This window comes from Pediococcus sp. (assembly GCF_003533255.1).
GTDB classification, from domain to species: Bacteria; Bacillota; Bacilli; order Lactobacillales; family Lactobacillaceae; genus Pediococcus; species Pediococcus parvulus.
In genome coordinates, this window is sequence record NZ_DOEM01000001.1 from 1 (window position 1) to 57,671 (window position 57,671).

Genomic DNA, 57,671 nt, shown 5'->3' on the forward strand with positions numbered 1-57,671 from the left:
GCCACAAGAATCGACATTGACTGGAGCAAGAAAGATTTTCGGAACGAAAATCATCATTACTAGGCGGAATAGTGGGCACGACTTGGAGCCGCAAGCCACGTCTCCAAGCTCGGCCTTTATCTAAGCGAAACCCGCTAAGATAAAAGACACTACTGAGCCCATTTGCTTCCAGACTAAGTCTAATCTTTGCAATCAACACACTGATATAATAATTTTGATACTTTCAACCTTTAGTTAATTAAATAATCTTCATTCTGATTACGTTTTGTAGTTTAAATGAAGATTATTTTTGATAATAAATTAAGGCTTGCACTGTATGCTGTCCTATAATATTGATTAGAAAACTGGCTAAGTTTTATTAAATCGTTTTAATTGCTTTTTTTATTGCAGGGCGGTATTATTTTATATGTATCGATATCGTGGCTTAGTGTGCGCTCGAGAGGAGGAAATCGTTTTTGGCAAAGGCAATTCCAGAAGATCTTATTGATCAAATTCGAACCTCTGTGAACATTGTTGATGTGATTGGTCAATATGTTCAATTAAAAAAACAAGGAAAGAACTTTTTTGGACTTTGTCCATTTCATGAAGAAAAGACAGCGTCATTTTCGGTTTCGGAATCGAAACAAATTTTTCACTGCTTTAGTTGTGGTCGAGGAGGAAATGTGTTTAAGTTCTTAATGGAACTTAATCACATTGAGTTTCCAGCGGCCGTTAAACAAATTGCAGATTTTGCGAGCATCAAAATTCCAACTGAGTACACGGCGACAACTAATAATGCCGCTCAAAATAGTGAGCAAAACCAGCTGATTAGTTTATATGATCAAACTGCAAAGCTGTATACACATGTCTTATTGAATACTGAAATGGGACAACCAGCATTAGATTATTTGCATGGGCGAGGTTTAACTGATGAAGTCATCACTAAATTTCAACTGGGTTTTGCGCCTGGTGAGCAACTATTAAAAGAATTCTTTGATGAAAAAAAGATTGATTATCAGTTATTGCGTCAATCTGGTTTATTTATTGAAGATCAACAAGGAAATTTACGTGATCGTTTCAGGGGAAGAGTGATGTATGCCATCAAAAATCCTCAAGGTCACGTCATTGCTTTTTCTGGGAGAATTTTAAACAAAGCGGATTCTCAGGCTAAGTACATTAACAGCCCAGAAACTAAAATTTTTAGTAAAGGTAATGTCCTTTATAATTTTGATATTGCTAGATCGGCTATTCGTCAAGAAAAGCGAGCAATTTTATTTGAAGGTTTTATGGATGTTATTGCGGCTTATCAATCAGGAGTAACGAATGGCATTGCTTCCATGGGAACAAGCTTTACCAATGACCAAATTTATTTGCTTCAGCGAACAACGCCACAACTTGACATTTGTTATGATGGCGATGATCCTGGACAAGCGGCGATTAATCGTGCTCTTGATGCTTTTGGCCAAAATAGCAGACTAAAACTGAGTGTCATTGAAATTCCCGATAAACTGGACCCAGATGAGTACGTTCGTCAACATGGATTTGAGCAGTTTAAAGAAATTGTCCATTCGGCTCGTTTAACACCAACCGCTTTCAAGCTGGTCTATTTAAAACGAGATTTTAATTTAAATAATGAAGCTGATCAATTAACTTACATTGAGCGAGCGCTAAAGGAAATCAGTCAATTAGGTTCTACAGTAGAACAAGATTTATATCTCAACCAATTAGCTAAAGATTTCGGGGTTCAGGCGCAAGATCTGACGCATCAATTGCGACAAATGCGATCACAGCAAAGTGTCAATAATCATCAGCAGCAAGTTACTCAAACTCCGGCACCACCCATCAGTCGAGAATATCATCGACAACAAGTAAAGCTAGGAAAAGTTGAGATTGCGGAAGAACGATTACTGAACTATTTACTTTATGATCATAATGTTTGGCTGAAGCTTTCTGGATTGCCAGATTTTCATTTTGTGCATGAAAAATATCAAACTATCTATATGTTGGCAACCGGCTACTTCGAGAATCATGATTCTTACGATTCGGCTGCTTTCATGGACTTTGTGCACGACAATGAGCTTCAAAATGTGATTGCAGAATTAGATTTACAAGATTTGGATGTTGAAAACATTGATCAAGCTGTTAACGACTATGTTAAAGTAATCATGGCAGAGGCACCACTTAGTCAACAAATCACCTCCAAGAAAAAATCACTCGATGAAGCAAAGAAAATGGGTAACACGGAACTACAACAAAAACTAGCAATTGAGCTAATTGATTTATATCGCCAGCGCCAAGATGCTTAACACGTTCATGGGAGGACTTAACTATGGCAAAAAAAGTTACAAGCAAAACAACAACTGAAAAAAAGGCAACCACCACTAAAAAGACTGCACCAAAGAAAGCAGTTACAAAGAAAACGACAAGAAAAACAGCAGCTAAGAAATCAGTATCTGCCAAAAGTCCGGATAATGTATTTAATACTAAGGCCTACAAAAAAGAAGTTAATGCGCTGATTAAGGCAAATAAAGCTGGTAAGCAGCTTAAGTATGACGAACTCTCTGATAAAATTGCAATTCCTTTTAAATTAGATGCACGTCAAATTGATGATCTCATTCAAAAGGTTGAAGATGCTGGTATTAGCGTTGTAGACGAGAATGGTGATCCCAGTACACGTGCCTTAAAAGCTCAAAAAATTACAAAAAAAGAATTAGATGATACTAAAGCTCCAGCTGGCGTTAAGATCAATGATCCAGTTCGGATGTACCTCAAAGAAATCGGTCGCGTACCTTTGTTGACGGCTAAGCAAGAAGTTGAACTTGCTTTAAGAATCGAAAAAGGTGAAGAGAGTGCTAAACAGGAACTAGCAGAAGCAAACTTACGACTTGTTGTGTCAATCGCAAAACGCTATGTCGGTCGTGGTATGCAGTTTTTGGACTTAATCCAAGAAGGTAACATGGGCCTGATGAAGGCGGTCGAAAAGTTTGATTATCGTAAGGGATTCAAGTTTTCCACTTACGCGACTTGGTGGATTCGTCAGGCAATTACGCGTGCCATTGCTGACCAGGCACGAACAATTCGAATTCCAGTTCACATGGTTGAAACCATTAATAAGTTAATTCGAATTCAACGACAGTTACTTCAAGATCTTGGTCGGGAACCCACACCTGAAGAAATTGGTGCTGAAATGGATATGCCTACTGAAAAGGTTCGCGAAATTCTAAAGATTGCTCAAGAACCAGTTTCATTGGAAACACCAATTGGTGAAGAAGATGATTCTCATTTAGGCGACTTCATCGAAGATCAGGATGCAACTAGTCCTGCCGATCATGCAGCTTATGAATTGTTAAAAGAACAACTAGAAGGCGTTTTGGATACTTTGACTGATCGAGAAGAAAATGTCTTGCGACTGCGCTTTGGGTTAGACGATGGTCGGACGCGAACACTTGAAGAAGTTGGTAAAGTGTTTGGTGTTACGCGTGAACGTATTCGTCAGATTGAAGCAAAGGCTTTAAGAAAATTACGTCATCCTTCAAGATCAAAACAGTTGAAAGATTTCTTGGAATAATATTTATTTGGCTTATTAATTTTAGAATCCAAAGTAAAAGTACGCTTTTTACTTTGGATTCTTTTTTTAGGACAATTATTTAGGCGTGATATAATAATTTAAAAAAGAAAAAGGGTACTTTTTATGAATGCAGATAAACTTTCAAATCGTCTTCAAACCGTTGCCAATTTTATCGAGTCCGGCTCTCGAATTGCAGATATTGGTTCCGATCATGCCTATTTGCCAGTATTTTTAGCTAAAAATAAGCAAATTGAGTTTGCAATTGCGGGTGAAGTTGTCAAAGGGCCGCATGAAAATGCGACCAATGAAATTAACGAACAAGGTGTGCAAGGGGTAGTTAATTCTAGGCTTGGTGATGGATTAGAAGTCGTTTCTCCTGAAGACCACATTGACACCATTGTTATCGCTGGAATGGGTGGCACTTTAATTGCTCAAATTCTAGAAGCTGGCAAAGAAAAGCTTCAAGGGGTGACGACTTTAGTTTTGCAACCAAATGTAGGGGAGAATCGAGTTCGTAATTGGCTAATGATTCATCAGTACGAAATTACAAAAGAGCAAATTTTAAAAGAAGATCATCATATTTATGAAGTTATTGTCGCAAAAAAAACAACGGAACGTATTACTTATTCGGCAGAACAGCTTTTGTTTGGACCAAAACTGTTGCAAATTTTACCCAATCAAATTTTCCGAGAAAAATGGGAAGCGGAACTTGCTAGAGAACGGACAGCCGTACAACAAATGGAACATGCAAAAAAAGTTCCGCAAGATCGCATCGACAAGCTAAATCACAAAACGGAAATGATTGAGAAGGTACTGAAACTTGAAAATTAGAGATTTTATTGCACAACTCGAAAAATTTGCACCCAAAGAACTTGCTGAATCTGGTGATCCAATTGGCTTGCAAATTGGTAATCTAGATAATGAATTCACAAAAGTTCTTGTCACGTTAGATGTCCGTCCGGAAGTGGTTGAAGAGGCTATTGCCAAACATTGTGACTTGATTATTGCCCACCATCCGGTCATGTTTCGACCGGCACATAATTTGGACCTGGCTAATCCACAAAATAAGATGTATGCCAATATCATCAAACATAATATTACAGTTTATGCGGCGCATTCAAATTTAGACGCTGCAGAAAATGGGATGAATGACTGGTTAGCTGAGAAATTGAACTTAAACAACGTCAACCGTTTGCTTAATGGTTATACAGATAATCAAGGCAACCGATTTGGTATGGGCAGAGTCGGCGATTTATCTAAAAAAATGTCGGTATTAGAATTTGCAACGAAGATTAAACAAGTTTTTGACTTACAAGGTTTACGAATTGTATCCCAAAATCCGGGCCAGATGATTTCACGAGTTGCCGTTCTTGGCGGTGATGGTGGCAAATTTTATCCACAAGCTTTGAGCAAAAAAGCTGAAGTCTTTGTAACTGGTGACATATACTACCATACGGGTCATGATATGTTGGCCACAGGGTTAAATGCTATTGATCCAGGCCATAACATTGAAAAAATTTGCATTCCCCAGTTAGCAAGCTTATTTCGTTCGTGGAACAGTGTAAAAACTAATGGTATTGAAATTGTTGAATCCAGAGTAAATACAAACCCGTTTATTTTTATTTAAACAATTAGAATGGAGGAATTAAATTTGAATCCAGATAATCTGACCAATGCAGTTCAAGAAGCACTTGCAGAGGCACAAAAAGTCGCCGTTAATCGAAAACACCAAACAATTGGGATTCCGGAACTTTTTAAGTTTTTGGCTCAGCCAGATCAAATGGCAGGGACCTTATTTGGTGAACTTGGGTTAGCCAATCAAGATTTGCAAGCTGAAATTGACCGAGAATTAGATGCCACGTCTGTAGTCGAAGGAGAAAATGTTCAGTATGGACAAACATTGAGTAGTAGCCTATTTAAACTCTTTCAAGAAGCTGAACGTTTAAGCAAAAAATTGGGTGATGAATACATTTCCTCTGAAATCGTTGTGCAGGCATTACTACAAATAGATGATCCACTGTCCATTTTTCTTAAGAAAAACGGCGTTAAACCTAAAGAGTTAGCAAAAGAAATTAAAAAAATGAGAGGAGGAGATCACGTGACATCCAAAGATCAAGAAACACAGTACAAGGCGTTAGAAAAATATGGGGTCGATATGGTAAAACTTGTTCATGCCGGACATCAAGACCCCATCATTGGTCGGGATGAAGAAATTATGGATGTTATCCGTATCTTATCACGTAAAACTAAGAATAATCCGGTTCTAATTGGTGAGCCGGGAGTTGGAAAAACGGCCATTGTTGAAGGATTAGCGCAACGAATTGCACGGAAAGATGTGCCAGACAATTTAAAGGATAAAACTATTTTTTCGTTAGATATGGGGTCTTTGATTGCGGGGGCTAAATATCGTGGTGAGTTTGAAGAACGTTTGAAGGCTGTTTTAAAGGTCGTTAAGAAATCGGATGGTAAAATCATCCTATTTATTGATGAAATTCATAATATTGTTGGCGCTGGTAAAACAGAAGGTAGTATGGATGCCGGAAATTTATTAAAACCCATGTTAGCTCGTGGTGAATTGCATCTCATCGGGGCAACTACACTTGATGAATACCGCGAATATATGGAAAAAGATAAAGCGCTAGAACGACGCTTCCAACGTGTTTTAGTGAAAGAGCCTTCTATCGAAGACACAATCAGTATCCTCCGTGGATTGAAAGAAAGCTTTGAAATTCATCATGGCGTTAAAATTCATGATAATGCAATTGTGGCTGCTGCAAATCTGTCAAATCGTTACATTACTGACCGTTATTTGCCAGATAAAGCTATTGATCTAATTGATGAGGCATCGGCAACCATTCGGGTAGAGATGAATTCAAGCCCAACCGAACTTGATCAAACTAATCGTCAATTAATGCGGATGGAAGTTGAAGAAACGGCGCTTAAAAATGAAACTGATGAGGCTTCTAAAAAACGTTTAGGGGAATTAAATTCAGAATTAGCTAACACACGAGAAAAGAAAAACAGTCTTCAAAAACAGTGGGAATCAGAAAAAAAAGCTATTCAGACCGTTAGTAATAAACGAACCGAATTGGACGAAGCCAAACATAAACTTGAAGAAGCCGAAAATAGTTATGATTTGGAACAGGCTGCCAAACTTCAACACGGGGTTATCCCAAAATTACAAGCTGAACTTACTAGTTTACAAAACAAAGAACAAAAAGATTCTGACCATTGGTTGGTTGAACAATCTGTCACAGAAAATGAAATTGCCACTGTTGTTAGCAAAATGACCGGAATTCCAGTCAACAAATTGGTAAAAGGGGAACGTGAAAAACTACTGCATTTGGCAGATAGTTTACATGAACGCGTCATTGGTCAAAATGAAGCAGTTGATGCTGTTGCGGATGCCGTTTTACGTTCACGGGCTGGACTTCAAGATCCTAACCGACCGTTGGGATCCTTTATGTTTTTAGGGCCCACAGGAGTAGGAAAAACGGAACTCGCAAAAGCACTTGCAGAAAACCTTTTTGATTCCGAACAGCATATGGTTCGAATTGATATGTCAGAATATATGGAAAAAGAATCAGTCTCTCGTTTAGTGGGTGCTGCTCCTGGATATGTTGGTTATGAAGAGGGCGGCCAACTAACGGAAGCGGTTCGCCGTAATCCGTATACCATTGTTTTGTTTGATGAAATTGAGAAAGCTCATCCAGACGTGTTTAATATTTTGCTTCAAGTTTTGGATGATGGTCGTTTAACTGATGGGCAAGGGAGAACCGTTGATTTTAAGAATACAATTTTAATTTTGACATCAAACTTAGGTTCCGACATTCTCTTGCATGGAGTTGATGAAAACGGAGATATTTCTGAATCTGCTAAACAAGCCGTTCAGCAACTCACCCAAACTAAATTTAAGCCAGAGTTTTTAAACCGAATTGATGATATTATTATGTTTGCCCCACTAAATATAAAGGATATTGAAAAAATTGTTGGTAAGCTGATTAACCAACTATCAACAAGATTAGCAGATCAGGCTATTCAGTTGGAAATTTCTACGGCTGCTGAGGAATGGATTGCTAAACAGGGTTACGATCCGGCTTACGGGGCGCGGCCGTTACGGCGCTACATTTCAACAGAGGTAGAAACACCACTGGCCAAAGAGATTATTTCACAACGAATTAAACCTCACACCAAGGTTGAAATTGATTTGAATTCTGATCATTTAGTTTTCAAAAATAATACATTAGAAGAAAAATAAGGACAAAAAAACGAAGATGATAGGTCATCTTCGTTTTTCTTTAAAAAGATTTATTTAACTGAATCACTTTTAGATAATAAGCTAATACCATTGGAAGTAATCAAAGCTGCAACGGCAGCAATAATACCAATAGTCAAAGGTTTATACGTCATGACTTCAAGGGCACCCCCGACAGCTCCAATAACTTCACCAAAAATAAATGACCAGAAAATAACGACAATTTGTTTCATTACAGACACCTCGCAATCAGAAATAGTTTAGCACAATTTCAACAAAAATCAACCGATTTAAAGCGTTGCTAGTTCATTATTGATGATATTTTTGTATAATGAAAGTAATGAAACTTATTGGGAAGAGAGGTGACATTATGGCTTTTGTGCCGTTACAAGTCACAAGCAGTTATAGTTTATTACAAAGTACAACACGAATTAGTGAATTAGCAAAAGCGGCTAAGCAAAGGGGATTTTCTTCACTTGCTCTTACGGATACGAATATTATGTATGGGCTGGTTGATTTCTATAATGCATGCCGAAAAGAAGGCATTAAGCCTATTCTTGGATTAAAACTGGAGTTATTTGGCGCACTCGACGCAACCAATCGTTTTCCGGTGATTCTTTTAGCTAAGGACCAAATTGGTTATCAGCACCTCATGAAAATTAGTACTCTTAAGAATACACAAACTAGTGAATCAGATCTTTTTTACAAACAAATTACGGACCTACTATCACATCTTTACATCATTTTTCCTGCCAACAGCTCTGAACTAGTGACATTAGTTGAACGTGGTGATACGCAGGCTGCACAAAATTTGCTGGAACAAATTCAAACTTTTGCTGATGAGCAAAGTGTTTTAATCGGGGTAAATGTGCAGCAGTCTGCAGTACTTCAAAATACGCTTCAACAAATGGCAAAGTTGACGCAAACTGCCACTGTCGCACTTCCAGAAGTTAACTATCTTAATTCCACGGATCACTTTGCTACCCAAGTCTTGCGTGACATTGATAAGGGCGAAGTTATTCGAAATCCGGAACAATTTGAAAACTATCAAGGAAATAACTGGTTACACCCAGAAAAAGATTATGAGGCAATTTATCAAGAAAATCAATTAACGGCAGCCATGGAATTAACGGCTACAATTGCCGAAAATTGTAATGTGACCTTGAAATTTAAGAAACCAGAACTTCCTGAATTTACAGTTCCTGAGGGGCTAGATTCAAAAACTTATTTGCAACAATTAACACAAAGAGGATTAACAGAGCGCCTTCAAGGAAAAAAACTAGATTCAGATGCTTATCAACAGCGGTTAAGCCACGAGCTGAACGTGATCGATCAAATGGGGTTTGATGATTATTTCTTAATCGTGTGGGATGTCATGAATTTTGCGCATCATAATGATATTACAACAGGACCAGGACGAGGATCTGCAGCTGGTTCTTTAGTGGCCTACTGCTTGCAAATCACCGATGTTGACCCCTTAGAGTATGATCTTTTGTTTGAAAGGTTTTTGAATCCTGAACGCGCACAGATGCCGGATATTGATCTGGATATTCCAGATAATAAACGGGACGAGGTACTAGCATATGTACATGATAAATACGGCCACACTCATGTTTCGCAGATCATCACTTTCGGGACTTTGGCTGCTAAACAGGCCTTAAGGGATGTGGGGCGTGTATTTGGAATGGCTCCTTATGAAATTAACTCACTAAGCAAACTGGTTCCCAGCGTTTTGAAAATTACTTTAGACGATGCGGTTAAACAGTCGCAAAAGCTACAAAATTGGATAGCCGACAGTTCTAAAAATAAGTTATTATTTGAAATTGCCCATCAAATTGAGGGATTACCACGGCACTATTCAACGCATGCAGCCGGCGTGGTTTTAAGTGCCCAAAACCTGAGTGATGTGGTGCCTTTGCAATCAGGGAGTGATGAACTTTTACTAACCCAATATCCTAAAGATACTGTTGAAGCCCTTGGTTTGTTAAAAATGGATTTTCTAGGTCTTCGGAATCTCAGCATTATGGCAAACGCAATTCGCATCATTACCAAGACAAAAAATCCACAGTTTAAAATTTCAGATGTCCCCCTGGATGACAAAAAAACATTACAACTTTTTCAAACTGCTGATACGACTGGTGTTTTTCAATTTGAATCAGCGGGGATCCGAAATGTTTTACGTCAGTTGCATCCAGAAACATTTGATCTAGTGGCGGCAGTGGATGCCTTGTATCGGCCTGGACCAATGGAAAATATTGAAACCTTTATTAAGCGTAAAAAAGGGCAAGAACCAGTACGATATCCAGATCCAACACTTGAACCAATTTTAAAAAGTACATTTGGTATTCTGGTTTATCAAGAACAAGTTATGCGAGTTGCCTCAGTTATGGGTGGTTTTTCCCTTGGAGAAGCCGATTTATTAAGACGAGCGATGAGTAAGAAAAAACGTTCAGTTATTGATGAAATGAAGGCAAAATTTGTTTCTGGAGCATTAAAAAAAGGTTATTCCAAGCAAACAGCTAAACAAGTTTATGATTATATCGAACGGTTTGCAAATTATGGATTCAATAAATCACATGCTGTGGCATATTCGAAAATGGCTTTTGAATTAGCTTACTTAAAAGCACATTATCCTGCGGCATTCTTTGCAGCCTTGATGAATTCAGTTATTAACAATCCCGGCAAAATTAAGCTTTATCTATCAGAAGCCAAACAACATGACATTCAGGTTTTGGCGCCCAATATTAATATTAGTCAATCGACATTTATTTTAAAAAATGATCACATTGTTTTCGGACTTTCTTGTATTAAAGGTGTCCGTCGTGATTTCGTTTCTGATATCTTGACGGAACGAAAGAAAAATGGCAATTTTCTCGATTTGCAAGCATTTTTACAACGCATACCCGTTAAATGGCTGAAACAAGATCTAATGGAAGCTCTTATTTATGCCGGAACTTTTGATTCATTTGGTTACAATCGGGCAGAACTCTTGAATGTTTTACCGGATCTTTTAAATGGTGTTTCCTTGAGTGGCAGTAGCATGAGCTTATTTGAAAAACTGACTCCAAAGATTTCCAAAATGCCAGATTTAGCTTTAGATATTAAGTTAGAAAAGGAAAACGAATTTTTGGGGGCCTATTTGTCGGGGCATCCTGTTGAACAATTTGATCAATTACGCAAACGATTCAAAATAACAGATGTTTTAAGCTTAAATGTAAATCAATCAGCAATTTGTTTGCTTTATATCAATAAAACACGGGTTATTCGCACCAAACGTGGCGAGCAAATGGCCTTTGTAACCGGTAGTGATCTTACTGGTGAAATTGATATAACCGTTTTTCCTGACCAATATAAGATTACTGCGGATCTTTTAGAAAAAGGACATGTAATTTTGGTGCAAGGCAAAGTAGACGAACGCAATGGGCTTCAAATTATTGCCAATCGCATTCAATTGGCCAATCGCATTGAGAAAAACGAAGATTCGCTTAAACAACGGTGGGTATTAAGAATTCAAGAAGAAACACCGCTGATTCGGAAACGCTTGGAACAAATTTTAAGGGATAATCCCGGTTCAATTCCTGTCCTATTGTTCTATCCGAAAACGGATAGAAAAATTTTGTTAGAAAAACAACTTTGGGTAAGCAATTCTGATGAAACAAATTCAGCGCTTACAAACCTGTTAGGTAAAGGAAATGCTGTTTTGCAATCTATGAAAAGTACTGGTATCTAGGGATTTGTAAGTGATGTTTTTCGATAAGAATACAGACATTCAAATGTAAAAGTGTTAAAATTATACTTGAAGTTTGTGAAACTCAATAATTTTTTACTTGAGGTGAAGAAATGAAACGCATTGGTATTTTAACCAGTGGTGGCGATGCACCAGCTATGAACGCTGCAATTCGTGCAGTTGCACGGAAAGCAGTCAGCGCTGGCCTCGAAGCTTACGGAATCAACTATGGTTTTGCCGGCTTGGTTGCTGGAGATATTCATAAGTTTGCTGCTGCTGATTTGGACGACTCAATTGATGAAGGTGGAACATTATTATATTCTGCTCGTTATCCTGAGTTTGCCCAAGTAGAAGGACAGTTAAAAGGTATTGAACAGCTTAAGAAGTTCGGTATCGATGCTTTAGTCGTTATTGGCGGTGATGGTTCTTATCACGGTGCCTTACGACTTACTGAACATGGATATAACACAATTGGTCTTCCGGGAACAATTGATAATGATATTCCATACACTGATTTTACAATTGGTTTTGATACTGCTTTAAACACAGCAGTTGACGCAATTGATAAGATTCGTGATACTGCAAAGAGTCATCAACGAGTTTTTGCAGTTCAGGTAATGGGCCGTGAAGCAGCCGATATCGCACTTTGGGCTGGTGTTGCTACCGGCGCAGATGCAATTGTGGCTCCTGGTCATGATTACGATGTCAAAGAAATTGCTGAAAAGCTTAAGCGTAACCGAGTTGATGGTAAGGATTACGGAATTATTGTTATCGCTGAAGGCGATGCTAATTCTGATGCTGCACCAGAATTCTTAGAAAAGCTTAAACAATATGGTGATTTCGATGCACGTGCCGTTGTTTTGGGTCACGTTCAACGTGGTGGCCGACCAACAGCTCGTGATCGTGTATTGGCTAGCAAAATGGGTGCTTATGCTGTTGAATTGTTGTTACAAGGCAAGGGTGGTTTGGCAGTTGGAATCTTAGATAATAAGGTTCAGGCTCATGACATCACTGATTTATTCAACGCAAAGCATCAACCTGATTCATCGTTATATGATTTGAATCAAGATTTATCATTTAAGTAAAGATAAGATTTTAAATTCTGGTAAAAACGACATTAAAGTCTTTTTATAAACTAATCAAGGGAGAGATATAGTTATGAAGAAAACCAAGATTGTTTCAACACTTGGTCCTGCAAGTACATCAGTAGATACAATTGTTAAATTAATTGAAGCTGGTGCAAATATTTTCCGTTTCAACTTTTCACATGGTGATCATGCAGAACATTTAGACCGCTATAACAAAGTTATGGAAGCAGAAAAGATTACTGGAAAAACTGTTGGTATCTTATTAGATACAAAGGGTGCAGAAATCCGTACTACAGTTCAAAAAGATGGTAATCAAGAATATCACACTGGTGATAAAGCACGTATCTCAATGGATGACTCATTAGACACAACTAAGGATAAGATTGCTGTTACTTATGCTGGTTTGTATGATGATGTACATGTTGGTGGCCATGTGTTGTTTGATGATGGTTTACTTGACTTTAAGATCGACGAAAAAGATGAAGAAAACAAAGAATTAGTTGTTCATGCTATGAATAATGGTGTTCTTGGCTCTCGTAAGGGAACAAATGCACCTGGTGTTTCAATTAATCTTCCTGGTATTACTGAAAAAGACTCAAGCGATATTCGTTTTGGTTGTGACAACATGAACATTAACTTTATTGCTGCAAGTTTTGTTCGTAAACCTCAAGACGTTTTAGATATTCGTCAACTTTTGGAAGAAAAGAACATGACTGATGTTCAAATCTTCCCTAAGATTGAATCACAAGAAGGTATCGACAACGCTGACGAGATCTTAAAGGTTGCTGATGGAATTATGGTTGCTCGTGGCGACATGGGTGTTGAAATTCCTGCAGAAAATGTACCTTTGGTTCAAAAATCATTAATCAAGAAATGTAATGCACTTGGTATGCCTGTTATTACAGCTACCCAAATGTTGGATTCAATGATTGAAAACCCACGTCCTACACGTGCCGAAGCATCTGATGTTGCTAACGCTGTTTGGGATGGAACTGATGCAACAATGCTTTCAGGTGAAAGTGCTAACGGTGCTTACCCTGTTGAAGCTGTTGCAACTATGGCTAAAATTGATGAAAAAGCTGAAAATGCTATGGCCGAAGATGGTAACTTACAAATCAACAAGTTTAACCAAAGTGATGTTACTGAAACAATTGGTGCCGCTGTTGCACGTGCTGCAAAGAACTTAGGCGTTAAAACAATTGTTGCTGCAACTGTATCTGGTTACACTGCAAAAATGATTTCTAAATACCGTCCAAATGCTGATATTTTAGCTATCACATTTGACGAACGTACTCGTCGTGGTTTAACAGTTGAATGGGGCGTTCACCCAATCGTTACTGAAAAACCATCAACAACAGATGATATGTTTGACTTAGCTGCTAACAAAGCTGTTGATTTAGGCTTTGCTAAAGAAGGCGACTTAATCCTTATCACTGCTGGTGTTCCAGTTGGTGAACGTGGAACAACTAACATGATGAAACTCCAATTAATTGGTTCTAAGTTAGCATCTGGTCAAGGTGTTGGCGATGAAACAGTTATTGGCAAAGCAGTTATTGCATCTTCTGCAAAAGAAGCAAACGATAAAGCAGTTGAAGGCGGAATTCTTGTTACAAAGACAACCGATAAAGACTACTTGCCTGCTATTGAGAAATCTAGCGCTTTAGTTGTTGAAAATGGCGGTTTGACTTCACATGCCGCAGTTGTTGGAATTTCAATGGGAATCCCAGTTATTGTTGGCGTTCAGAATGCAACTTCAATCCTTTCAGATGATGAATTGATTACAGTTGATTCACGTCGTGGTGTTATCTATCACGGTGCTTCAAACGCTATCTAAAGTTAGTTATAAAGTAGTTTATACTACTGGAAAGACCGCTGTTTTTGGACAGCGGTCTTTTTAATACATAGTTGAAGTGAAAGGGTGAAGAATTACATGGGAAGCTGGCTATTTTTAATTGGTATTTTAGCTATTGCCATTTGGGGAAAGAATCAGTCGCTAATTGTCGCGGCAGCCGTAGTTTTGATAATAATGGCAATTCCTAATTCGCAAAGAATATTACAATTGGTTGAAAAACAAGGAATTAACTGGGGTGTTACTATTATTTCTATTGCTATTTTGATTCCCATTGCAACCGGTCGAATTGGTTTTCAAGATCTGATAAATGCTTTTAAATCTCCGGTCGGGTGGATTGCAGTATTTTGTGGTATATTAGTATCAATTCTTTCGGCACGAGGTGTTAGTTTTCTTGCGGTCTCACCAGAGGTGACAGTTGCTTTGGTTTTTGGGACTATTCTTGGTGTTGTCTTTTTAAAGGGCATCGCGGCGGGACCCATTATTGCTTCAGGAATTGCATTCTGCATCCTTCAAATACTTAACGTAAAAATTTAATTTTAAGGAGTTATCATGAACAATTTATTAGGACGAGTCATTGATGTAAAGATGACTGATGAAAACGAAAAATATTACTTTCTTCAAAATGAAGGCGTTGTTTTTCAACTAGATAAAACGGAATCAATCAAACCATTGCATATTGGCGGGCATTTTCAAGGCTTTGCTTATGAAAATGAAGATCATAAACTACAAATCACTTCAAATGTACCCAAAATCCAAGTCGGCAGAATGGGATTTGGAACGGTCGTTCAAAGTCGCCGTGATTTGGGTGTATTTGTGGACATTGGGTTGCCCAACAAGGATATGGTGGTTTCACTTGATGAATTGCCGACCATTAAAAGTCTATGGCCACAACAAGGTGATCATCTGATGATTAGTCTTCGGATTGATCGAAAAAATCGAATGTGGGGAACCTTGGCAGATGAAACAACTTTCCAAGAAATTTCGCAAAAGGCCCCCAAAACATTGAAAAATAAAAATTTGAAAGCAACTGTTTATCGTCTGAAATTAGTGGGCACACTGGTTATCACCAGTGACTACTACTTAGGTTTTATTCATCCTAATGAGCGGGATCAAGAACCACGGTTAGGAGAAGAAGTCTCTGCACGCGTAATTGGTATTCACCCCGACGGGACTTTAAACCTTTCTTTAAAACCGCGTAGCTATGAAGCAATTGGTGATGATGCTGCAATGCTTTTAGCAATGCTCCAACATGATGAAACCCATGCCTTACCTTTTACTGATAAAAGTAGTCCAGCTGAAATCAAAACTGAATTTGGAATCAGTAAGGGACAATTCAAACGAGCCGTTGGCCATTTACTAAAGGCAGGGGCTGTGACACAAGAAGATGGTCAATTAAAATTAAAAGAAGAAGTGCAGTGAGATATTAATGGACAATGAACTTCAAGATTATTTACATGCCCTCCTGGTGGAACAGGGATTAACTAAAAATACCATTATTTCCTACCGTCAGGAATTGACAGAATTTTTTGATTTTTTGAAAATTCAAAAAATTTCAGAATTTAATCAAATTGATCGGTACACTATTTTGAACTACTTAAAATTTTGTGATGATCAAAATAAATCAAGAAATTCAGTGATTCATACTGTGACAAGTTTACGCCAGTTCTTTAATTATTTAATGGCTCAAAATAAAATCACAATGGATCCAATGTTAAAAATTGACACACCAAAATCAGCTCATCATTTACCTCAAGTATTGAGTGCTGCCGAAGTTGAATCACTTTTAAAAGTCCCAGACACTCATAAGAAGTTGGGTGTACGTGATCGAACACTGTTAGAAGTTATGTATGCCACCGGTTTACGGGTGAGTGAGGCTGCGAACCTCAAACTAGATGATTTACGTTTAGAAATGGGTCTAATTTCAACAATTGGGAAAGGAAATAAGCAACGAATTATTCCCATTGGCGATGTCGCTATTCAATGGCTAGAAAGTTATTTAACAGATGCACGAATTCAGTTATTACATGGCCGAGAAAGCCCCTATGTTTTTTTGAACAATCACGGTAGACAATTGACCAGACAGGGAATATGGAAAAATCTAAAAGTCATAGTCAAAAAAGCAGGTATCGAAAAAGATGTTACCCCTCATACACTACGCCACTCTTTTGCGACTACTTTACTAGAAAATGGTGCAGATTTAAGAACTGTTCAAGAATTGCTTGGTCACGCTGATATTTCGACTACCCAAATTTATACTCATGTAACAAAAAAACATTTGACCGATGTATACAACAAATACCATCCACGAGCATGAGCAAAATTGTGGGTATCTTTAAAATATGGTAAAGTTATTAGTAACACTTATGTTTTTAATTGAACAGACCCCTAGGAGGCTGAGTTCAACTTGTTAGTAAAATATAGAGATTCTTTCCAAAAAATAGTTATGGGATTGTTGTCGTTCATTCCAGGGCTTAAAGATATTGATCGCATTAACCACGAACTAGAGTGGTATGCCACTAATGATGATCGTAATTTATATCTGCAAAAGAATGAAAGTGGCGATTTTATCGGATTAGTAGGCGTTGAAAAACAAGATCACTATCTGATGATTCATCATTTGGCATTCATTCCTCAACAGCAAACGGAGGCCAACGAAAGTGATATTTTTGATTCGTTAGCTAACTATTATCCAGACCTGCAAATGATGGGAACGATTGAAACAACGCCTGCATTAGCAAGGTGGGAAAAAGCAAAAAATGAAAAACAAGAACACTGATCATTTAGAGACTTTACCAAACGTAAAGATTAATGATTTTGAAGGCCCACTTGATTTGTTATTGCATTTGATTAAACAGGCAAAAATGGATATTTATGATATCCAAATTTCTGAAATCACTTCACAATATTTGGCCTATCTGCATCGTAATCAACAGTTGCAGTTGGACATTGCAGGTGAATACTTAATCATGGCGGCAACTTTGATGAAAATCAAAAGTAAACTACTTTTACCGACTGAGTTCAATTCAGAAGATGATTCTGAGGAAAATTCTGATCCTCGTTTGGATTTAGTAACTCAGTTAGTGGAGTATCAAAAATATCAGCAAGCAGCAAAAGAACTTCAGGATCAAGAAAGAAAACGTGATCAATATTATACAAGGGAAGAATCAGCAGTTCCCCAAGGTATGAAATTAGCTCATTTGGCACCTGGCCTCACGTTAAAAGTGCTACAACAAGCATTTCAAAAGGTTTTAATCAGACAAGAAAATGCGCAACCTATTCATCGAACTGTTGCAGAGGATTCAATTTCCATTGTTGAAAGGACATATTATATTAAAAGGTCGTTACAAGGCCATCCAGATGGAATTATATTTGACTCTCTTTTTGAAACCAGTGTGAGTGTGTCAGGTGTTGTAGTGACGTTCATGGCGATGCTAGAAATGGTCAAAAAACGGCAATTAACTTTCCAACAAGATGATCAATTGGGAACCATTAAATTATTTAATTTGGGTGAAGTAGAAGATGGTAAGTAATTTACAAAAAGTAGAAGCCCTTTTATTTGTCAGTGGTGAAGATGGGCTAAGCGTTGCTGATCTTTCAGAAATGACTGGTTTTATGAAGCCAGCTGTAACAGCAATGTTAGATAAATTAGCCAAAAAGTACCAAAAAGATCCAGACTCTGCTTTAACTGTTTTGAATTTTGGCCAAGTTTATCGACTAGCAACTAAGGCTGAAATGTCCTCAGTAATTAAAAATTATTTTGATGCACCGCAGCTAACAAAATTATCACCAGCCTCTCTTGAGGTGCTTGCGATAATTGCTTATAAACAGCCCATTACGAGACTTGAAATTGATGATATTCGTGGCGTTCAAAGTGGATCGATGCTCCAGAAGTTGACGATTCATAATTTAATTAATGAGGCTGGTAGACTAGATGAACCTGGCAGACCCATTCTTTATCAAACAACAGATTATTTTCTGGATTATTTTGGATTAGATAATCTGCAGAATTTACCAAAGTTACCAGACATTCAGCCAGATAATCTGGATGATAACGGTGATCTGTATTTAAAACAGTTTAACGAAAAATTACATGAAAATGAGGCAAAATAGATGGCAAGTGAAAGATTACAAAAAGTAATGGCAGAAGCGGGGGTCGCCTCTCGACGGAAGTCAGAGACCTTGATTACGACAGGTCATGTGAAGGTTAACGGTCAGACAACTAAAGTATTAGGAACTAAAGTTGACGATGACGATCACATTGAAGTTGATGGGGTTCCTTTGCAACGTGAAAAACTTGTTTATCTTCTTTTTTACAAGCCACGTGGTGTGATTTCCAGCGTTAAAGATGAGAAAAATCGTAAAACGGTTATGAGTTATTTTCCAGATGTCCGACAAAGAATTTATCCAGTAGGTCGTTTGGATTATGATACTTCAGGTATTTTATTGATGACCAATGATGGCAATTTAGCAAACAAACTAACTCATCCAAAATATAAGTTTGAAAAAACATATGTTGCCAAAGTCGAAGGTATTCCAACTAATGATCAATTAGAGAAGCTTAGACACGGTGTGCGCATCGATAAAAAGGTGACAGCTCCTGCAAAAACCAAAATCATGAGTTCAGATTTGGACAAAAAAACGGCCATTGTTGAAATCACGATTCATGAAGGGCGTAATCATCAGGTGAAAAAAATGTTCGAAAAAATTGGTCATCCTGTTACCAAGTTAAAACGTGAGAAGTATGGTTTCTTAACATTAGATGGATTGCAATCGGGCGAATGGCGTTCTTTAAAACCTGACGAAGTTAATCGATTAACACGACGGTAGGTAATCATGAAAAAGGATTTAACATTTTCAGATTTTTTATTACAGTTTTTGAGTACTGAAGAATGGCGGCGGCCCAAGGTACTCTTGAATAATCTAATTGGGAGAAGAACCGTGTCCAACCTTTTTTGGGGAGCACAATATGGTCTTCTGCCTTTTTTTAATTTGTTTTCCAAGTTATCTGCTGACGATTTTGAGTTGGCACTTAAAAGGCTACACAAAAGAGGTCTAATTGAAAGTCAGCAGGATGGTAAAGTTTTACTCACAAAGACTGGAAAACAAGAACAAAAATCGGTTATAGATTATATTTCTCAATTTCACTTCCGTGGAATTGGCTTACATACAAATCTCAATAATATTCAGCAATGTTTAAATTTAGTTATTCAAATCACATCTGAATTTTCTTATCAAAATAACCGTTATTATCCGTTACAATATTCTGGACAGACCATGGCTCGAGCTAAACAGTGGTTTGTTAAAAACAAATCAATAGAACTGCCTAGAAAGTTGCACGCCGAATTGACAGATTTTTTGTTGACAATTCCTGCTGATGAAGCGAATGCTTTTACCAATAGCATGATTGGTCATGACGATTTCGGCTTAACGGATCAGCAAATTGAAACAGCGTTAAACGTAACGCCATTTAACTGGAAATTACGAAGTCTTTCGCTCGTTGCTGCATTTGTGAAGTGGGCTTCTGCAGACTCAGATACCCATTTTTTATGCCAACAAATAGTGTCCCCATGGCTCACAACATCTGCACTTTCAACTAGTAGTGCATTGTCTTATCAACTTTATTTAAAAAACACTAATCTTCAAGCAGTTGCAAATTGTCGGCGGGTGAAGCTAAATACAATCAAGGAGCATTTACTAGAAGCTGCCATTCTAACACCGAGTTTTCCCTTTCAGTTGATTCTTCCAAATAAGTTTTCTTCAGATTTAGAAACTTATTTGGGTGCGCGTACTATCAATCAGTGGCAATTTGACGAAGTTTCAAAATTAGACTCGCAGTTTTCTTTTTTTGAATTTCGTTTACTTCAGATTGAAAGAGGGCACATTCAATATGCAAATTGATGATAAACAGTTATACAAAATATTACAGAGCAAATTTGGTTTTTCCGAGTTTAAACCGGGCCAACTTGATATAATACATCGGCTTTGCTTGAAAGAAAATGTTTTAGCTGTCCTTCCAACAGGAACCGGAAAATCTTTAGTTTATCAACTTTTGGGGTATCTATTGAGACAACCCATTCTTGTCATTTCTCCACTAATTTCATTAATTGACGATCAGGTTGCCCGGCTCAACCGTCTTGGTGAAAAACATGTTATTGGCTTAACCTCCAAGTTGGATCATAATCAACGCCAGTTTGCACTCAATCATCTTCAAGATTATCGATTTATTTATCTTTCTCCCGAAATGGCAAACCAACCGGAAGTTTTGAACGCTTTACGACGATTGACTTTTGGGTTGTTTGTTATTGATGAGGCCCACTGTCTTTCCCAATGGGGGCCGGATTTTCGCCCGGATTATTTAAAACTAAAGGATCTTCGTAAACAACTAGGGACGCCTACGACTTTAATGTTAACCGCAACAGCTACTGAAGCAGTACGCCAAGATATTATCCAAAAAATGGCGCTTGCAAGTGATCAAGTTGAACAGGTTGTTTATTCAGTTGATCGTCCGAACATCTATTTGGAAGTTGAACATTGTCAAACATCAGCTGAGAAAAAAGAAAAATTAATAAAATTATTACAAACACTTGGTGGATCTGGTATCGTTTACTTTTCAAGTAAGAAAATTGCCAATCAAATGACGGAACTAATCGGCCAGCAAAGTGGTCGATCAGTTGCTGCTTATCACGCAGATATTGACTTACAAGATCGTTATCGTATCCAGCAACAATTTATGCAAGGTAAATTAGACGTGATTTGTGCCACTAGTGCATTTGGAATGGGGATTGATAAAAATAATATTCGCTTCGTGATTCATTATCACATGCCCGGAAATTTAGAAGATTATCTTCAAGAAATTGGTCGGGCAGGTCGAGATCAGCAGGAAAGTATTGCAATTTTACTGTACACTGCTGGCGATGAATATATTCCCAGTACGCTCAACATGGCCAGTTTCCCGAGTGCAACAAATGTCCAAACGTTCTTTATGAAACCAGAAAGTCGCGCATCATTTGAACCTGACCAAAAACAATTATTGGATTATTATCGTAATCAGAATAAATCAGCACAAGAGGTCAGCAAAATTTTTGAGAATCGTCAGTTAGCTAAACAAACTAATTTGATGAAAATGTTGGCTTTTGTAAACGAAAATGGTTGTTTACGTCAAAATTTATTGGCACATTTTGATGAGGAAGAGCCTAAGCATGATGAACAATGTTGTGGGATCGATTGTGCATTAGATGCAATTTCAACACTTCATTTAGATACTAAGGATATCCCTGGGGGAAAAATAGCCTATGGATCATCTTTAATTCCGTGGCAAACACGTTTGAACCAATTATTTTCACAGAAAAATTAAACACGAAAATTAGTCGATATGTTACAATTGTTCTGGTAGTTTTTTCTAGGAGGAATGAAAATGAGTCAAAATAAAAATACCAATTCTGATGATAAGCAAACGGAAAAACAACGATCTAGCACTGATAATCCTATGGGTTCGCCTTCAAGAAGGGCAAATCGTAAATCATACCGCTACACTAAATTAATTGTCACGGTAGTCGGAATTGTGGTGGTTTTATTATTCATTTCACCAATTGTGTTTTATAAGTATAATCAAAACAATTTTAATCGACCACAAACAAATGCTCAAATTGCTTCGTCAAAAAGAAAGGCTAGCGCTTCCAGTAAAGCAATTGCTGATAAGGCTGCTGCAAAATCTTCTAAGAAGTTAGCTAGTTCTGAAAGCAAAAGCAAATCTAAAGCAGAAAAGGCATCAAGTGAGAAAGCTAAAAGCAGCTCTTTAGCTGTGTCAAGTTCCAAAGCTGCGGCTATCTCTGCTTCAAAAGCATCTAGCAGTTCCAGTTCGTCTAGTTCAAGTTCTAGTAGTAGTTCTAGCTCTAGCTCTAGTTCATCAAGTAGCACAACCAAAAAATATGTGACTGTTCCTGCTGGAGAAGGACTATATAGAATTGCTGTAAATAATGGTATTTCACAACAAAAATTAATGGAGCTTAATGGTTTAACAAGTAGCTCTGAGTTAAAGCCTGGACAACGTTTACGGGTTAAATAATTAAATTAGGGGTTGTTTATTCATGGAAAATCAGAAGATACAGGTTGCAATTGACGGACCAGCATCTGCTGGAAAAAGCACAGTTGCCAAATTAGTAGCAAAAAAATTTGGCTATATTTATTGTGACACGGGTGCGATGTATCGGGCTGTCACATTAAAAGCCATTCAAAGCCAAATCGAATTGACAGATGAGTCTGCAGTTGTGGCCATGTTAAAGCAGACACAGATCTCTTTTCAACCAGGTGATCCAGTTCAGCATGTGTTCATTGACGGTAATGAAATAACAGAGGCTATTCGCCAGCCAAAAATTACGAATTCTGTTTCAACAATTGCTAGTTTAGGTGGTGTTCGGGCAGAGCTAGTTAATCGTCAAAGAGATATCGCTAAACAAAGCAGCATTGTAATGGACGGCCGTGACATTGGTACAGCTGTTTTACCAAACGCACCAGTCAAAATATTTCTGATTGCCAGTGTCTCTGAGCGTGCTGAACGGCGTTACAAAGAAAATATGGGTAAGGGAATTGAGACGCCTTTAGAGCAATTAAAAAAGGAAATTGAAATTCGGGATCATAAAGATTCAACCCGAAAAGTGTCGCCGCTAACCAAGGCAAGTGATGCAATCGAAGTTGATACAACCTCAATGAGCGTTGAACAAGTTGTTGATGAGATTACAAAAATCATTAATGAAAAAATAAAATAAGATTTCTGATTTATTTAACTAGCTTTTATCAGCAAATTCAGCTATGATAGAATAGTATAGTGTTGTTAAGGAGGAAATTCGTAATGAGCGAAAACGAATCAGGTCAAAATAATGATTTATTAAACGCACTTAATAGTGTGGAAGAAGTAAAAATCGGTGATGTCGTAAAAGGTGAAGTTTTGGACATTGACGATGACAAACAAGTTATTGTGGGTATTGAAGGTACCGGTGTTGAAGGCGTAGTTCCATTACGTGAGCTCTCAACTGCTCACATTGATGATATCAACGACGCCGTTAAAGTTGGTGACAAGTTGGATCTTGTTGTTGTTTCAAAAATTGGGAATGACAAAGAGGGCGGCAGTTACTTACTTTCTCATCGTCGTATTGAAGCCCGCAAAGTTTGGGACGAAATTCAGAAAAAGGCTGACGGTGGTGTTGAAATTGAAGCACCTGTTACCCAAGTTGTTAAGGGCGGTTTAGTTGTTGATGCTGGTGTTCGTGGATTTATTCCAGCTTCGATGATTGAAGATCGTTATGTTGAAGATCTTAATGTATACAAAGATCAAACATTGAAGTTAAAGATTATTGAAGTTAATCCAGCTGACAACCGTTTGATCTTGTCTCATAAGGCAATTGTTCAAGAAGAGAATGCTGCTAAACGTGAAGAATTAATGTCACATCTTCAAGCTGGCGACATTGTTGAAGGAACTGTAGCTCGTTTAACAAACTTTGGTGCTTTCGTAGACCTTGGTGGTGTTGATGGATTAGTCCATGTTTCTGAAATTGCTTATGAGCATGTTAATAAACCTTCAGATAAATTAAAAGTTGGTCAAAAAATCAATGTGAAGGTTCTTGCAATTGATGAAGACCGTGGCCGTATTTCATTGTCATTGAAACAGACATTGCCTGGACCTTGGGATGATATCGAAGAAAAGGCAGCTGCTGGTTCTGTTTTGGATGGTACTGTTAAACGTTTGACTGATTTCGGTGCTTTTGTTGAAGTATTCCCTGGTGTTGAAGGATTAGTTCACATTTCACAAATCTCTCACAAACACATTGATAGTCCTAGTGATGTCTTAAAGACTGGTGACAAGATCAAGGTTAAGGTTTTGGAAGTTCATCCAGATGCTCATCGATTGGCACTCTCAATCAAAGCTTTGGAAGAAGCACCTAAGTCAGAACCTAAACAACGTAATTCTCGCAGCAGCCGTCCTGCAGCTAATAACTACAAGAACGATGCACCTGAGGAAAGTACTGGATTTACATTAGGCGATTTAATTGGTAATGAACTTAAAGGTAGCCAGGATAATGACGAAAAGTAATTTAAAATAACAATTACTGGGGCTGTGATTATTTCACAGCCTTTTTTATAAACTAGAAAGTGAGGTTCTACTATGGCAAATCCTATTGTTGCCATTGTTGGCCGTCCCAATGTGGGAAAATCAACAATTTTTAACCGGGTAGTGGGAGATCGTATTTCGATCGTTGAAGACACTCCTGGTGTAACTCGTGACCGTATTTACGCACATAGTGAATGGGTCGGACATGAATTCAGTGTGATTGATACTGGTGGTATCGATATTAGCGATGAACCATTTGTGAATCAAATTCAAGACCAAGCAGAGATTGCAATCGATGAGGCTGATGTCATCGTTTTTCTTGTAAGCGTTAAAGAGGGCATTACTGATGCTGACGAAAAAGTAGCTCGTATTTTATATAAAGCCGATAAACCTGTTATTCTAGCTGTTAATAAAGTGGATAATGCGGAGTTACGTCAAGAAATTTATGACTTCTATAGTCTAGGATTTGGTGATCCCTATCCAATTTCTGGGAGTCATGGTCTTGGTTTAGGTGACTTATTGGATGCTATCGTTAAAGAATTTCCTGATTCAGATACTGATGAAAAAGATGACTCCATCCGTTTTAGTTTAATTGGCCGTCCTAATGTGGGGAAATCGTCTATTGTCAATGCATTGTTAGGGGAAGACCGGGTCATCGTATCTGATATTGCAGGCACGACTCGTGACGCAATTGATACGAAGTTTACAACGCCTGAAGGAAACGACTTTACCATGGTTGACACCGCTGGTATGCGAAAAAAGGGTAAAGTTTACGAAAATACTGAAAGATATAGTGTCATGCGTGCAATGAAAGCTATTGATAACAGTAATGTGGTGTTAGTAGTTCTAAATGCTGAAGAAGGAATTCGCGAACAAGACAAACGAATTGCCGGTTATGCGCATGAGGCCGGTCGGGGAATCATCATCGTTGTTAACAAATGGGATACTTTAAAAAAGGATAATCATACGCTTCATGAATTTGAAGCTGGAATTCGTGATCAATTTGCTTACTTAAGCTACGCACCAATTATCTTCGTTTCTGCCGTTACTAAACAACGACTAGGTCAGTTACCAGAATTAATTAAACGAGTTGATGAGAACCATCGGCGCCGTGTGCAATCATCAACACTTAATGATGTGCTTATGGATGCGATTGCTATTAATCCAACACCAAGTGATAATGGCAAACGGCTTCGTGTCTATTACGGCACACAGGTAAGTACAGAGCCGCCGACCTTTGTCATCTTTGTGAATGACCCAGATATGATGCACTTTTCATACGAAAGATTTTTGGAAAATCGGATTCGGGAAGTGTTTGATTTTTCTGGAACACCAATTCACTTAATTGAGCGTCATCGTAAGTAATTGTCAATGATTTGCTTGTTTTTTAAAGAAAACGCTTATTTTTTTGATAATTAAGATGAAAAGCCTTGTCATAACAGTCTTCCTGTGATATCTTTGAAATTGAAATAATACCGTTCAGGGTTATTGTTTCGTCAATCTTGGACCACTCAAGATTGATAAAGTTGATGATTAAGTCATCAACTCAATTTTTCCTAGGAGGTGAATCACATGGCAAACAAAGCTCAATTAGTAGATGATGTTGCATCAAAAACTGGTTTAACTAAAAAGGATGCTGCCGCAGCTGTAGATGCTGTATTTGGCTCAGTTCAATCCACTTTAGCAAAAGGTGAGAAGGTTCAATTGATCGGTTTCGGTAACTTTGAAGTACGTCAACGTGCTGCACGTAAGGGACGTAACCCTCAAACTGGTAAGGAAATTCAAATTCCGGCTAGCAAGGTACCTGCATTTAAACCAGGAAAAGCATTGAAGGATGCAGTTAAATAGTCTTTCAAATTTTCCATTTGAGATCCGGCATAACAACTGTTATGCTGGATTTTTAAATTCAAAACACTTAGTATAGAGATACTATTTTTTGATGAAAGGTGGACAACATGAGTTATTCAGAACAAGCGTTACAAAAAATTGAAGACGGTGACATTAAGGAAGCCAACCGGTTATATGCTTGGGCCCTTCGAAAAGATGATGATGACACTCTGAACAGTTTTGCTGAAGAACTTTATGGGCTTGGCTTTGATAACAAGGCCAAACGAATATATGAAAAACTCTTAGAAAAATATCCTGATGAAGACTCTTTGCAAGTTAATCTGGCGGACATTGAAATTGGCCAAGGTCACACAGATGAAGCTTTACAACATTTGGCCACCGTCAAGCCTGACTCTGATGCTTATCTTCAATCCTTGCTCGTAGCAGCCGATCTCTATCAAACTGAGGAATTATACGAAGTAAGTGAACAAAAGCTGTTAGAGGCCGAAAGAATTGCACCTGATGAACAAGTAGTGTTATTTGCACTAGGTGAATTTTATAATATGATGCAAAATTATAAAAAAGCGGCCGATTATTATTTAACTTTAATTAAGCGGGGCATTTTAACCCTTTCTTCTGTCGATTTGGTGGCACGCTTAGCGACTGCCTATGCCGGGATGGGAAAATTCGAAACTAGTATGGCTTACTTTGAACAAATTAAAACTGTAAATAAAACACCCGATATTTTATTCCAGCAAGGATTTGTTTACTTGCAACTAAAGGATTACACAAATGCAATCGATTTATTAACCCAACTGCGGGAAACGAATCCAGACTACGTGTCCTTATATTCAATTTTAGCAACGGCTCAAGAAAAAAATGGTGATATTGAAGCGGCTTATAAAACAGCGCAAGAGGGAATTGGTTTTGATGAATTTAACGAAGATTTATTCTCACAAGCGGCGGAACTGGCTAATCAACTCCAAAAATACGATGATGTTGAAAGTTATTTAAAAAAGGCCTTGAAAATTAATCCCGAACAAATGCGGACAGTTGTGCAATTAAGTAACCTGTATATTTCTCAGCAGCGCTATCAGGATAACTATGATTTATTGCAACCATACATTGAAGAAAATGATTTGGATCCACAAATATACTGGAATATTGCTGTTTCTGATGAAAAACTCGAACACTTTCCTGAAGCTAAAGAAGCCTATCAAAATGCATTTCCGTTTTTCACAAATAATGCAGATTTCTTACATGCGGCCGTTTATTTCTTTAGACAAATTGGGAACACTGATTGGGCGATAAAAAGTTTGAAAGCCTATTTGAACCTAGTTCCTGACGATTCAGAATTTAGTCTGATGTTAGAAGATTACGAAACTAACGGATTTTGAGATTCTTAATCATTTTGTGATAAGATAGAATTCGTGTTTAAATTTTATAAAAGTCAAGATCGAGGAAAAGTAATGAGTGCTGAACAATACAAAATTAAAAGTTATTCGCCAAAATTTGCAAAAAAAACAGTTACGGTTATGCGAAAAGTCAATCAAAGAATTTTCGGGAGTCTTGATAACGCCAGTTTTGATGACCAGGTTGAGCATTTTAAAAATGTGCTAGCCAAAAAATACGATATGCGAATTGTGACAAGTTTTAACGAGCGCACTATCTATGGTGTTGTCATATTTGATCAAAATCAGATTCTAGATCTTCTAATTGATCCTACCCAAAAGGGACTTGGTATTTCTGACACATTAATAACTATTGTGAAAAAGCTAAGCAAAGGTTCTTTGCAATGTGATACGAAAAGTCGCCAATTATCAACAATTTTAATGCAAAATGGTTTTAAGAACGTGTCAACTAATCATTTTGTTTGGAATCAAAACAATTGAGAACAGGAGAATTTTAAATGAGTAATCAAATTTATCTTGCCGCACCATTTTTTAGTCCTAAGCAAAAGGAACATGTTCGGACCGTGCAAAATTTATTGGCTAAGAATCCTACCTTAGATACCAAGAATATTTTCATTCCAATGGAACACCAAATGGAAAGTGAAGAATTTGGTTCTTTTCGTTGGCAAACGGGAGTTTTTAATAGTGATATGCGCCAGGTTCATCGCGCAACTGCTGTGGTTGCCATTTTAGATTACAAACTGGATACAGATGGCATTAACCAACCGGATAGCGGGACAATTTTTGAAATTGGCGCTGCGTTTGATGCTAATATTCCTGTTATTATGGTTCAGTTTGCGCATGATCAAGAATTAAATCTTATGCTTTCTAGAAGTTACACAGCTTTCTTTAATGGCGAAAATGAGATTAAGCAACTTGAAACCTATAATTTTAATGATTTACCCACAATTTTTAGTGATGTTAAAGTATTTTAGAACAATCAAAAATGTCACATGTTTATCATTCAAACGATGATAAACATGTGACATTTTATTTTTTAACAAAATTAGTTAACTTTTTGGCCAGTTGGCGAATCATAAGTAAAGCCCTCACCAATAACTTCATGAACATCAATAACTGAAATAAAAGCGTGTGGATCAATTTTATCAACAATTCGTTTGGCTTCACTCAATTCATTTGGTGAGAGGACACAAAAAACCATCTTTTTCTCATCTTTTGAATAAGCACCCTGAACATGAACAAAACTTGCACCCCGCTGCAGTTCAATCATTAATTGATCAGCGATCAGTTGGTAACTTTCGCTAATGACCAAAATTCCCCGCGCTGCATATGAACCAACTTGCGTGAAGGTCACAATTCGAGAGAATACAAATGCTGCCAACAGAGTATACATCATTTGACGGATATCAATGTAGCAAAGTGAAATCGTTAAAACCACCGCATCTAATGCAAATAAGGTTTGTCCCATTGGAATTCCACGTTTTTGCTCGATAATACGAGCAATTACGTCTGTTCCTCCAGTTGTACCACCAAACCGATAGACAAGTCCACTCCCAAAGCCACCAGCAAGCCCGGCAAGAATTCCAGCAATAAACATGTCATGGCTAATATCAATGTTTATGGGGACCCTTTGCCAAATCCACAACCACATAGATAACATTAAAGTCCCGAAAATTGTGTAGTACAGAGCACGTTTGCCTAAAAAACGATAACCAATAACGAGAAGCGGAATATTAATTAAAATCGTTGTATACGCCGGATCAATATGAAAAAGGGCACGAAAAATCAAAGTGATTCCAGTAGCGCCACCTTCAGCTAAATGGTTGGGAATGTTAACCGCTGCTAAACCTAAACCATATAGACAGCATCCTAACATAATCATGAATAAATCCTTAAATCGAATGGGTTCTTTTTTTATCATGTTTTTCACCTACTTCACTTCAATATCATAACATATTCGTCAGACGAACCGGCCGTATCCATTTTAAAAAAACCTGGTTTCTGTTAAGATTAAATCTGATAACATTATCTCGAAATATTTAAACTTAGGTTGGCGAACTTTGTATGCAAATAAAAAAATTACCGATTGAATTTCTTACTGCACGTCCCATTTTGCAAACAATTGAAAATGCTGGATATGAAGCCTACTTTGTGGGTGGCAGTGTGCGCGACACAATTTTGAACGATGAAATTCATGATGTGGATATCGCGACTAGTGCTTATCCATCAGAAGTTAAAGCATTGTTTCCCCGGACAGTTGATACAGGAATTAAGCATGGAACGGTCATGATTTTAAGTGGATCCAATCAGTATGAGGTAACCACTTTTCGAACCGAAAGTGGTTATCAGGATTTTCGAAGACCTGATAAAGTTACTTTTGTGCGCTCTTTAACAGAGGATCTGAAACGACGGGATTTCACTGTCAATGCTTTAGCACTTAAGGAAGACGGAACGGTCGTGGACCTTTTTAATGGTTTGCAAGATCTTCAAGACCACATTCTTCGAGCAGTAGGCAAACCGGAAGAACGATTTCATGAAGATGCTTTACGCATGATGCGCGCGATTCGTTTTGCTAGCAAACTGGATTTTGCCATTGAAGCTACAACAGAAACTGCGATTAAACATCATGCAGAATTGTTAGAAAAAATTGCGGTGGAACGGATTCTGGTTGAGTTTGAAAAAATGATGATGGGCCAAAATCCGGTGAAGGGCATTCACTATTTCATTGACACCGGCTTATATGCGTATTGTCCACAATTGCAGGGTCAATCAAAGGCACTATCTGAATTATTGAACTTACACCCCGATGTGCGACTAATCAACGAAACTCAAGTTTGGTTACTTCTGTGTCGGTCCTTAAAACTATCGGCGGTCAAAAGTCACAGTTTTTTAAAGGCTTGGAAAACCTCTAACGAATTAATTGCGGCAGTCAATAATGGCTTAAAATTATTTGAAGCTATTGATCAAGGAACAGTTTCAGAAAAAATTCTTTTTCAAACTGGTAAAACGGTTTTAACGGATGCTATGGCAGTATTAAATGCCATTTCAGTTCCCGTCAATACGAGCGAACTTTTGGCTCGGTATGAGGCCTTACCTATTAAGGATAGCCATGAATTACGGCTCAATGGAGGGGATCTCCTTCAGAGAAGAATTACCACGCCTGGCCCCAAATTAGGAAAGATTCTGGCCAAATTATTAAATGACGTGTTAACAGGCAAGGTTAAAAACAGCAAATCAGAATTACTTTTAGAAGCAAAGCGAATTGCTTCTAAAAACTAGAAAGATGACAAATTATGCAAACTTTAAAAGCAGAAGATTTAACTGAAACGTATGGCACAAAAACTCTTTTTAATAAAATAAATTTTTTGATTAACGAACAAGACCGGATCGGTTTAATCGGAACGAATGGAACAGGAAAAACTAGTCTTTTAAACGTCCTTGCCAATATTGATCCACAAGACTCTGGTCAAATTGAAACACCCAAAAATTATACAATCGGTTATTTACGCCAAACACCCGCGTTAGATGAAAGCCTGACAATTATCGATGCTGTTTTTGCGGGTTCACAGACCGTTTTTAAAACGATTCGTTTTTATGAACAAGCTTTGGCTAAATATTCCCAAGATCCCGAAGATGCTGAAAACCAACGGCAATTTGAATCTGCCGAACAGCGCATGAACCAAGAGGATGCGTGGACTGCTGAAAGTGACGTTAAAACTATTCTAACCCAGCTTCACATCATGGATCTTAATCAAAAAATTGGTACATTATCTGGAGGTCAACAAAAAAGAGTTGATTTGGCTCAAACCTTAATTCAAGCACCTGACCTCCTCATGCTGGACGAACCAACGAATCATTTGGATTTCGATTCTATCGCCTGGCTAGAACAATACCTGACATCTTATAAGGGTGCACTATTAATTGTGACGCATGATCGTTATTTTCTGGATCGAGTTGCTAATCAAATTTGGGAGCTTTCTTTTGGAAATCTCCGTCAGTATCCGGGCAACTATCAAGCTTACGTTGCTAAAAAAGCTGAACAAGAAGAACAAGAAGCTGTTCAATCACAAAAAGAAAGACGGCTTTATAAACAGGAATTGGCTTGGATGCGACGGGGACCGCAAGCTCGCGGTACTAAGCAACAAGCGCGAATTAACCGGTTTGAAACCCTTAGCAGTTCCGTAAATGCACCCGAGCAATCAGCGGATAATATTGCCGTTCAACTGGGACAACAACGTTTGGGTAAAAAGGTAATCGAGTTTAAACATGCGTCTCTAAATTTAGGTTCTCACATCATATTAAAGGATTTTTCTGAACTCATTCAAGCAGATGAGCGCGTCGGAATTACTGGTAATAACGGAACGGGAAAGTCCACATTATTAAATGTTATTGCGCAGTTACAACCGATAGACGATGGCATTATTGATATTGGCGAAACAGTTAAACTAGGGTACTACACGCAAAAGATTGAACCAATCCCAGAAGATAAACGTATCATTAGCTATCTTAGTGATGTTGGTTCAGGTGTTTTGAATGCGAACGGTGAACATATTAGTGTTACCAACTTATTAGAACAGTTTCTGTTTCCAAGATCTATGCATGGGACTTTGATTAGAAAGTTATCGGGTGGTGAAAAACGGCGCTTATACTTATTGAAAATTTTAATGCAGCAGCCAAATGTCTTATTGTTAGACGAACCTACAAATGATTTAGATATTGGTACGTTAACCGTATTGGAAGATTACTTAACGCATTTTCGAGGCACTGTCATTACAGTTTCTCATGATCGTTACTTTTTGAATAAGGTAGCCGAACATTTATTAATATTTGAAGGTCAAGGAAAAATCAATCGCTTTACCGGACGCTTTACTGATTATCTACAACAACAGGATCAACCAGAAACACCGACTGTTACTGACGGAAAAAAGGTTGAATCAAAGGCCGAGCCAACTGATCACCAGAAAAAAATAAAATTAACCTATGCCGAACAGTTAGAGTGGCAAACAATTGAGTCTGACATTGATGGTTTGGAAAATAAGAAGGCGGACCTTCAAAACCAGATGAATGATAATTCTGACGACTATGGAAAACTAGCCGATCTTCAAAAAAAGATTGATGAATTAGATGTAAAAATTGATAAAAAGATGAATCGCTGGGAATATTTAAGTCAATATGTAGATGATTGATCACAAGGAGGTTTCAAAATGTTAGAACAAGCTTATTTAGACTTAGCAGCCTATGTTTTGAAAAATGGTAATTACAAAAATGACCGGACCGGAACTGGCACCTACAGTACATTTGGCTATCAAATGCGCTTTAATTTAGCAGAAGGATTTCCTTTGTTAACCACAAAAAAAGTACCTTTTGGATTGATTAAAAGCGAATTAATGTGGTTTTTACGTGGCGATACTAATATTCGGTATCTCCTCCAGCATCACAATCATATTTGGGATGAATGGGCCTTTAAAAAGTGGGTACAAAGTGACGTTTATACTGGTCCAGATATGACAGATTTTGGTCGCCGGTCATTGAAGGATGCAGATTTTGCAAAAACTTATCAGGAACAGAAAAAGATTTTTGACAATAAAATCTTAACGGATGATGCTTTTTCAGCTCGATTTGGTGATCTGGGTAACGTTTACGGAAGTCAGTGGCGTGCTTGGAAAACTTCTACCGGTGACAGTATCGACCAAATTAGTGACGTCATTCAAACGATTAAAACTAATCCAGATTCACGACGCATGATCGTTTCGGCTTGGAATCCTGAAGATATTCCTTCAATGGCATTGCCACCTTGCCATACTATGTTTCAGTTTTATGTTTCTGAAGGCAAGTTAAGTTGTCAACTTTATCAACGAAGCGGTGATATCTTTCTCGGTGTGCCGTTTAACATTGCGAGTTATGCCTTATTAACCTGTTTGATTGCCAAAGAAACGGGCTTACAGCCAGGGGAGTTTATTCATACTTTAGGTGATGCTCATATTTACAGTAACCATGTTGAACAAGTCAAAACTCAACTTTCTAGAACACCAAGGCCAGCCCCAAAACTGATTATTGATAGTCAGGCAAAAAGTATCTTTGACTACAATGTGAAGGATATTCGCCTAGAAGGCTATGATCCTTATCCTGCAATTAAGGCGCCTGTCGCTGTATAAACAAGGGAGTTGATTAAATGTTAGCATTTATTTGGGCCGAGTCTCAAAATGGCGTTATTGGCAAACAAAATAAACTTCCTTGGCGCATCCCGGATGATACTCAGTATTTTAAGAAAATAACGACAGGGCATACAGTAATCATGGGGCGCAAAACGTTTGAGTCTTTTGGAGCAAAACCACTACCGCATCGTTTAAATGTTGTATTAACACGCAAAACCACTCTAGAAGAGACGGAAGAACTAAAAGTGTCTCATTCAATTACTGATTTATTAAAAACCTATAATTCTAATGATGAGTTGGTTTTTGTAATCGGCGGAAAAGAGATTTATCAGCAACTATATCCATACGTTCAAATGCTCTACCGCACCCGGATTGAACAGGACTTTGAAGGTGATACACAGATGATTCCAATTGATTATTCTCAGTGGCAACTTATGCAATCTATTCCTGGCCAGGGTCCCCAAACGATGCCAATTCCGCATGTTTTTGAAATTTATAAGCGAATTGAACCTAATGGTACCAACGAATAATGAAAATATGAGAATTCTCTGTTATAATCAATTCATAACTATATCTGTGTAGAAAGAGTGAACTTCAATGTCAAAAATCAAAATTGTGACCGATTCATCATGTGGTGTAACTGATCAAGAGGTTGCCGATTACAACATCACAATTGTACCCTTGACCGTTATGATTGATGATACAATCTATGTTGAACGCGAAACGATTACAAACGAAGAATTCTTAAACAAAATGCAAACTTCAAAAGCACTACCTAAAACTAGCCAACCACCAATTGGTAAGTTTGTGGAAGTCTTTGATAAGTTGGGCGAAGATGGTAGCCAGATTATTTGTTTCAATATGTTAGAAGCTATCAGCGGTACGGTCCATGCAGCTGAACAAGCGGCACAACTTTCTAAAGCAGATGTCACGGTAGTGGATAGTCAAACAACCGATCGAGCACTTGCTTTTCAAGTAATCGAGGCTGCTAAGCTAGCTCAACAAGGAAAAAGTCGCGATGAAATTTTAAAAGCTGCTGAGGATATTCGAGATCATACTAAATTATTTATGGGTGTCATGACACTTGATAATTTGGTTAAGGGTGGTCGAATTAACCGAATGACCGGGATGATTAGTGGTCTGTTAAACATAAAGATTGTGTTACAGGTAACTGGTGGTGAACTCAAAGTTGTGGCTAAAGGCCGTGGTATGAAAACAATCAGTCATTTCTTCGATGATGTTTATGAAAAAATGGCGAAATCACCAAACATTAAATCAATTGGTATTTCTCATGTTGGCGCTTTAAAAACAATTGCACCAATCAAAGCAAAAATTCATGAAATGTTTCCTGATATCAATATTTTGGTTCGGGAAACCGTTCCAATTATTGCAACTCATGGTGGTCCAGGCGCCTTTGCTTTAATGTATTATACTGGTGATTAGGTGTTATCAAAATTAGCGGGACAACTGGTAGAAATTTAAAAAACTACCATTTGTCCCGTGTTTATATAAGTCAAGAATTTTAGGAATCAGGGAGTAAATTTAATGAAAAAATTCATCGACTGGGTAATTATGCTTATCGTTTTTGCGGTGATCGTGGCGATGGTTGTGCTTGGATTAAATTATTATTTTCCAAAAAATTCTACAAATAACCAATCTTCAACCCCTACTAGAACAGTCCACAAAGTCACAAAAGTTCAAAAAAAACATGTTAACATAACCGCAGTTGGTGACTCGCTCACTTATGGTGTTGGAGATACCAAAAATAAGGGTGGGTATACCAAACGTTTGAAAAAAGATCTTAAGTCAACCTATCATTTGAAAGCCTCTGTTTCAAACTATGGGATTTCGGGTGAACGGAGCGATCAAATTTTAAAACGGGTTAAGCAAAACACAAAATTGCAGAAATCACTTAAAAATTCAGATGCAATTACGGTAACTGTCGGCGGAAATGATCTGTTTCAAGCTCTACAAAAATACTCAACTGCCTCCGAAGGCAAGTTCACGCTTTCGTTGGAGCGCCTTAATATCAAATATGCAACGCAAGTCCAGGATCTGTTAAAACAAATTAGGCGTTATAATCATTCTGCACCAATTTATGTTTTTGGAATTTATAATCCGTTTTTTGTTTATTTTCCTAACATCACACAGATTAATCGCGCAGTGACTAATTTTGATGAAACCACTAAAGCTGCGGTTTCACAATCAAATTCTGCATACTTTATTTCGGTAAACAAATTGTTATCGCAAGGACAGTATCAAAGCACCAAGGCACTTTCAGAATTGAAACAAAGTTCAACTGCAAAATCAATTAACGAAATGCAAATTAGTAAAATTGAAAAAAATCTTGAAAATACAAAAGAAAAGAATATTTACCTTTCCAGTAGCGATCATTTCCATCCTAATCCTAAAGGTTACGACCAAATGACCAGACTATTATTAAGAAGTATGAAAACTCATGAGCAATGGCTCTATAAGGACTGAAAAAAATGCAAAAACCTAATCAACTTACAAAAAAACGTCCCAATTTATGGAAATGGGCATTTATTATTTTATTGGCTTGCCTAGTTGCCTTTGGAATCTTTTTTAGGACGAGAATTGCCAATACTCCTGTCCCAGAAACCAAAAATACAGCAACTCAGACAGCAGCAGCTTCATTTGATGTTAATCTCAACAAAAAACAATTGAATGCGTTGATGGCGGCGTATTTAAAGCCATACCAAACGAATAAAAGTTTCACCTATCAATTGAAAGTCAATAAACAAGTCCTTTTAATTGGCAAAGTAAAAGTATTAGGGAGCGACGTAAACTATGCTTTATCATTAACACCTCAAGTTACCAATGCAGGAAACATAGTTTTAACAGCTAAACACTTGTCAGTTGGTGCTTTAAGTATCTCCCCAAAAATGGTTCTTGCGTATATTGGTTCAAATTATAAACTCCCAAAGTGGATTACGATGAGCGGGACAAAGATCACTTTAAATTTACAGAAGATTAAGACAACCAATGGTGTTTATTTTAAAGCTAAAAAATTAGACATTCAGAACAATAAATTTGTATTTTCAGTAAATATCCCTAAACAATCAAATTAGAGGCTTAATTATGAGTAAAACATTTTATCAATTTTTAATGACTCAGAGGAATCCAGAAAGTTACGAACCAATCGCCGAGTTTGCTAATAATGCATTTTTTGATCAATCATTTCCAAAACAATCAACAAACTTTAACGAAATTTCAAAATATTTAGAGCTAAATGGGAATTATTTACCTTCCATGACCGTTTTTGATGATGCCTGGCAAAAATATTTAGACCTAAATAATCATTAATAGACGGGAAGCTTTCAAATGAATAAAAAACAATCCAAAACAGTGAAACGATCTACTCTAGTTTGGTCCATTTTAGTTGCCTTAGTCGTTGGTGGCGCCCTCGCTTATGGGGTTGCATACTTTCAGACTAGAACCTTAGTTTCTCAGGCGCAAACAACCACTGCGTCAATGCAAAAAATTCAAGCAGTTTATGAAACTATAGAAGGTAATTATTATAAATCTGTGAGTGCAAAGAAGGTCACAAATGGTGCTATAAAAGGGATGATTTCGTCACTTGATGATCCATTCTCCGAGTATATGGATAAAACGGAAGCATCCAGTCTAAACGATCAGATTTCGTCAAGTTTTTCAGGAATTGGCGCAGAAGTGCAGAAGTCAGATCAGTATATAAAAATTATTTCACCAATCAAAGGAACGCCAGCTAAAAAGGTCGGTTTACAACCAGGCGATTTAATTACAGCGGTTAATGGTAAATCACTTGCCGGAAAATCAGTCACGGATGCCGTGAAACTGATGCGTGGCAAGATTGGGACTAAAGTTACACTGACAATTAAACGGGCTGGGAAGAGTTTTAAACAAACGCTGACAAGGGCAAAAATTCCAGTAAGTACGGTCAATTCAAAGGTTATTAATAAAAAAATTGGGTACATTCAGATCACCTCCGTGTCAGAGCGCACTGCGGCCGAGCTAAAGAAGGCGTTGAAGCGACTAGATAAGAAGGGTGTCACTTCATATGTATTGGACGTGAGGGACAATCCCGGCGGTTTAATGGACCAAGCTTTAAAGATGTCATCCATGTTTCTAAAAAATGGCAAAATTATCATGCGCGTACAGACCAAAAATGGTCAGCAACAAGTTTATAAAGCTGGGAAGAAATATGATGGTGGCTACAAGGTGACTAAACCAGTCGCTGTCCTAATGAATGGCGGAAGTGCTAGTGCCGCGGAAATATTTGCCGGCGCACTTCACCAATCAGCAGATGCACCTCTAATTGGGACACAATCGTATGGAAAGGGAACCGTTCAAACAGTTAGCGACTTCAAAGACAAGAGTGAAATGAAGATTACAATTGCCAAATGGTTAACACCAAATGGGGATTGGATTAATAAAAAGGGATTAACGCCAACTTATAAGGCAGATTATCCAAAATACGCTTACCTTCAGTTGATCAATACAAAGAAAACTTATAAAAACGGAGACGTTTCTAGTGAAATCAAGACATTACAAAAAGAATTAAAAGCGCTTGGTTACTTTAATGGTAAAGTTAATGGATACTTTGGTTCATCAACGGAAAATGCTGTTCAGGCATATCAAAAGAAGGAAAACTTAAAAGTAACTGGAAAAGCCAATGAAAAAACTGTTTTAAGTATTGAAACCAAAGTTCAAAGTAAAGTTGCTAAGAATGATAATGCCTTAAAAAAGGCTGAAAGTATTTTAGACAAGTAAAGAAATAACGGAGAATATAATGGCAAACATACAATGGTTTCCAGGCCATATGGCCAAAGCAATTCGAGAAATTCAGGAAAAATTACATCTGGTTGATATTATTTTTGAATTGGTTGATGCCCGACTTCCCGAATCTTCAAGAAATCCAAAGGTTAAAGAAATTATTCAACAAAAACCTCATTTATTGATTTTGACTAAAAGTGATTTGGCTGATCCTCTAGTGACTAAGCAATGGTTAGACTACTATCATGAACAGGGACAGCAGGCAATTGCAGTGGATTCACGGGTGCGAACAATTGAAAGAAATATTCAAAAACCCGCGCAAGAGATCTTAGCACGACAATTAAAGAATCAAACCGATCGTGGTTTACAACAACAGACAATTCGGGCTGTTTGCGTGGGCATTCCTAACGTAGGAAAGTCAACCTTACTCAACCATTTGGTGAATAAAAAAATTGCTAAAACTGCCGATCGCCCTGGAGTAACCAAGAATCAACAGTGGCTTAAATCAAAAAATGGATTGGCACTTTTAGATACACCAGGAATTTTATGGCCTAAGTTTGAGGATCAAAGTGTAGGCAAGCGCTTGGCATTCACAGGAGCAATTAAGGAAAGTCTTTATGCCAGCGATGATGTCGCTTTATTTGGCCTTGAAGTTTTTAAAACTTATTATGCCAAAATGTTGAAAGATCGTTATAAACTCACTGATCAAGATTTGGAGCTAGCTACTCCTGATTTGTTACTTAAAATCACAAAGTTTCTTGGAATGGGCGAAGATTATGACCGGGCAAGTAACCGCATCATGCTAGATGCACGTAAAGGAAAATTAGGCCGTTTTACTTTAGAACGGGTTGAGGATCTCGCAAATGGAAAAACAACTAACAATTAAAGGCATTAAAAATCAACTGGCTGCAATCAGTCAAGAAAATGATCCCCTGCTTATTCTTTACAAAGATGATCGTCGAGTTGGTGTTCAAAAATTATTAAAACAGACTTACAAGAAAATTCAACAACATCAACTTTTAGTTGCCCAATTTCAACAACGGTTAGCGCTTGAAAAAGAGGCTTGGAGTCAGGGATTGAATTTTGTTGCTGGTATAGACGAAGTTGGCCGGGGATGCCTTGCTGGACCGGTTATTACTGCCGCCGTGATTTTGCCACACGATTTTTCAGTAATTGAAGTAAATGATTCCAAACAATTATCTCGACATACTAGGGAACGGCTTTACCCACAAATTATTGAACAAGCACTCGCCGTCTCGATTGGCGTTTCTTCACCAAGTGTCATTGACCAAATTAATATTTTACAAGCTACTCGGCAAGCAATGAAAAAAGCTGTGTTGGGCTTATCCATCTCCCCGGATAAACTTTTAGTAGATGCAGTTGATGTTCCGGTTGATATTCCTAAACAACGAATGTTTAAAGGAGATGCCAAAAGTGCTACCATTGCGGCAGCAAGTATTGTAGCTAAAGTCTATCGAGATCATTTGATGGCTATTTATGACCACCTTTATCCAGGATATGATTTTGCCGATAATATGGGTTATGGGACTGCAAAACATCTTCAGGGACTGCAAACTTTCGGGACGACACCTATTCACCGATTAACTTTTGCACCAGTGAATCAATTCATAAAAAACTAATTTATTTGCGTATCTTTTTCTGTGAGGTGAAAAATATGCAAATTAAGCATTTTTTATTAAAGTTACATTTATGTAAAGGGATTGGCTGTCATGGGGAAACAAAGTTTTGGAATTGGTGGCATTTATATCATAAAAATGACCAAAATTGTGAATTATCGGCTACCGATATCACAGCACTAGGATTTGTTAGTAAGCAAAACCACATGCAATTTATGAACGATTTTAATTCAAATCGTTTGCAAGATTCTATAAATCGGCATCTTACTGAAACCAAGATATTGGCAATTTGCGACGATAATTATCCCATTCAATTAAAAGAATCTTATATGGCTCCAGTGATTCTCTTCTACCAGGGAACATTGGAGCTTTTGCGCTTCCCATTATTAGGTGTCGTGGGGGCTCGATTGGCTGATCGTTATGGTGTGGAAAGTTTAAACATCCTTTTGCCAGATGTCATCAAACAAAATATTGCCGTTATCAGCGGTTTGGCTGATGGTATTGATGCTTTGTCACACAAAGAAACTCTTCGCCAGCACGGTTACACAATTGGTGTTATTGGGACGGGTTTAAATCGTTATTACCCCAGGAAAAATATAAAACTTCAAAAATATATGGCCAATAATCAATTAATTTTATCTGAGTATCCACTAGACTCTGGTCCGCAAAGACACCACTTTGTGGAACGCAATCGAATTATCGCTGGCCTTTGCGAAACATTATGCGTTATTCAAGCCAAACAGCGAAGTGGTAGCTTGATTACGGCTAACCTGGCCTTGCAGAACAATCGAAATGTGCTCGCGGTTCCAGGCAAAATTGATGATGTTCTTTCGGTAGGTTGTAATGAATTAATCGTTGCTGGAGCAAAACCTGTTCTAAATTCTGGGCATATAATAGAAGAGTTTAATTTGACAGATTACAGAATATGAAATACGATTACTAGGAATTAGCAACGTTTAGAGTTTCAAACTACATCAGGTTAAAGGAGTTTGGTTATGGCTACAAAAACCAAAAAGAAACTCGTCATTGTGGAATCTCCTTCAAAAGCAAAGACGATTGAAAAATATTTAGGTCGAACCTACAAAGTTATCGCAAGTTTAGGCCATATTCGTGATTTACCAAAAAGCAAAATGGGTGTCGATGTTGAAAATGACTTTGAGCCCCATTACATTTCAATTCGCGGAAAAGGCGACGTGATCAAAAATTTGCGTTCAGAAGCAAAAAAAGCAAAAAAAGTTTATTTGGCTTCTGATCCTGACCGTGAAGGAGAGGCAATTGCTTGGCATCTATCCTATTTATTAGGATTGGATACTAAAGATAAGAACCGGGTGGTCTTTAATGAAATTACAAAAGACGCCGTAAAAAACGCATTTAAGGAACCACGATCAATTGACATGAGTTTAGTTGACGCTCAACAAGCTCGTCGTGTTTTAGATCGATTAGTTGGCTATTCCATTAGTCCCTTGCTATGGAAGAAAGTGAAAAAGGGTCTGAGTGCTGGTCGTGTTCAATCGATTGCTTTGAATTTAATCATTCAACGTGAAAATGAAATTAAAGCTTTCAAACCAGAAGAATATTGGACAATTGATAGTGAATTCCAAAAGGGAAAGCAGAAGTTTAAGGCTTCTTTTTATGGTGAAAACAATAAGAAATTAGCTTTGGCTGACAATGATGCTGTTCAAAAAGTTTTAGAAAAGATTGATAAAAAACAACCATTTGAAATCACTAAAGTAACTAAAAAAGAACGGAAGCGATTCCCAGCACCACCATTTACAACTTCCTCTATGCAACAAGAGGCTAACCGCCGTTTGAATTTTAGAACTCGAAAAACAATGATGGCAGCACAACAACTGTATGAAGGAATCAATATAGGTAAAGAGGGCACAGTGGGACTCATTACCTATATGCGTACTGACTCTACTCGAATTTCTTCAATTGCGAAGCATGAAGCTTCTGTTTTGATTCATGAAAAATATGGGGCTGAGTACGCGGCTACAAAGCCTCGTAAAGGGAAAATGCCAGAAGGGGCCCAAGATGCCCATGAAGCTATTCGTCCTTCGTCAGTTAAGCGCACCCCGGAGGATTTAAAATCTTATCTCTCCAAAGATCAATTCAGACTCTATAGTTTAATTTGGTCCCGATTCATGGCTAGTCAGATGACGCCAGAAATTATGGACACCATGTCCGTTTCTTTAGAACAAAATCAGGTTAATTTTAGAGCTAATGGTTCAAAAACTAAGTTTGCTGGTTTTACCACGATTTATAAAAATGCAACCGATAAAGATAATATTCTTCCTGATTTAGAAGAAGGCGACTCTGTAAAATTAACAAAAACTGATCCTGCTCAACATTTTACGCAACCACCTGCTCGTTACAGTGAAGCCAATTTAATTAAGGCGCTTGAAGAAAACGGTGTTGGTCGTCCTTCAACCTATGCACCAACCTTGGATACAATTCAACGGCGGTATTATGTAAAATTAGTTGCGCGGCGTTTTGAGCCAACCGAGCTTGGTGAAATTGTTGACAAGATTATTGTTGAATTTTTCCCAGATATCGTAAATATCAAGTTTACTGCAAATTTGGAAAGTGAACTTGATGGTATTGAAGAAGGTAAAGAAAACTGGGTTGAAGTTGTTGATGAATTTTACAAGCCGTTTTCTAAAGAAGTTGCCCATGCTGAAGAAAACATGGAGTCTGTTCAAATCAAAGATGAACCAGCTGGATTTGATTGTGACGTCTGTGGTTCACCAATGGTTGTCAAGATGGGACGTTACGGTAAATTCTTTGCTTGCTCACGATTTCCAGACTGTCGAAATACAAAAGCAATTGTTAAAGAAATCGGTGTTATTTGTCCAAAATGCCACAAGGGACAAATCATTGAACGAAAATCTAAGCGGGGACGCATTTTCTATGGCTGTTCTCGTTATCCGGATTGTGACTTTGTTTCTTGGGATAAACCAATTGGACGCGACTGTCCAAAAGATGGTCATTTCTTAGTTGAAAAGAAAGTAAAGGGCGGTAAGCAGATCGTTTGTCCTAATGGCGACTATGAAGAAGCAGTTCAAAAATAAATATTTAGCAAACTCTAAGTGTTCGGCAGGGTTTGTTATTGAGTTTTCCTCCGTATTTTGCTAAAGTGGCAAGTGTACGGAGGTTTTATTATGGCGCAAGATGACATCAAATTGTTCTTAGAATATTTACGTGTTGAACGCCAATATTCACAGAACACAATCAAGGCATATCACAGTGATTTGGAAGAATTCTGCTCGTTTTTAGAACACAATGGCGGTATGAAACCATTCAAAGAAATTGATCATCTAGATGTAAATGTTTTTATGACTGATTTATTTGATCGTAAGTACAGTCGCACAACCATTTCACGAAAATTATCGAGTTTGCGTTCCTTTTATAATTTCTTGGCTAAAAATGATTTAGTCACTAACAATCCGTTTGCAGGTATTAAGCTAAAAAAGCATCAGGATCAGTTACCCCGTTTCTTCTATCAAAAAGAAATGGATGCTTTATTTAAGGCGGCCAAATCGGAATCACCTTTGGCATTACGAAATAGTGCTTTATTAGAGGTCTTGTATGGGACTGGAATTCGGGTTAGCGAATGTGCCAATCTTAAGTGGAAAAATGTCGATTTTGTTTTAAAAATGATGTTAATTCGTGGTAAAGGTGATAAAGAACGCTACGTCCCGTTTGGTCAGTACTGTTTTAATGCGCTCAAGGCCTATCAAGAAAACTGTCGTCAACCGCTTATGGTCAAGTATCACAAGCAACATGATTTTGTTTTCGTGAATCATTATGGCGATCCCATTACTTCAACTGGAATCGAATATGTTTTAAATCAAATCATTAAACAAAGCAGTTTAACCAGTCATATTCATCCCCATATGTTGCGGCATACATTTGCCACGCAGCTGTTAAATAACGGGGCAGATTTACGTACGGTTCAAGAACTTTTGGGTCATAGTAGTTTATCAACGACTCAAATCTACACACATGTGACACCGGATAATTTACAAAGTAATTACCGTAAATACTTTCCCCGAGCAACACATGAATAGTGAAAGGAAGAAAAACAATGCCAGTAAAATTTGAAGCAACAACAATTATTGCTGTTCATAATAATGGAACGAATGCTATGGCCGGTGATGGTCAGGTCACAATGGGTGAAAAATACATTATGAAAGGTACTGCTAAAAAGATTCGGCGCATTTTCAACAATGAGGTTGTTGTTGGTTTTGCCGGCAGTGTGGCAGATGCTTTTAACCTAGAAGATAAATTTGAAAAAAAGCTTTCAGAATATTCTGGAAACTTGCAACGTGCTTCTGTGGAACTTGCTCAAGCTTGGCGCAGTGACCAAAACCTTCAAAAACTGGAAGCAATGCTGATTGTCATGAACAAAGACGAAATGTACCTTGTTTCGGGAAGTGGCGAAGTTATTGAACCAGATGAAGGAATTCTGGCCATCGGTTCTGGTGGTAATTTTGCTCTCGCTTCTGCCAAAGCACTCAAAAAGCATGCAAGTCAGTTATCAGCACGTGAAATTGCAGAAACCTCAATTAATGTGGCTGGTGATATTGATATTTTCACTAACCATCATGTTATTTCTGAATCATTTTAGGAGGACTTAAAAATGGCCGAAATTGATAAAACACCGAAACAAATTGTCAGTCAACTTAACGAGTATGTCATTGGTCAAAACGCAGCAAAAAAGGCTGTTTCGATCGCACTACGTAATCGATATCGCCGATTACAGCTTTCTCCGGAAATGCAAACAGATATTACGCCGAAAAACTTATTAATGATTGGACCAACTGGTGTCGGAAAAACAGAAATTGCGCGACGTTTAGCAAAGATTGTTGATGCCCCATTTGTAAAAGTTGAGGCTTCAAAGTTCACAGAAGTGGGCTATGTTGGCCGTGATGTGGAGTCAATGATCCGAGATCTAGTAGACGTTTCTGTTCGCATGGAACGAAAAAGCCAGTTTAAAGACGTGCGCGTCGAAGCTGAAAAACAAGCTGACAATCGCCTTGTCAAACTTTTGGTTCCTGCTGTAAAACAAAACACAAATCAAAAGCAAAATGGCGTTGATTTTCAAAATTTGATGAGTATGGTCGAAAAAATGCAGCGTGGTGAAACTCCTGAAGATTTAACTTCTCAACCAGAAGAAATATCTGATGAAGTACGTGACCAGCGTCTTTCTGTTTCTGAACAGCTAAAACGTGGGTTGCTTGAAAATAAGGAAGTCACCATTGCAATGGATGATCCTCAACAAACCCCTGGCATGAATAACATGATGGGACAAATGGGTATTGATCTTGGTGAATCATTGGGTCAGATGTTGCCTAAGAAACACATTCAGCGAACCATGCCAGTCTCTGAAGCACGGGAAATTTTAGTTCAAGAAGAATCTGACAAGTTAGTGAACCATGGTGACCTTAATCATGATGCAATTAAACGAGCAGAGAATACAGGAATTGTCTTTATTGACGAAATTGATAAAATTATCGCGAAATCTCAACAAAATTCTGGAGAAGTTTCTCGGGAGGGCGTTCAAAGAGATATTTTACCAATTGTTGAAGGTTCACAAATTAACACAAAGTACGGGGTTATCAACACAGATCATATTTTGTTTATTGGTTCAGGAGCTTTTCAAGATTCCAAGCCAAGTGATTTAATTGCCGAACTCCAAGGACGTTTTCCAATTCGAGTGGAATTAAATGATTTAACTAAAGAAGATTTTGTTAAAATCTTGACCGAACCCAATAATGCCTTAGTCAAACAGTATATTGCTTTAATCGGAACTGACAACATCAAATTGACGTTTACCATTGAGGCCATTAACAAAATTGCCGAAATCGCTTATAATGTTAACCATGAAACCGAAAACATCGGTGCTCGCCGTCTGCATACAATTTTGGAAAAATTGTTGGAAGATATCTTGTATGAGGGTGCTGACATGGAAATGGGTGATATCACCATCACTGAACATTATGTTGAAGAAAAAATTGGTGATATTGCTGGTAATAAGGATCTTAGTCAATATATTTTATAAAGTAAACGGGGTTTGAATATATGGTTACATTGAAGAATGAGTATTTACAGGTGGAAATTAATGAACTAGGCGCTGAGTTAACCAGTGTCAGATCTTTAGAAAATGATTTGGAGTACATTTGGCGCGCTGATAAAAAAATTTGGGGGAGACATGCACCAATTCTGTTTCCAATCGTTGGTCGCTTAAAGGACGATCACTACGAATATAAGGGCACAAGCTATGAAATGCATCAGCATGGATTCGCTCGTGATTCTGTGTTTGAGGTGGTTGACAGTAGTGACACACATGCTACGTTAAAGCTTATTGATAATGATAAAACGCATAAAATGTATCCATTTGAATTTGAGTTAGTTGTTAGCTTTGATTTGAAGGATCATGAATTGCATGAAACTTACCGAGTTTACAATCCGGATGCCGAAAATCATCTGCTGTTCTCAGTTGGCGGTCATCCAGGCTTTAATACTAATCTTGGTGCAGACCAAACTTTCGAAGATGTGAAATTAAGTGTGGCACCTAAACAAAGTTATTCGCAAATCCCATTAAAAGCACCTTTAAATGATGCCGATAATGCATTTCCAATTGATTTTACGAAGTCACTACCATTAACGCATGAAACCTTCAAAGAAGATGCGATTATTCTTGAACTCCATGATCCAGAAACAACAGTTATGCTTGATAACACTAAGAATGACCATGGCGTCGCGTTAACGGTCGAGAATGCGCCTTATGTGGGGGTATGGTCTCCTTATCCTGCAGAAGGCAGTTTTGTCTGTATCGAGCCTTGGTGGGGCATTGCTGACAGTGTTAACAGTACCGGAAAGTTAGAAGAAAAAATGGGAATGAATGATCTAAAACCACAAAGTGAAGCTTCACAAAGTTTTGAAATTTCTTTCTTTTAGATGAGTCAAAAGAAAGAGGGTGTCACAAATGTGACACCCTCTTTCCGTTCTATGAATTTTTCTTTTTAGTATAGTTGTACCAAAACCCAAATGGGATTAAACTTTCAGTTCCGTTTTTTAACCGTTGAATATTTTCTCGATGCCGATAAAATATAAAGAAGGTTAGGGCAACGGCCACACATGTTAATATAATATCGTGATAAACTAATGACCAAAAACTAATGATAATCATGGCCGTCATGCTTGCAACACTCACCCTACTAGTTAAGTAGACGAGGCTGGCAAAAACTACGCAAGCAATAATAAAAAATTGAGGATTATAAGCTAATAAAATTCCTGCACTTGTGGCAACGGCTTTACCACCCTTGAAACGATCAAAAATCGAAAATGTATGACCAACAATTGCTGCCAGCCCAATTAGAAGCGGATTTACATGTGGGGTCTGGAAAATATAAGGTTGACTAGCCGCCAAAGTTCCTTTTAAAATGTCCATCAACAGGACAACAGTCCCTGCTTTGGGACCAAGTACCCGAAAGGTATTAGTTGTACCAATGTTGCCGCTACCCGATTGGCGAATATCAACATTGAAAAACTTTTTCCCAATCATCACACCGGAAGGAATCGATCCAAGCAGGTAGGCGATGATTAACATTGCAATAATTTTAAGCAAGAATTTGCCCTCTTTTCAATTGAGAATCAAGTATAATTTTAGCATGTTTGAAATTCAATTCCAACGTTTGTTTTAGCGTATGTTATATTAAGTAAGTTAGTATTTTCAGATTTTTTTAAATAAGGTATGATAATAGGGACTATAAGCAGAAAGGGTATTTGAGATGAGTAAACGTAGTTCAGCAGAATACAATGATTCCTCAATTCAAGTTCTACATGGGTTAGAAGCCGTGCGGAAGCGTCCTGGTATGTATATCGGTTCAACCGATTCAAGGGGATTGCACCATCTAGTCTATGAAATCGTTGATAACGCCGTAGATGAGGCGCTTGCTGGTTTTGGAAAAGAAATCAATGTCACAATTCATAAAGATAATAGTTTAACTGTTACAGATAATGGCCGAGGAATGCCAGTTGGTATGCATTCTTCCGGTATCCCTACCGTTGAAGTTATCTTCACAGTCCTTCATGCCGGTGGTAAATTTGGACAAGGCGGTTATAAAACCTCTGGTGGTCTCCATGGTGTGGGTGCCAGTGTTGTAAATGCCTTATCCGAATATCTCACTGTCGAAATTGTACGTGAAGGCAAAAAATACCGTGAAGAATTTAAAAATGGTGGTCATCCGGTTGGCTCTTTAAAGAAAATTGGTAAAACCAAACAGGCTAACGGAACTGTTGTGACTTTTAAGCCTGACAAACAAATTTTTACAACTACCGTGTTTAATTTCAACACGTTATCTGAACGCTTGCGGGAATCTGCTTTTCTATTAAAAGGCGTCAAAATTACTTTAACAGATGAGCGTGAAAATCAAGAACAAACCCAAACGTTCTTATATGAAGAGGGGATCAAAGAATTTGTAACTTATCTAAATGAAGATAAGGATACCTTAGGCGATGTTCTTTATTTTGACGGTTCCAAAGAAGGCGTAGAAGTTGAAATTGCAGCCCAATATAACGATGGTTATTCAGAAAACGTGTTGTCATTCGTTAATAATGTGCGAACTAAAGATGGTGGTACTCACGAAGTTGGTATGCGCTCTGGGTGGACCAAAGCTTTCAACGAATATGCTCGAAAAGTTGGTCTTTTGAAAGAAAAAGACAAAAATCTCGAGGGTAGTGATGTTCGTGAAGGATTGTCTGCGGTCATTTCACTTAGAATTCCTGAAAAAATTCTCGAATTTGAAGGTCAGACAAAAGAAAAATTAGGAACCCCCGAAGCGCGAACCATCGTGGACAATGTGGTGAATGAACAGTTACTTTTTTACTTAATGGAAAACGGCGAATTTGCACAAATGTTAGTTCGTAAATCTTTAAAAGCTCGTGAAGCAAGAGAGGCCGCCCGAAAAGCACGTGATGCGACGCGTAGTGGCAAGAAACGTAAAAAGACTGATCGATTACTATCAGGTAAATTAACTCCCGCACAGTCAAAAAATGCAGCCCGTAACGAGCTTTTCTTGGTGGAAGGTGATTCTGCCGGTGGTAGTGCCAAACAGGGCCGAGATCGTAAATTTCAAGCGATTCTACCGCTTCGTGGAAAAGTTTTGAATACAGAAAAAGCTAAATTAGACGATGTGATGAAAAATGAGGAAATCAGCACCATGATATACACAATTGGTGCTGGGGTTGGAGCTGAGTTTAATATTAAAGATCGTAACTATGACAAAATCATTATTATGACTGATGCTGATACTGATGGTGCCCACATCCAAATCTTATTGTTGACTTTCTTCTATAAATATATGCGTCCTATGATTGATCAGGGTCATATTTATATTGCTTTACCCCCTCTTTATCGCTTACAAAAGGGAAAGGGGAAAAAGCTCCAAACTGTCTATGCTTGGACTGATGAAGAACTAGATAAAGCCTCCAAGGAAATTGGTCGTGGTTTTGCTTTACAACGGTACAAGGGACTTGGTGAAATGAATGCCGATCAACTTTGGGAAACAACTATGAATCCTGAAACTAGGACTCTGGTCCGCGTTAGAATTGATGACGCTGCCTTAGCTGAGCGTCGTGTGACAACTTTGATGGGTGATAAGGTTGAGCCGCGAAGAAATTGGATTGAAAAAAATGTTGAGTTCTCACTTGAAGAAGAAGGAAGCATTTTAGACAATGAGGCCGTTAATGTCGCTCATGAAGGTGAATTTGATGAAGACGATGAAAAATAATGAAAGGAGGGGACAATGTGCCTAACTCAAAGAATGAAAACACCAATAAAATTCAAGAACTTACTTTAGAAGATGTCATGGGTGATCGATTTGGTCGTTATTCCAAGTACATCATTCAAGAACGGGCGTTGCCTGACGTGCGAGATGGTCTAAAACCCGTTCAACGTCGAATTTTATATGCCATGAATCAAGATGGCAATACTTATGATAAGGGTTTCCGAAAATCGGCAAAATCAGTTGGTAATGTCATGGGTAATTTTCATCCCCATGGAGACAGTTCTATCTATGAAGCCTTAGTCCGAATGAGTCAAAATTGGAAACTCCGCGCTCCATTAATTGAAATGCACGGAAATAACGGTTCAATTGATAATGATCCGCCAGCCGCTATGCGATATACAGAAGCACGTTTAAGTAAGATTTCAAGTGAAATGTTGAAGGATATTGACAAAGAAACCGTTGATTTTGTATTGAATTTTGATGATACTGAATATGAACCAACTGTTTTACCAAGCCGTTTCCCTAATTTGCTTGTTAATGGGGCTACAGGGATTTCTGCAGGTTATGCAACTGATATTCCCCCGCACAATTTAAACGAAGTCATCGACGCCTTATTGTATCTATTAAAGCATCCTGATGCCTCACTCGAAAAATTAATGGACTTTGTAAAGGGCCCTGATTTTCCAACTGCTGGTATTATTCAAGGATTGGATGGCATAAAAAAAGCTTATCAGACTGGTAAGGGACGGATTGTCGTTCGTTCTAGGACCCAAATCAAACCACTTCGAGGCGGTAAATCTCAAATTGAAGTGTCTGAGATTCCTTATGAGGTTAATAAAGCTCAGTTAGTTAAAAAAATTGATGAAATTCGAATTTTAAAAAGAGTAGATGGCATTGTTGAAGTTCGTGATGAGTCCGATCGAAAGGGATTATCAATTGCAATCGAACTCAAACGTGAGGCTGACTCAAACGGAATTTTAAATTACCTTTTTAAAAATACAGATTTGCAAATTTCTTACAACTTTAACATGGTTGCAATTAACCATAAACGTCCAGAAAGACTTGGGTTAAAAGCATTTTTACAGGCTTACCTAAGTTTTCAAAAAGAAGTTATTACCAAACGCACGCGGTTTAGTTTGAATAAAGCTCAAAAACGGCAACATATTGTTGCTGGCCTGATCAAAGCTCTTTCCATTCTTGATAAAGTTATTGCCACAATTCGTGGTAGTAAAGATAAGAAAGACGCCAAGAATAACTTAGTTCAAAAATATCGTTTTACTGATGAACAAGCAGAGGCAATTGTTTCCTTACAACTTTACCGATTAACAAATACAGATGTGACCGCTTTGGAGGCCGAATCAGCCGATCTGGATAACCATATTGCCGAATACAATGAAATTCTGAATAGTGATGCCGCATTGGCTAAAGTTTTGCGCTCTGAATTAACCAGTGTAAAAAAAGAATATGGGTCACCACGCCTAACTGAAATTCAGAATGAAATTGAGGAAATTAAAATTGATCGTAAGGTCGTTGTGCCCGAAGAACAAGTTATGGTCCTTGTTAGTCATGATGGATATTTAAAGCGAAGTTCACTGCGTTCCTACAACGCTTCTGGTGACGATAATGGTCTCAAAGATGAAGATTATCCAATCTTCTTAAAGCAATTAAGCACTTTAGATCATCTAATGATGTTTACAAATAAAGGAAACCTGATTTCTCGTCCCGTACATGAATTAACCGATTCGAAGTGGAAGGATACTGGTGAACATATTTCACAAACCATTGGCCTGGGTGATGACGAACGGATCATTAAAACTTTTGCGTTCCATTCACTTAAAGAAACTGGTGAATTTCTTATTGCAACCAGTGACGGCTACATTAAACGCACAGAGTTTTCTGACCTGACGCCAGGTCGAAATTATAAAAAACATGCGGCAGCTTTCATTAAATTAAAACAACCAGAAACAATTGTGATCAATATTTCATTTATTCCAAAAGCCATCGAGCAAACTGTTATGCTGATTTCTAAAAAAGGTTACGGTCTACGTTATGATTTAGCCGAAATTCCAAGCATTGGTGCACGAGCGGCCGGTGTAAAATCAATGGATCTGCGTGATGATGAAGTTACCAATGTGCAACTTGTGTCAGACGTCGATCAAGTTGGCTTGATCACGCAGCGCGGAGCATTCAAAAGAATGGCTGTTAAAGAGATTCCAGTTACTAGTCGGGCCCGGCGTGGCGTTTTGGTTCTCCGAGAGCTGAAAAACAATCCACATCGTGTGGTTGATTTTATAAAACTAAATGAGAGTGCTGTACTGGAAATTTTGACAACCCGTGGCACGATTCACGATATTATTGCAGCCGAACATCCGCTTAGTGCACGATATTCCAATGGTTCCTTCGTTATTGACACTGAATCAGAGGGAGAACCAGTTTCTATGAACCTTAAACAAATGCCCGTCGTAACACCAACATCCGAACATTAAATATTAATTTACACTTAACTTACCAGTTTTAGACGACAAAATTCTTGAAAAAATCACGTTTAACCATTAGAATAATTATAGTTATTATTGAAAGTTGATTATAATCATAAAAACTAAAGGAGAAACGGAATGAAATCAAAACAAGAAACTATTTTTTCATCTAAGATTTTAACTTATTTCCTTCAGCTGGCCGATACTATGAACTACACACAAGCTGCTCAAATTTTAGGCATTACTCAACCTGCTTTAACACAACAAATTAAGAAGTTGGAACACACGGTTGGAGCACCATTATTTTACTCAGTTGGTAAAAAATTGCGTTTATCCGATGCAGGCTACACAATGCTAAAGGCCGCTCATAATATCAATGAAGTTTTGAATCAGGCAACTGATGAAATTCAACAATCTACTTCACCGACAAAAGGTGAAATTAATATTGGAATGTCGGCTTCAATCGAATCCCGTGTTTTTGAAGACTTCATCACTAAATATTATGAAAAACAACCAGATGTTATGATTACTTTTTATACGTTAACCCGAAAAGAAATTTGGGAACGTTTGGAAAACAACCGAATTGATTTGGCGATTATGTATTTGCCGGATGATAGCATTAAGAATTGGAAACCTTACGAATCGCGTAAAATTCTTAACGAAGATTTACTGTTCATCCATCATAATGAAAAATTGGCAAAACAAAAGAAAATCAAGTTAAGAGATACTTTGAACGCTAATTGGGTTACTTATCCCGATGGTTACTATTTAGATGGTGTTTTACGTGAATCCTATAAGAATCAGTTAGTGGACGTGCCTAAGAGTGTTGCTCGTTTCACAACGCCGGATCAGATTCGACGCTTTGCTGAAACTACAGGGGTTAACAAAGCATTGCCAGCGTCATACGTCATTTCTCATCCAGTATCAGATAATACTTGGATGGCAAGATTTGATCCGGCAATCAATTTTGACTTAAGCTTTGTATTTAGAAAAGATAAAGATGAAATTCCCCGAATCAGTTCATTTTTGGCCGCATTTGACGACTATTTAAATGAAGAAAGTTACACGGAACGTTTACGTAAAATGATTGGTAATCAAAATTAAACAAAAAATTTAAAGGAGTTCTTTTTAATCATGAGTAAAGAATTAGTTTTTGGTCATAAAAATCCAGATACAGACGCCATCAGTTGTGCCATCGAATATGCTTACCTTGCCAACAAGTTAGGTGATGAAGTCGAAGCTGTTGCTCTCGGCAAAACAAACAACGAAACCAACTTTGTTTTGAATCGCTTTAACGTCAAAGCACCACGTGTGATTACTAAAGCTAAACCAGAAGTTGATTCAGTTGTCCTTGTTGACCATAATGAGGCAATTCAAAGTGTTGACGATTTGGCAGATGTAACGGTAACAAGTGTTATTGACCACCACAAAATTAATTTCTCATCTGCACAACCATTATTTTACCGAGCAGAACCAATTGGTTGTTGCAGTACAATCATTTACAAAATGTATTTAGAAAATAATGTCGAAATTCCTAGCAACATCGCGGGTTTAATGCTTTCTTCAATTATTTCTGATACATTACTCTTGAAGTCACCAACAACAACGGACGACGAACGGAATGCTGTTCCTGCACTAGCAAAAATTGCTGGTATTGATGACTATGAAGCTTATGGTATCGAAATGCTAAAAGCTGGTAGTGACGTTAACGATCGTAGTGCAACTGATATTCTTGAAGGCGATGCTAAGTCCTTTGACATGGGTGGAAAAACTGTTCGTATTGGCCAGGTAAATGCCGTTGATTTAAACGATGTTTTCAAGCGTCAAGCTGAGTTAGAGACCACCATGACTGATTTAATGGCTGACAAGTCTTACGATCTCTTCTTACTCCTTGCAACAAACGTGCTTACTAGTGACTCTGAACTTCTGGCATTAGGTGAGGGTACAGACGTCGTTGAACAAGCATTTGGTACTAAATTTAGTAATCATCGTATGAATCTACCCGGTGTTGTTTCCCGTAAGAAGCAAGTTGTGCCACCATTAACTAAAGCTTTTGATTAATTAAACTTATCGTTTGTAAGATCTGCTCGTAGCTAGCAATAGCTTGAGCAGATCTTATTTTTGCACATATAATACATACCATTAACTATTTTGCGAGTCTTCTCAGTTGCCTTGTGACAAAATTTAAACTATACTAATTTAGCTCAATTAACTTACGTTCAAGGAGGAACACACATGACTGAAAAGGATTTGAAGCAGTTATCCAAGGAAGCATACGAAGTGACACAGCACGCCGCCACAGAAGCACCATTTAGTGGAAAATACGATAATTTTTACAAAGAAGGCATTTATGTTGATATCGTGAGTGGCGAACCCTTATTTTCATCAACGGATAAATATGATGCTGGTTGTGGTTGGCCGTCATTTACGAAACCGATAGATAAATCTGTGACTAAAGAACATCGAGATTCATCGTTTGGTATGGAACGTACAGAAGTTAAAAGTGCAAAAGCTAGTTCACATTTGGGCCATGTTTTTACTGATGGTCCACAGGACAAAGGTGGCTTAAGATATTGTATTAATTCAGCCGCACTTAAATTCATTCCAAAAGATCAAATGAAAGATAATGGCTATGGTGAATATATAAAATTACTTTCTTAGTTTGAAATAGATCAAAGAATAGTTTTGAGACTACTTTGAATAATATATATTATGTAAACTAGAACGTAAAATTAAAAATAAACTGATTTTCACCCGCAACCTCCTCTATCCCACTTCTTAAATTTAATTACACAAAAAATGGATCTTCCAAAAGGAAGATCCATTTTTATTACACGATGCTTATCGATTGCTTGAACTAGATGTCTTACTACTTGCAGAAGATGATTTGCTGGCACTAGTTGTTGAACTACTATGTGAAGAAGCAGAACTATTAGTTGAGCTTGCCTTTGAACTACTATTGTAACTACTGCTGTTACCATTAGATGAACTGCTATAACTAGAATACGAACTACTACTTTCAGGATAACTACTACTGTAGCTACTATAACTATAGCTACTGTAACTTGATGAGCTAACTGCAGCAGCTGAAGATGCTATTGACGCTGCAGCACTAGCTTGTTTCTTTTTATAAGTTTTAACAGCTTTTTCAACTCTAGTTAAATCTTTATTTGCTAATTCAAAGTTGGGATACTTATTTAACTTGTCTAACAGATTATTCAACTTAGTATTTGTGACCGAAGCCGCTAAGGAACCACTTTTACCATTTTTGAATAAATTATTGGTCTGTTTATGCAACTTACTAACAGCCTTAGCCTTTGTTTCGAGTGCACTTAACTTCTTATTATACTCACTATAGAACCCAGAAAAATCTGATTCAAAACTAGATGATTTCAAATCCTGTAATAAGTTGCTAACCTTGGTTCCTGTTGTAGAAGTTTTATACGTATTACCACTCTTCAAGTTTTCAACTCTCTGGCGAAAAGCAACTGCACTTTTCCCAAGACTTGCCAATTGGCTATACTGGTTAGCCTCTGTATTATTACGTACCTGCTTAGCATCAGCTGCCAATTCAACCATTTGAGCTCGCGTAGCAGTATCCGTAATATTATCACGATCACTATTAAAGCTTTGTTGAACGATCTTTTCAGCGTTAGCTTGAGCCTGATTCCCACTAGATCTTCTGACGAAGAAAACAATTGCTCCTATTAATACAATCAAAATACCAACTATCCAAAGCCATTTTTTTGACTTTCCGGACTTGTTTTTAAGTTTTTTTGGTTTATTAGGTTGCGGTCCACGTGGTGGTTTGGGGGCACGTTTTTTTTGTTTTTTTTCTTCTTTTTGTTGTTCTTTTGCTTTTAAACGGTCCATTCTTGAGGTTGGAACAGACCAATCATTATTATTGTTGTTATTAATCGTCATCATCTTCCTAACTTAATAAATTAAATATGCAGTTAAACTTATAGTTTCAATTTAACATTTTTTGAATTGAACAACCAGTATGAACCTCAATTATTCATAAAAAATACAATTAATCGGTTCAAACAAAAAACCTCCAAATGCTGAGTAAGTTTATTGCTCAAATCTGAAGATTTGTTTGCCGGCGCATAATGGCGATGGCCTGTTACACACATATTATTCAAAAATTAGCATTGGCACAATCATTGGGCTTCGTTCAGTCTTTTGATATAAGAACTCCTGAAGATCATCAATAATGTTTGTGCTAAAGTCTTTTTCTGTTGGATGCGCTTTTTCCTTCATTGTATTTAGTAAAGAACGGAAAGCTGCCTTATTTGTATCGTGAATCAATTCGTTTGATTCGCGCATGTAAATAAATCCACGAGATATTGTATCTGGACCTGCAGTTATACGATGTTTTTTGATATTAATTGTGGCAACTGCAGTGACAACCCCTTCACTAGCTAAAATGGTCCGATCACTCAAAATTTGGGAACCAACATTATCATTAATATCAGCATCATTCAAGTAAACGTCACCAGCACTGAAATGATCCGCAATTCTGGCGCTATCACGGGTTAAAGCCAAAACATCACCATTTTTCATAATGAAACAATTTTCTTCTGGAATACCAGTCTGTTCCGCAAGCTTCGTATGAATCATTTGCATTCTATATTCTCCATGACAAGGCATAAAGAACTTGGGCTTAATCAAGCGTAACATCAACTTCTGATCTTCTTGACCACCATGTCCAGAAGTATGAATATTATTAACTTTACCATGAATGACGGTAACGCCCGCCTCGTCTAATTTATTGATTAAATTATTGACGCTAACGGTATTTCCTGGAATTGGATTACTAGAAAAGACAACTGTATCATCTGGTTGCAAACTAATTTGACGATGAGTTCCATTGGCAATTCGACTCAAAGCAGCCATTGGTTCTCCTTGGGATCCGGTACATAAAATCATTAATTTATTTGCCGGTAAATTATTTAATTCTTGTGCATCTACTAATGATTCCTCTGGAATATTCAAATAACCCAGTTTTTGACCGGC

General features: G+C 37.7%; 52 protein-coding genes (1 of these 52 running past the window's edge). 47 read left to right on the forward strand and 5 right to left on the reverse strand.

Features of this window, described 5'->3' with window-relative positions:
- Nucleotides 1-455: 455 nt before the first annotated feature.
- The 5 genes from dnaG to clpB all read left to right on the forward strand — a co-directional run bounded on the left by dnaG (nt 456) and on the right by clpB (nt 7,805).
- Nucleotides 456-2,285 (forward strand): DNA primase, encoded by a 1,830-nt coding sequence (dnaG, locus tag DD627_RS00005; RefSeq protein WP_057782253.1) that lies wholly within the window; start codon nt 456-458, stop codon nt 2,283-2,285.
- Between the two features lie 23 nt (nt 2,286-2,308).
- Nucleotides 2,309-3,547 (forward strand): RNA polymerase sigma factor RpoD, encoded by a 1,239-nt coding sequence (gene rpoD / locus DD627_RS00010; protein WP_084254215.1) that lies wholly within the window; start codon nt 2,309-2,311, stop codon nt 3,545-3,547.
- 123 nt (nt 3,548-3,670) lie between these two features.
- Nucleotides 3,671-4,378 carry a tRNA (adenine(22)-N(1))-methyltransferase gene (locus DD627_RS00015; RefSeq protein WP_260274487.1) on the forward strand — a complete coding sequence of 236 codons (708 nt, stop codon included), beginning with the start codon at nt 3,671-3,673 and terminating at the stop codon, nt 4,376-4,378.
- Nucleotides 4,368-5,174: a Nif3-like dinuclear metal center hexameric protein gene (locus tag DD627_RS00020; protein ID WP_057782257.1), complete on the forward strand. Its 807-nt coding sequence runs from the start codon at nt 4,368-4,370 to the stop codon at nt 5,172-5,174. Before DD627_RS00015 ends, DD627_RS00020 begins: the two co-directional genes overlap by 11 nt.
- Nucleotides 5,175-5,198: 24 nt before the next feature.
- The gene (gene clpB / locus DD627_RS00025) at nt 5,199-7,805 is read left to right on the forward strand and encodes an ATP-dependent chaperone ClpB (RefSeq protein WP_260274486.1); all 2,607 of its coding nucleotides are present in this window, start codon (nt 5,199-5,201) and stop codon (nt 7,803-7,805) included.
- 50 nt (nt 7,806-7,855) lie between these two features.
- On the opposite strand, the gene DD627_RS00030 is transcribed toward clpB, so the two are convergent.
- Nucleotides 7,856-8,035 (reverse strand): YjzD family protein, encoded by a 180-nt coding sequence (locus DD627_RS00030; protein WP_057782261.1) that lies wholly within the window; start codon nt 8,033-8,035, stop codon nt 7,856-7,858.
- 137 nt (nt 8,036-8,172) lie between these two features.
- On the opposite strand from DD627_RS00030, the gene dnaE reads away from it, so the two are divergent.
- From dnaE to DD627_RS00130, 20 genes are all read left to right on the forward strand, one after another.
- Complete coding sequence (dnaE, locus tag DD627_RS00035; RefSeq protein WP_260274484.1) at nt 8,173-11,532, forward strand: DNA polymerase III subunit alpha; 3,360 nt, start codon at nt 8,173-8,175, stop codon at nt 11,530-11,532.
- Nucleotides 11,533-11,642: 110 nt separating this feature from the next.
- Nucleotides 11,643-12,614, forward strand: a complete 972-nt coding sequence (pfkA, locus tag DD627_RS00040; protein ID WP_057782265.1) for a 6-phosphofructokinase — start codon at nt 11,643-11,645, stop codon at nt 12,612-12,614.
- 73 nt (nt 12,615-12,687) lie between these two features.
- Nucleotides 12,688-14,451, forward strand: a complete 1,764-nt coding sequence (gene pyk / locus DD627_RS00045) for a pyruvate kinase (protein ID WP_260274483.1) — start codon at nt 12,688-12,690, stop codon at nt 14,449-14,451.
- A gap of 96 nt (nt 14,452-14,547) precedes the next feature.
- A complete protein-coding gene (locus DD627_RS00050) occupies nt 14,548-15,003 on the forward strand; it encodes a DUF441 domain-containing protein (RefSeq protein ID WP_057782269.1) in 456 nt (151 codons plus the stop codon).
- A gap of 15 nt (nt 15,004-15,018) precedes the next feature.
- A complete protein-coding gene (locus DD627_RS00055; protein WP_057782271.1) occupies nt 15,019-15,888 on the forward strand; it encodes a CvfB family protein in 870 nt (289 codons plus the stop codon).
- A 7-nt stretch (nt 15,889-15,895) separates the two neighbouring features.
- On the forward strand, nt 15,896-16,783 hold the full coding sequence (gene xerD, locus DD627_RS00060; protein WP_057782273.1) for a site-specific tyrosine recombinase XerD: 888 nt from the start codon (nt 15,896-15,898) through the stop codon (nt 16,781-16,783).
- A gap of 90 nt (nt 16,784-16,873) precedes the next feature.
- Nucleotides 16,874-17,245, forward strand: a complete 372-nt coding sequence (locus DD627_RS00065; RefSeq protein ID WP_260267521.1) for an N-acetyltransferase — start codon at nt 16,874-16,876, stop codon at nt 17,243-17,245.
- Complete coding sequence (locus DD627_RS00070; protein WP_260274482.1) at nt 17,226-17,999, forward strand: segregation and condensation protein A; 774 nt, start codon at nt 17,226-17,228, stop codon at nt 17,997-17,999. Before DD627_RS00065 ends, DD627_RS00070 begins: the two co-directional genes overlap by 20 nt.
- Entirely contained in the window at nt 17,989-18,579 is a 591-nt protein-coding gene (gene scpB / locus DD627_RS00075) for an SMC-Scp complex subunit ScpB (RefSeq protein WP_260267523.1), read from the forward strand. Before DD627_RS00070 ends, scpB begins: the two co-directional genes overlap by 11 nt.
- Nucleotides 18,580-19,296, forward strand: a complete 717-nt coding sequence (locus tag DD627_RS00080) for a pseudouridine synthase (protein WP_057782279.1) — start codon at nt 18,580-18,582, stop codon at nt 19,294-19,296.
- A 6-nt stretch (nt 19,297-19,302) separates the two neighbouring features.
- Nucleotides 19,303-20,367: a helix-turn-helix domain-containing protein gene (locus DD627_RS00085; protein ID WP_057782281.1), complete on the forward strand. Its 1,065-nt coding sequence runs from the start codon at nt 19,303-19,305 to the stop codon at nt 20,365-20,367.
- The gene (locus DD627_RS00090; RefSeq protein WP_057782283.1) at nt 20,357-21,823 is read left to right on the forward strand and encodes a RecQ family ATP-dependent DNA helicase; all 1,467 of its coding nucleotides are present in this window, start codon (nt 20,357-20,359) and stop codon (nt 21,821-21,823) included. Before DD627_RS00085 ends, DD627_RS00090 begins: the two co-directional genes overlap by 11 nt.
- A 60-nt stretch (nt 21,824-21,883) precedes the next feature.
- Entirely contained in the window at nt 21,884-22,534 is a 651-nt protein-coding gene (locus tag DD627_RS00095; protein ID WP_068804870.1) for a LysM peptidoglycan-binding domain-containing protein, read from the forward strand.
- Nucleotides 22,535-22,556: 22 nt separating this feature from the next.
- Complete coding sequence (gene cmk, locus DD627_RS00100; RefSeq protein WP_057782287.1) at nt 22,557-23,234, forward strand: (d)CMP kinase; 678 nt, start codon at nt 22,557-22,559, stop codon at nt 23,232-23,234.
- An 83-nt stretch (nt 23,235-23,317) separates the two neighbouring features.
- A complete protein-coding gene (gene rpsA, locus DD627_RS00105; protein WP_260267527.1) occupies nt 23,318-24,556 on the forward strand; it encodes a 30S ribosomal protein S1 in 1,239 nt (412 codons plus the stop codon).
- Between the two features lie 72 nt (nt 24,557-24,628).
- Nucleotides 24,629-25,939: a ribosome biogenesis GTPase Der gene (gene der, locus DD627_RS00110; RefSeq protein WP_057782291.1), complete on the forward strand. Its 1,311-nt coding sequence runs from the start codon at nt 24,629-24,631 to the stop codon at nt 25,937-25,939.
- Between the two features lie 207 nt (nt 25,940-26,146).
- The gene (gene hbs / locus DD627_RS00115; protein WP_046871107.1) at nt 26,147-26,422 is read left to right on the forward strand and encodes a non-specific DNA-binding protein Hbs; all 276 of its coding nucleotides are present in this window, start codon (nt 26,147-26,149) and stop codon (nt 26,420-26,422) included.
- Nucleotides 26,423-26,529: 107 nt separating this feature from the next.
- Nucleotides 26,530-27,798, forward strand: a complete 1,269-nt coding sequence (locus DD627_RS00120) for a tetratricopeptide repeat protein (protein WP_068804859.1) — start codon at nt 26,530-26,532, stop codon at nt 27,796-27,798.
- A gap of 72 nt (nt 27,799-27,870) precedes the next feature.
- Nucleotides 27,871-28,293: a hypothetical protein gene (locus DD627_RS00125; protein ID WP_057782295.1), complete on the forward strand. Its 423-nt coding sequence runs from the start codon at nt 27,871-27,873 to the stop codon at nt 28,291-28,293.
- Nucleotides 28,294-28,310: 17 nt separating this feature from the next.
- Entirely contained in the window at nt 28,311-28,787 is a 477-nt protein-coding gene (locus tag DD627_RS00130) for a nucleoside 2-deoxyribosyltransferase (RefSeq protein WP_260267531.1), read from the forward strand.
- Nucleotides 28,788-28,858: 71 nt separating this feature from the next.
- On the opposite strand, the gene DD627_RS00135 is transcribed toward DD627_RS00130, so the two are convergent.
- Nucleotides 28,859-29,734, reverse strand: coding sequence for a YitT family protein (locus DD627_RS00135; RefSeq protein ID WP_057782299.1), 876 nt, complete (start codon nt 29,732-29,734; stop codon nt 28,859-28,861).
- Between the two features lie 143 nt (nt 29,735-29,877).
- On the opposite strand from DD627_RS00135, the gene DD627_RS00140 reads away from it, so the two are divergent.
- From DD627_RS00140 to DD627_RS00220, 17 genes are all read left to right on the forward strand, one after another.
- Nucleotides 29,878-31,092: a CCA tRNA nucleotidyltransferase gene (locus DD627_RS00140; protein WP_260274478.1), complete on the forward strand. Its 1,215-nt coding sequence runs from the start codon at nt 29,878-29,880 to the stop codon at nt 31,090-31,092.
- 14 nt (nt 31,093-31,106) lie between these two features.
- Entirely contained in the window at nt 31,107-32,999 is a 1,893-nt protein-coding gene (locus DD627_RS00145) for an ABC-F family ATP-binding cassette domain-containing protein (protein ID WP_260274477.1), read from the forward strand.
- Between the two features lie 18 nt (nt 33,000-33,017).
- Nucleotides 33,018-33,968 (forward strand): thymidylate synthase, encoded by a 951-nt coding sequence (locus DD627_RS00150; RefSeq protein WP_057782305.1) that lies wholly within the window; start codon nt 33,018-33,020, stop codon nt 33,966-33,968.
- A gap of 17 nt (nt 33,969-33,985) precedes the next feature.
- Entirely contained in the window at nt 33,986-34,498 is a 513-nt protein-coding gene (locus DD627_RS00155) for a dihydrofolate reductase (protein ID WP_057782307.1), read from the forward strand.
- Between the two features lie 67 nt (nt 34,499-34,565).
- On the forward strand, nt 34,566-35,411 hold the full coding sequence (locus DD627_RS00160; protein WP_057782309.1) for a DegV family protein: 846 nt from the start codon (nt 34,566-34,568) through the stop codon (nt 35,409-35,411).
- Nucleotides 35,412-35,513: 102 nt separating this feature from the next.
- On the forward strand, nt 35,514-36,452 hold the full coding sequence (locus DD627_RS00165; RefSeq protein WP_260274475.1) for an SGNH/GDSL hydrolase family protein: 939 nt from the start codon (nt 35,514-35,516) through the stop codon (nt 36,450-36,452).
- Between the two features lie 5 nt (nt 36,453-36,457).
- Nucleotides 36,458-37,060: a YpmS family protein gene (locus tag DD627_RS00170; RefSeq protein ID WP_057782312.1), complete on the forward strand. Its 603-nt coding sequence runs from the start codon at nt 36,458-36,460 to the stop codon at nt 37,058-37,060.
- 10 nt (nt 37,061-37,070) lie between these two features.
- Nucleotides 37,071-37,295 (forward strand): YozE family protein, encoded by a 225-nt coding sequence (locus tag DD627_RS00175; protein ID WP_057782314.1) that lies wholly within the window; start codon nt 37,071-37,073, stop codon nt 37,293-37,295.
- An 18-nt stretch (nt 37,296-37,313) separates the two neighbouring features.
- Nucleotides 37,314-38,741 (forward strand): S41 family peptidase, encoded by a 1,428-nt coding sequence (locus tag DD627_RS00180; RefSeq protein WP_260274472.1) that lies wholly within the window; start codon nt 37,314-37,316, stop codon nt 38,739-38,741.
- Between the two features lie 19 nt (nt 38,742-38,760).
- Nucleotides 38,761-39,630 carry a ribosome biogenesis GTPase YlqF gene (ylqF, locus tag DD627_RS00185; protein ID WP_260274470.1) on the forward strand — a complete coding sequence of 290 codons (870 nt, stop codon included), beginning with the start codon at nt 38,761-38,763 and terminating at the stop codon, nt 39,628-39,630.
- Complete coding sequence (gene rnhB / locus DD627_RS00190) at nt 39,608-40,384, forward strand: ribonuclease HII (RefSeq protein WP_260274468.1); 777 nt, start codon at nt 39,608-39,610, stop codon at nt 40,382-40,384. Before ylqF ends, rnhB begins: the two co-directional genes overlap by 23 nt.
- A gap of 35 nt (nt 40,385-40,419) precedes the next feature.
- Nucleotides 40,420-41,310 (forward strand): DNA-processing protein DprA, encoded by an 891-nt coding sequence (gene dprA / locus DD627_RS00195; RefSeq protein ID WP_260274467.1) that lies wholly within the window; start codon nt 40,420-40,422, stop codon nt 41,308-41,310.
- 66 nt (nt 41,311-41,376) lie between these two features.
- Entirely contained in the window at nt 41,377-43,452 is a 2,076-nt protein-coding gene (gene topA / locus DD627_RS00200) for a type I DNA topoisomerase (RefSeq protein ID WP_260274466.1), read from the forward strand.
- A gap of 90 nt (nt 43,453-43,542) precedes the next feature.
- Entirely contained in the window at nt 43,543-44,451 is a 909-nt protein-coding gene (xerC, locus tag DD627_RS00205) for a tyrosine recombinase XerC (protein WP_260274465.1), read from the forward strand.
- Between the two features lie 17 nt (nt 44,452-44,468).
- Complete coding sequence (gene hslV / locus DD627_RS00210) at nt 44,469-45,011, forward strand: ATP-dependent protease subunit HslV (RefSeq protein ID WP_057782326.1); 543 nt, start codon at nt 44,469-44,471, stop codon at nt 45,009-45,011.
- Nucleotides 45,012-45,023: 12 nt separating this feature from the next.
- Nucleotides 45,024-46,445 (forward strand): ATP-dependent protease ATPase subunit HslU, encoded by a 1,422-nt coding sequence (gene hslU / locus DD627_RS00215; RefSeq protein WP_260274464.1) that lies wholly within the window; start codon nt 45,024-45,026, stop codon nt 46,443-46,445.
- A 20-nt stretch (nt 46,446-46,465) separates the two neighbouring features.
- Nucleotides 46,466-47,344, forward strand: a complete 879-nt coding sequence (locus tag DD627_RS00220; protein WP_057782331.1) for an aldose 1-epimerase family protein — start codon at nt 46,466-46,468, stop codon at nt 47,342-47,344.
- A 49-nt stretch (nt 47,345-47,393) separates the two neighbouring features.
- On the opposite strand, the gene plsY is transcribed toward DD627_RS00220, so the two are convergent.
- A complete protein-coding gene (gene plsY / locus DD627_RS00225) occupies nt 47,394-47,996 on the reverse strand; it encodes a glycerol-3-phosphate 1-O-acyltransferase PlsY (protein WP_057782425.1) in 603 nt (200 codons plus the stop codon).
- Between the two features lie 181 nt (nt 47,997-48,177).
- Here plsY and parE point away from each other — a divergent pair, with 181 nt between their 5' ends.
- The 5 genes from parE (at nt 48,178) to msrB (ending at nt 55,313) form a co-directional block, all read left to right on the forward strand.
- A complete protein-coding gene (parE, locus tag DD627_RS00230) occupies nt 48,178-50,178 on the forward strand; it encodes a DNA topoisomerase IV subunit B (protein ID WP_057782333.1) in 2,001 nt (666 codons plus the stop codon).
- 77 nt (nt 50,179-50,255) lie between these two features.
- The gene (gene parC / locus DD627_RS00235) at nt 50,256-52,661 is read left to right on the forward strand and encodes a DNA topoisomerase IV subunit A (protein WP_375710185.1); all 2,406 of its coding nucleotides are present in this window, start codon (nt 50,256-50,258) and stop codon (nt 52,659-52,661) included.
- Nucleotides 52,662-52,790: 129 nt separating this feature from the next.
- Entirely contained in the window at nt 52,791-53,756 is a 966-nt protein-coding gene (locus DD627_RS00240; protein ID WP_260274454.1) for a LysR family transcriptional regulator, read from the forward strand.
- 30 nt (nt 53,757-53,786) lie between these two features.
- Complete coding sequence (locus DD627_RS00245; protein WP_068808279.1) at nt 53,787-54,713, forward strand: manganese-dependent inorganic pyrophosphatase; 927 nt, start codon at nt 53,787-53,789, stop codon at nt 54,711-54,713.
- A 174-nt stretch (nt 54,714-54,887) separates the two neighbouring features.
- On the forward strand, nt 54,888-55,313 hold the full coding sequence (gene msrB, locus DD627_RS00250) for a peptide-methionine (R)-S-oxide reductase MsrB (RefSeq protein WP_057782342.1): 426 nt from the start codon (nt 54,888-54,890) through the stop codon (nt 55,311-55,313).
- 180 nt (nt 55,314-55,493) lie between these two features.
- Here the strand turns inward: msrB and DD627_RS00255 are convergent, their stop codons facing one another.
- Together DD627_RS00255 and rnjA are read right to left on the reverse strand one after the other, a co-directional pair.
- Nucleotides 55,494-56,579 (reverse strand): hypothetical protein, encoded by a 1,086-nt coding sequence (locus DD627_RS00255; protein WP_147206648.1) that lies wholly within the window; start codon nt 56,577-56,579, stop codon nt 55,494-55,496.
- 210 nt (nt 56,580-56,789) lie between these two features.
- Nucleotides 56,790-57,671, reverse strand: partial view of a ribonuclease J1 gene (rnjA, locus tag DD627_RS00260; RefSeq protein ID WP_260274450.1) — the 3' portion only. The gene runs 804 nt beyond the window's last position; only the last 882 of its 1,686 coding nucleotides appear in the window; its start codon lies off the right edge, out of view; its stop codon occupies nt 56,790-56,792.

Bases quoted from the DNA above. Each gene is read 5' to 3' on its own strand.
- rpoD (WP_084254215.1), top strand. From the start codon at position 2,309: ATGGCAAAAAAAGTTACAAGCAAAACAACAACTGAAAAAAAGGCAACC.
- DD627_RS00015 (WP_260274487.1), top strand. From the start codon at position 3,671: ATGAATGCAGATAAACTTTCAAATCGTCTTCAAACCGTTGCCAATTTT.
- DD627_RS00030 (WP_057782261.1), bottom strand. From the start codon at position 8,035: ATGAAACAAATTGTCGTTATTTTCTGGTCATTTATTTTTGGTGAAGTT.
- dnaE (WP_260274484.1), top strand. From the start codon at position 8,173: ATGGCTTTTGTGCCGTTACAAGTCACAAGCAGTTATAGTTTATTACAA.
- pfkA (WP_057782265.1), top strand. From the start codon at position 11,643: ATGAAACGCATTGGTATTTTAACCAGTGGTGGCGATGCACCAGCTATG.
- pyk (WP_260274483.1), top strand. From the start codon at position 12,688: ATGAAGAAAACCAAGATTGTTTCAACACTTGGTCCTGCAAGTACATCA.
- DD627_RS00050 (WP_057782269.1), top strand. From the start codon at position 14,548: ATGGGAAGCTGGCTATTTTTAATTGGTATTTTAGCTATTGCCATTTGG.
- DD627_RS00055 (WP_057782271.1), top strand. From the start codon at position 15,019: ATGAACAATTTATTAGGACGAGTCATTGATGTAAAGATGACTGATGAA.
- xerD (WP_057782273.1), top strand. From the start codon at position 15,896: ATGGACAATGAACTTCAAGATTATTTACATGCCCTCCTGGTGGAACAG.
- DD627_RS00070 (WP_260274482.1), top strand. From the start codon at position 17,226: ATGAAAAACAAGAACACTGATCATTTAGAGACTTTACCAAACGTAAAG.
- scpB (WP_260267523.1), top strand. From the start codon at position 17,989: ATGGTAAGTAATTTACAAAAAGTAGAAGCCCTTTTATTTGTCAGTGGT.
- DD627_RS00080 (WP_057782279.1), top strand. From the start codon at position 18,580: ATGGCAAGTGAAAGATTACAAAAAGTAATGGCAGAAGCGGGGGTCGCC.
- DD627_RS00085 (WP_057782281.1), top strand. From the start codon at position 19,303: ATGAAAAAGGATTTAACATTTTCAGATTTTTTATTACAGTTTTTGAGT.
- DD627_RS00090 (WP_057782283.1), top strand. From the start codon at position 20,357: ATGCAAATTGATGATAAACAGTTATACAAAATATTACAGAGCAAATTT.
- DD627_RS00095 (WP_068804870.1), top strand. From the start codon at position 21,884: ATGAGTCAAAATAAAAATACCAATTCTGATGATAAGCAAACGGAAAAA.
- cmk (WP_057782287.1), top strand. From the start codon at position 22,557: ATGGAAAATCAGAAGATACAGGTTGCAATTGACGGACCAGCATCTGCT.
- rpsA (WP_260267527.1), top strand. From the start codon at position 23,318: ATGAGCGAAAACGAATCAGGTCAAAATAATGATTTATTAAACGCACTT.
- der (WP_057782291.1), top strand. From the start codon at position 24,629: ATGGCAAATCCTATTGTTGCCATTGTTGGCCGTCCCAATGTGGGAAAA.
- hbs (WP_046871107.1), top strand. From the start codon at position 26,147: ATGGCAAACAAAGCTCAATTAGTAGATGATGTTGCATCAAAAACTGGT.
- DD627_RS00120 (WP_068804859.1), top strand. From the start codon at position 26,530: ATGAGTTATTCAGAACAAGCGTTACAAAAAATTGAAGACGGTGACATT.
- DD627_RS00125 (WP_057782295.1), top strand. From the start codon at position 27,871: ATGAGTGCTGAACAATACAAAATTAAAAGTTATTCGCCAAAATTTGCA.
- DD627_RS00130 (WP_260267531.1), top strand. From the start codon at position 28,311: ATGAGTAATCAAATTTATCTTGCCGCACCATTTTTTAGTCCTAAGCAA.
- DD627_RS00135 (WP_057782299.1), bottom strand. From the start codon at position 29,734: ATGATAAAAAAAGAACCCATTCGATTTAAGGATTTATTCATGATTATG.
- DD627_RS00140 (WP_260274478.1), top strand. From the start codon at position 29,878: ATGCAAATAAAAAAATTACCGATTGAATTTCTTACTGCACGTCCCATT.
- DD627_RS00145 (WP_260274477.1), top strand. From the start codon at position 31,107: ATGCAAACTTTAAAAGCAGAAGATTTAACTGAAACGTATGGCACAAAA.
- DD627_RS00150 (WP_057782305.1), top strand. From the start codon at position 33,018: ATGTTAGAACAAGCTTATTTAGACTTAGCAGCCTATGTTTTGAAAAAT.
- DD627_RS00155 (WP_057782307.1), top strand. From the start codon at position 33,986: ATGTTAGCATTTATTTGGGCCGAGTCTCAAAATGGCGTTATTGGCAAA.
- DD627_RS00160 (WP_057782309.1), top strand. From the start codon at position 34,566: ATGTCAAAAATCAAAATTGTGACCGATTCATCATGTGGTGTAACTGAT.
- DD627_RS00165 (WP_260274475.1), top strand. From the start codon at position 35,514: ATGAAAAAATTCATCGACTGGGTAATTATGCTTATCGTTTTTGCGGTG.
- DD627_RS00170 (WP_057782312.1), top strand. From the start codon at position 36,458: ATGCAAAAACCTAATCAACTTACAAAAAAACGTCCCAATTTATGGAAA.
- DD627_RS00175 (WP_057782314.1), top strand. From the start codon at position 37,071: ATGAGTAAAACATTTTATCAATTTTTAATGACTCAGAGGAATCCAGAA.
- DD627_RS00180 (WP_260274472.1), top strand. From the start codon at position 37,314: ATGAATAAAAAACAATCCAAAACAGTGAAACGATCTACTCTAGTTTGG.
- ylqF (WP_260274470.1), top strand. From the start codon at position 38,761: ATGGCAAACATACAATGGTTTCCAGGCCATATGGCCAAAGCAATTCGA.
- rnhB (WP_260274468.1), top strand. From the start codon at position 39,608: ATGGAAAAACAACTAACAATTAAAGGCATTAAAAATCAACTGGCTGCA.
- dprA (WP_260274467.1), top strand. From the start codon at position 40,420: ATGCAAATTAAGCATTTTTTATTAAAGTTACATTTATGTAAAGGGATT.
- topA (WP_260274466.1), top strand. From the start codon at position 41,377: ATGGCTACAAAAACCAAAAAGAAACTCGTCATTGTGGAATCTCCTTCA.
- xerC (WP_260274465.1), top strand. From the start codon at position 43,543: ATGGCGCAAGATGACATCAAATTGTTCTTAGAATATTTACGTGTTGAA.
- hslV (WP_057782326.1), top strand. From the start codon at position 44,469: ATGCCAGTAAAATTTGAAGCAACAACAATTATTGCTGTTCATAATAAT.
- hslU (WP_260274464.1), top strand. From the start codon at position 45,024: ATGGCCGAAATTGATAAAACACCGAAACAAATTGTCAGTCAACTTAAC.
- DD627_RS00220 (WP_057782331.1), top strand. From the start codon at position 46,466: ATGGTTACATTGAAGAATGAGTATTTACAGGTGGAAATTAATGAACTA.
- plsY (WP_057782425.1), bottom strand. From the start codon at position 47,996: ATGTTAATCATCGCCTACCTGCTTGGATCGATTCCTTCCGGTGTGATG.
- parE (WP_057782333.1), top strand. From the start codon at position 48,178: ATGAGTAAACGTAGTTCAGCAGAATACAATGATTCCTCAATTCAAGTT.
- parC (WP_375710185.1), top strand. From the start codon at position 50,256: ATGGGTGATCGATTTGGTCGTTATTCCAAGTACATCATTCAAGAACGG.
- DD627_RS00240 (WP_260274454.1), top strand. From the start codon at position 52,791: ATGAAATCAAAACAAGAAACTATTTTTTCATCTAAGATTTTAACTTAT.
- DD627_RS00245 (WP_068808279.1), top strand. From the start codon at position 53,787: ATGAGTAAAGAATTAGTTTTTGGTCATAAAAATCCAGATACAGACGCC.
- msrB (WP_057782342.1), top strand. From the start codon at position 54,888: ATGACTGAAAAGGATTTGAAGCAGTTATCCAAGGAAGCATACGAAGTG.
- DD627_RS00255 (WP_147206648.1), bottom strand. From the start codon at position 56,579: ATGATGACGATTAATAACAACAATAATAATGATTGGTCTGTTCCAACC.